The sequence below is a fragment of the Streptomyces sp. NBC_00210 genome (assembly GCF_045160975.1).
GTDB lineage: Bacteria > Actinomycetota > Actinomycetes > Streptomycetales > Streptomycetaceae > Streptomyces.
The window spans coordinates 8,275,070-8,332,740 of sequence record NZ_CP108120.1 but is presented as its reverse complement, the minus strand read 5'-3'; the positions used below and the strand labels follow the sequence as shown (position 1 = coordinate 8,332,740).

43 protein-coding genes and 3 pseudogenes (2 of these 46 running past the window's edge) are annotated in these 57,671 nt (G+C 68.3%); 25 read left to right on the top strand and 21 right to left on the bottom strand.

Annotated elements, in window-relative coordinates:
• Positions 1 to 211, top strand: partial view of a hypothetical protein gene (locus OG729_RS37420; protein ID WP_360876752.1) — the 3' portion only. 86 nt of this gene lie to the left of the window's left edge; 211 of the gene's 297 nt are visible here — the last part of the coding sequence; its start codon lies off the left edge, out of view; the stop codon is at positions 209 to 211.
• A 14-nt stretch (positions 212 to 225) separates the two neighbouring features.
• On the opposite strand, the pseudogene OG729_RS37415 reads toward OG729_RS37420, so the two are convergent.
• Positions 226 to 438: pseudogene (locus OG729_RS37415) on the bottom strand (uracil-DNA glycosylase family protein); the annotation flags it as partial.
• A gap of 142 nt (positions 439 to 580) precedes the next feature.
• On the opposite strand from OG729_RS37415, the gene OG729_RS37410 reads away from it, so the two are divergent.
• Positions 581 to 1,243, top strand: coding sequence for an HAD family hydrolase (locus OG729_RS37410; RefSeq protein WP_405810526.1), 663 nt, complete (start codon positions 581 to 583; stop codon positions 1,241 to 1,243).
• A 373-nt stretch (positions 1,244 to 1,616) separates the two neighbouring features.
• On the top strand, positions 1,617 to 2,438 hold the full coding sequence (locus tag OG729_RS37405; RefSeq protein ID WP_360876758.1) for a VOC family protein: 822 nt from the start codon (positions 1,617 to 1,619) through the stop codon (positions 2,436 to 2,438).
• A 54-nt stretch (positions 2,439 to 2,492) separates the two neighbouring features.
• Here OG729_RS37405 and OG729_RS37400 read toward each other — a convergent pair whose 3' ends face one another.
• The gene (locus OG729_RS37400) at positions 2,493 to 3,323 is read right to left on the bottom strand and encodes an alpha/beta fold hydrolase (RefSeq protein WP_405810525.1); all 831 of its coding nucleotides are present in this window, start codon (positions 3,321 to 3,323) and stop codon (positions 2,493 to 2,495) included.
• 93 nt (positions 3,324 to 3,416) lie between these two features.
• Here OG729_RS37400 and OG729_RS37395 point away from each other — a divergent pair, with 93 nt between their 5' ends.
• On the top strand, positions 3,417 to 3,854 hold the full coding sequence (locus tag OG729_RS37395) for a MarR family winged helix-turn-helix transcriptional regulator (protein WP_405810524.1): 438 nt from the start codon (positions 3,417 to 3,419) through the stop codon (positions 3,852 to 3,854).
• A gap of 250 nt (positions 3,855 to 4,104) precedes the next feature.
• Here OG729_RS37395 and OG729_RS37390 read toward each other — a convergent pair whose 3' ends face one another.
• A complete protein-coding gene (locus tag OG729_RS37390) occupies positions 4,105 to 4,527 on the bottom strand; it encodes a hypothetical protein (RefSeq protein ID WP_405810522.1) in 423 nt (140 codons plus the stop codon).
• A 100-nt stretch (positions 4,528 to 4,627) separates the two neighbouring features.
• Positions 4,628 to 5,353 (bottom strand): CHAP domain-containing protein, encoded by a 726-nt coding sequence (locus tag OG729_RS37385; protein ID WP_405810521.1) that lies wholly within the window; start codon positions 5,351 to 5,353, stop codon positions 4,628 to 4,630.
• 915 nt (positions 5,354 to 6,268) lie between these two features.
• Between OG729_RS37385 and OG729_RS37380 the strand changes: the two genes are divergently transcribed.
• Positions 6,269 to 7,279 carry an ArsR/SmtB family transcription factor gene (locus OG729_RS37380; protein ID WP_405810519.1) on the top strand — a complete coding sequence of 337 codons (1,011 nt, stop codon included), beginning with the start codon at positions 6,269 to 6,271 and terminating at the stop codon, positions 7,277 to 7,279.
• Positions 7,280 to 7,548: 269 nt separating this feature from the next.
• Positions 7,549 to 7,965 carry a VOC family protein gene (locus tag OG729_RS37375; protein WP_405810517.1) on the top strand — a complete coding sequence of 139 codons (417 nt, stop codon included), beginning with the start codon at positions 7,549 to 7,551 and terminating at the stop codon, positions 7,963 to 7,965.
• Positions 7,966 to 8,279: 314 nt separating this feature from the next.
• On the opposite strand, the gene OG729_RS37370 is transcribed toward OG729_RS37375, so the two are convergent.
• A complete protein-coding gene (locus OG729_RS37370) occupies positions 8,280 to 9,236 on the bottom strand; it encodes a LysR family transcriptional regulator (RefSeq protein ID WP_405810516.1) in 957 nt (318 codons plus the stop codon).
• A gap of 114 nt (positions 9,237 to 9,350) precedes the next feature.
• Between OG729_RS37370 and OG729_RS37365 the strand changes: the two genes are divergently transcribed.
• The 7 genes and pseudogenes from OG729_RS37365 to OG729_RS37335 all read left to right on the top strand — a co-directional run.
• Positions 9,351 to 10,223 (top strand): FAD binding domain-containing protein, encoded by an 873-nt coding sequence (locus OG729_RS37365; RefSeq protein ID WP_405810514.1) that lies wholly within the window; start codon positions 9,351 to 9,353, stop codon positions 10,221 to 10,223.
• Position 10,224: 1 nt separating this feature from the next.
• Positions 10,225 to 10,746, top strand: a complete 522-nt coding sequence (locus tag OG729_RS37360) for a (2Fe-2S)-binding protein (protein WP_405810512.1) — start codon at positions 10,225 to 10,227, stop codon at positions 10,744 to 10,746.
• Positions 10,743 to 13,115 (top strand): aerobic carbon-monoxide dehydrogenase large subunit, encoded by a 2,373-nt coding sequence (locus tag OG729_RS37355; protein ID WP_405810511.1) that lies wholly within the window; start codon positions 10,743 to 10,745, stop codon positions 13,113 to 13,115. Before OG729_RS37360 ends, OG729_RS37355 begins: the two co-directional genes overlap by 4 nt.
• Positions 13,116 to 13,125: 10 nt before the next feature.
• Positions 13,126 to 14,052 carry an XdhC family protein gene (locus OG729_RS37350; protein WP_405810510.1) on the top strand — a complete coding sequence of 309 codons (927 nt, stop codon included), beginning with the start codon at positions 13,126 to 13,128 and terminating at the stop codon, positions 14,050 to 14,052.
• Positions 14,045 to 14,953, top strand: coding sequence for an AAA family ATPase (locus tag OG729_RS37345; protein ID WP_405810509.1), 909 nt, complete (start codon positions 14,045 to 14,047; stop codon positions 14,951 to 14,953). The genes OG729_RS37350 and OG729_RS37345 overlap by 8 nt, the downstream gene beginning before the upstream one ends.
• A complete protein-coding gene (locus OG729_RS37340; RefSeq protein WP_405810507.1) occupies positions 14,946 to 16,094 on the top strand; it encodes a vWA domain-containing protein in 1,149 nt (382 codons plus the stop codon). The genes OG729_RS37345 and OG729_RS37340 overlap by 8 nt, the downstream gene beginning before the upstream one ends.
• Positions 16,095 to 16,222: 128 nt before the next feature.
• Positions 16,223 to 16,297 (top strand): annotated as a pseudogene (locus OG729_RS37335) (bacterioferritin); the annotation flags it as partial.
• Between the two features lie 310 nt (positions 16,298 to 16,607).
• Here the strand turns inward: OG729_RS37335 and OG729_RS37330 are convergent.
• From OG729_RS37330 to OG729_RS37290, 9 genes are all read right to left on the bottom strand, one after another.
• A complete protein-coding gene (locus OG729_RS37330) occupies positions 16,608 to 17,888 on the bottom strand; it encodes an IS701 family transposase (RefSeq protein WP_405803484.1) in 1,281 nt (426 codons plus the stop codon).
• A 146-nt stretch (positions 17,889 to 18,034) separates the two neighbouring features.
• Positions 18,035 to 18,966, bottom strand: a protein-coding gene (locus OG729_RS37325; protein ID WP_405803601.1) for an IS5 family transposase whose coding sequence is annotated in 2 segments (ribosomal slippage) — positions 18,035 to 18,616 and positions 18,619 to 18,966 — 930 coding nt in all. Because the reading frame shifts where the segments join, the coding sequence is not laid out codon by codon here.
• Between the two features lie 90 nt (positions 18,967 to 19,056).
• Positions 19,057 to 20,265: an ABC transporter permease gene (locus OG729_RS37320; protein WP_405810506.1), complete on the bottom strand. Its 1,209-nt coding sequence runs from the start codon at positions 20,263 to 20,265 to the stop codon at positions 19,057 to 19,059.
• A complete protein-coding gene (locus OG729_RS37315) occupies positions 20,262 to 21,086 on the bottom strand; it encodes an ABC transporter ATP-binding protein (RefSeq protein WP_405811421.1) in 825 nt (274 codons plus the stop codon). The genes OG729_RS37320 and OG729_RS37315 overlap by 4 nt, the downstream gene beginning before the upstream one ends.
• A gap of 5 nt (positions 21,087 to 21,091) precedes the next feature.
• On the bottom strand, positions 21,092 to 22,330 hold the full coding sequence (locus OG729_RS37310; protein WP_405810505.1) for a peptidoglycan-binding protein: 1,239 nt from the start codon (positions 22,328 to 22,330) through the stop codon (positions 21,092 to 21,094).
• The gene (locus OG729_RS37305; protein WP_405810503.1) at positions 22,327 to 22,821 is read right to left on the bottom strand and encodes a hypothetical protein; all 495 of its coding nucleotides are present in this window, start codon (positions 22,819 to 22,821) and stop codon (positions 22,327 to 22,329) included. Before OG729_RS37305 ends, OG729_RS37310 begins: the two co-directional genes overlap by 4 nt.
• A gap of 247 nt (positions 22,822 to 23,068) precedes the next feature.
• The gene (locus tag OG729_RS37300) at positions 23,069 to 23,488 is read right to left on the bottom strand and encodes a hypothetical protein (RefSeq protein WP_405810502.1); all 420 of its coding nucleotides are present in this window, start codon (positions 23,486 to 23,488) and stop codon (positions 23,069 to 23,071) included.
• A 484-nt stretch (positions 23,489 to 23,972) separates the two neighbouring features.
• Positions 23,973 to 24,101, bottom strand: coding sequence for a hypothetical protein (locus tag OG729_RS37295; protein ID WP_405811419.1), 129 nt, complete (start codon positions 24,099 to 24,101; stop codon positions 23,973 to 23,975).
• Between the two features lie 217 nt (positions 24,102 to 24,318).
• Positions 24,319 to 24,777, bottom strand: a complete 459-nt coding sequence (locus OG729_RS37290; protein ID WP_405810500.1) for a hypothetical protein — start codon at positions 24,775 to 24,777, stop codon at positions 24,319 to 24,321.
• 709 nt (positions 24,778 to 25,486) lie between these two features.
• On the opposite strand from OG729_RS37290, the gene OG729_RS37285 reads away from it, so the two are divergent.
• The 4 genes from OG729_RS37285 to OG729_RS37270 all read left to right on the top strand — a co-directional run bounded on the left by OG729_RS37285 (position 25,487) and on the right by OG729_RS37270 (position 33,210).
• Positions 25,487 to 28,180, top strand: coding sequence for a glycosyltransferase (locus OG729_RS37285; protein ID WP_405810498.1), 2,694 nt, complete (start codon positions 25,487 to 25,489; stop codon positions 28,178 to 28,180).
• Positions 28,180 to 29,631: a radical SAM protein gene (locus tag OG729_RS37280; RefSeq protein ID WP_405810496.1), complete on the top strand. Its 1,452-nt coding sequence runs from the start codon at positions 28,180 to 28,182 to the stop codon at positions 29,629 to 29,631. The genes OG729_RS37285 and OG729_RS37280 overlap by 1 nt, the downstream gene beginning before the upstream one ends.
• A 613-nt stretch (positions 29,632 to 30,244) precedes the next feature.
• Positions 30,245 to 33,052, top strand: coding sequence for a class IV lanthionine synthetase LanL (gene lanL / locus OG729_RS37275; protein ID WP_405810494.1), 2,808 nt, complete (start codon positions 30,245 to 30,247; stop codon positions 33,050 to 33,052).
• Positions 33,043 to 33,210 (top strand): ALQxL family class IV lanthipeptide, encoded by a 168-nt coding sequence (locus OG729_RS37270; protein ID WP_405810492.1) that lies wholly within the window; start codon positions 33,043 to 33,045, stop codon positions 33,208 to 33,210. Before lanL ends, OG729_RS37270 begins: the two co-directional genes overlap by 10 nt.
• A 105-nt stretch (positions 33,211 to 33,315) precedes the next feature.
• Here OG729_RS37270 and OG729_RS37265 read toward each other — a convergent pair whose 3' ends face one another.
• Positions 33,316 to 34,170, bottom strand: a complete 855-nt coding sequence (locus OG729_RS37265) for a S8 family peptidase (RefSeq protein WP_405810491.1) — start codon at positions 34,168 to 34,170, stop codon at positions 33,316 to 33,318.
• Between the two features lie 394 nt (positions 34,171 to 34,564).
• Between OG729_RS37265 and OG729_RS37260 the strand changes: the two genes are divergently transcribed.
• The 5 genes from OG729_RS37260 (at position 34,565) to lanKC (ending at position 39,203) form a co-directional block, all read left to right on the top strand.
• Complete coding sequence (locus tag OG729_RS37260; protein WP_360876831.1) at positions 34,565 to 34,738, top strand: hypothetical protein; 174 nt, start codon at positions 34,565 to 34,567, stop codon at positions 34,736 to 34,738.
• Positions 34,739 to 34,853: 115 nt separating this feature from the next.
• Positions 34,854 to 35,027 (top strand): hypothetical protein, encoded by a 174-nt coding sequence (locus OG729_RS37255; protein ID WP_360876834.1) that lies wholly within the window; start codon positions 34,854 to 34,856, stop codon positions 35,025 to 35,027.
• Between the two features lie 75 nt (positions 35,028 to 35,102).
• The gene (locus tag OG729_RS37250) at positions 35,103 to 35,279 is read left to right on the top strand and encodes a hypothetical protein (RefSeq protein WP_405810489.1); all 177 of its coding nucleotides are present in this window, start codon (positions 35,103 to 35,105) and stop codon (positions 35,277 to 35,279) included.
• Between the two features lie 75 nt (positions 35,280 to 35,354).
• Positions 35,355 to 36,641: an MFS transporter gene (locus tag OG729_RS37245; protein ID WP_405810487.1), complete on the top strand. Its 1,287-nt coding sequence runs from the start codon at positions 35,355 to 35,357 to the stop codon at positions 36,639 to 36,641.
• A gap of 15 nt (positions 36,642 to 36,656) precedes the next feature.
• A complete protein-coding gene (gene lanKC, locus OG729_RS37240) occupies positions 36,657 to 39,203 on the top strand; it encodes a class III lanthionine synthetase LanKC (protein WP_405810486.1) in 2,547 nt (848 codons plus the stop codon).
• Between the two features lie 293 nt (positions 39,204 to 39,496).
• Here lanKC and OG729_RS37235 read toward each other — a convergent pair whose 3' ends face one another.
• From OG729_RS37235 to OG729_RS37210, 6 genes are all read right to left on the bottom strand, one after another.
• Positions 39,497 to 41,350: a BTAD domain-containing putative transcriptional regulator gene (locus tag OG729_RS37235; RefSeq protein WP_405810485.1), complete on the bottom strand. Its 1,854-nt coding sequence runs from the start codon at positions 41,348 to 41,350 to the stop codon at positions 39,497 to 39,499.
• The gene (locus OG729_RS37230) at positions 41,343 to 41,474 is read right to left on the bottom strand and encodes a hypothetical protein (RefSeq protein ID WP_405810483.1); all 132 of its coding nucleotides are present in this window, start codon (positions 41,472 to 41,474) and stop codon (positions 41,343 to 41,345) included. Before OG729_RS37230 ends, OG729_RS37235 begins: the two co-directional genes overlap by 8 nt.
• Positions 41,475 to 41,747: 273 nt before the next feature.
• Entirely contained in the window at positions 41,748 to 43,247 is a 1,500-nt protein-coding gene (locus OG729_RS37225; protein ID WP_405810481.1) for a sensor histidine kinase, read from the bottom strand.
• A complete protein-coding gene (locus tag OG729_RS37220) occupies positions 43,244 to 43,990 on the bottom strand; it encodes a response regulator transcription factor (protein WP_405810480.1) in 747 nt (248 codons plus the stop codon). Before OG729_RS37220 ends, OG729_RS37225 begins: the two co-directional genes overlap by 4 nt.
• A 363-nt stretch (positions 43,991 to 44,353) precedes the next feature.
• Positions 44,354 to 44,764, bottom strand: coding sequence for a hypothetical protein (locus OG729_RS37215; RefSeq protein WP_405810478.1), 411 nt, complete (start codon positions 44,762 to 44,764; stop codon positions 44,354 to 44,356).
• Positions 44,765 to 44,922: 158 nt separating this feature from the next.
• Positions 44,923 to 50,850: an RHS repeat domain-containing protein gene (locus OG729_RS37210; RefSeq protein ID WP_405810477.1), complete on the bottom strand. Its 5,928-nt coding sequence runs from the start codon at positions 50,848 to 50,850 to the stop codon at positions 44,923 to 44,925.
• 878 nt (positions 50,851 to 51,728) lie between these two features.
• Here OG729_RS37210 and OG729_RS37205 point away from each other — a divergent pair.
• The 3 genes and pseudogenes from OG729_RS37205 to OG729_RS37195 all read left to right on the top strand — a co-directional run.
• Positions 51,729 to 56,063: an FG-GAP-like repeat-containing protein gene (locus tag OG729_RS37205; protein ID WP_405810475.1), complete on the top strand. Its 4,335-nt coding sequence runs from the start codon at positions 51,729 to 51,731 to the stop codon at positions 56,061 to 56,063.
• A 273-nt stretch (positions 56,064 to 56,336) separates the two neighbouring features.
• Positions 56,337 to 56,888, top strand: a pseudogene (locus tag OG729_RS37200) (transposase family protein); the annotation flags it as partial.
• 97 nt (positions 56,889 to 56,985) lie between these two features.
• Positions 56,986 to 57,671, top strand: the 5' portion of a protein-coding gene (locus OG729_RS37195) for an RNA polymerase subunit sigma-70 (protein WP_405810473.1). It continues 313 nt past the right edge of the window; only the first 686 of its 999 coding nucleotides appear in the window; the start codon lies at positions 56,986 to 56,988; its stop codon lies beyond the right edge, outside the window.

Below are 57,671 nucleotides of genomic sequence, written 5' to 3'. Positions count from 1 at the left end.
CTTGACCGTCCACACCACTTGGTCCGACGGTCAGGCCCAGATCGCCGTTCAGTTCAGCGGCGCTTCGGATTGGTTCACCATGACCGGCAGCCCCGTACCGTGCCCGTCCGAAGAGGCCAGCCGCAGTCTGCACCAATCGATCGTCGAATCCGTGCGTGATCGGGAAGACGGCCCTGTTTCCCTCGGCCACGGGGCGGCCCCGTCGGCCTGAGCCGGCGGTGCCGGAGCATTGGTGAGGTGCGCCGTCTCCGCGTCGATGCCGGCCTGGTCCATCGCCTTCCTCAGCAGCCGCCCGGCCGGTCCCACGAAGGGTTCGCCCTGCTTGTCCTCCTGGTCGCCGGGCTGCTCGCCGACGAGGACAATGCGCGCCGACGGGCCGCCCTTGGCAAAGACGGTCTGGGTGGCGTTCGCGAACAGCGGGTAGCCCCGGCAGTCGGCTCATCCGGATACGGACGGATCCAGGCCGTGGAGATGCGATGAGCCGCCCGCCGGAGTGCCATGGAGAGAGCAGGAGGAGAGCCGCGGCGGCCTGACACCTCCCACGGTCACACCCGCCCGGCACCCTACGGAAGGAAGCCCCATGGCACGCGCGGCCGTGTTCGATGTCGACGGCACCCTGGTCGACACCAATCACCTTCACGTGACGGCCTGGTGGGAGGCGTTTCGGCAGGCGGGCCACACGGTGCCCATGCACGCCATCCACCGGGCGATCGGGCTGGCGTCCGACGACCTCATCGACCATCTGCTGGGAGACGATCGCGACCGCGGCCAGGACGGCACCATCGCCGCGGCGCACAAGGCGCTGTACGGGACGTACTTCGACCGGCTGCCTGCGTTTCAGGACGCGGGCAATCTCTTGCGCGCCCTGGCCGAGGGAGGCTGGACCGTCGTCCTGGCCACGTCCGCCAGTGGTACGGAACTCAAGGCGCTCCGGCGTGCCATCGACGCTGACGACGCCATCAGCGCCGGCGCCGGCGCCGACGATGTGGCGGCCGGGAAACCGGCGCCGGACCCTGTCGAGCATGCCCTGGAACTCGCCGGTGTCCCCGCGGACCGAGCAGTCTTCGTCGGCGACACCGTCTGGGACATACGGGCGGGCTCCAAGGCCGGCGTCGCGTGCGTGGGGGTGCTGTGCGGCGGCATTCCCCGCGGCGATCTGGAGCAGGCCGGAGCGGCCACGATCTTTCTTCATCCGTCCCATCTGCTTCAGTCGCTTGCCGACAGTCCCCTGGCCCATGCCTGACCTGCTCGGAACGGAGTCCTGGAGACGCCATGCCCGACCGCCTCCGGTCGCGTATCCAGGCTGGAGCCACTCTTCACGGCACGTGGAGTGCCGGGCGGAAGGCCACCGAGTGCCCCGCGAGGAAGTGCGACGCGGTGCGGCCCCACCCTCGTCGGCGCGATCGGGCTTCAGCCGGACGAGTGGCACAGGGTGGCTCTGACCATGCACTTTCCCTCTCTCACGGCCACGCCCGGCTTGCGAGCGCTCTCTGAGGGGCCAGAATGAAAGGCCCGGATCCGGGTACTCGGCCGCGAAGGAGCGGACGCCGGACGGACCGGGCGGTTTGTGATTCATCAATGCCCTGCCCGCCCCCGAGACCGGGACTCCGAGTGTGATGGACGAGAAGACGACAGAAAGCAGGGCGAGGGGCGTGACGTCCAGCCACGAAGTGTTCGGCGCGCCGTGCTGGATCTCTCTCATGACCCGCGATCAGGAGGCCGCGCAGTCGTTCTACGGTGCTGTGCTCGGCTGGCAGTTCCGGCGGGCTGCCAGGCTGGGTGACGAGTTCAGTCTCGCCATCCGCGACGGAACGCCCGTCGCCAGCATCGGCGCGCTCGCCCCGGCGTTGCAGATGCCCGTCGCCTGGACGGTCTACTTCGCCGTCGCGGATGTGGACGAGACCGCGGCACGGATCCGCGAACGCAGCGCCACCGTGGCGGTGGGCCCCCTCCGCTTTCCCGTAGGACGCGGTGCCCTCGCCGCCGACCGTGACGGCGCCGTGTTCGGCATCTGGGAAGGACAGCTCATCTCCGACTGGCAGACCTGGCGCAAGAAGGCCCCCGCGTGGCTGCGCCTGCGGACGCGCAACGCGTTCGAAGCCGCGATCTTCTACGGCGAGGTTCTCGACTGGGCCTCCGCCGACCGCCCCGGCTGCTGCGCGGTCGACTACGAGGGGGACGAAGTCGTACTGCGCCAGCACGGGCAGGTTCTCGCCCGGCTCAGCTCCGGCGCGGTCGACACCGCACCCGACCCGCTGATCCAGCCCCGCTGGCACGTCTACTTCCCGGTGGCCGACGTGGAGGAGACGATCGAGACGGCGCGTCTCAACGGCGGCTCCGTCCTGGGACAGGGCCCCGCCTCCTATGGCGTGGAGGCGACGCTGCGCGACCCCGACGGCGCGATGTTCACCGTGACGAGCCGACCCGCGAACGACTGAGCCCGCCGTCCGGCTGACCCCACGAAGGGCCTCGTCGAACTTCCACGATCCGGATTATTGATGGTCATGTGGTGACGGGCGCCCTATATGGCCCTGTTCATGTCGCACGAACTCCGATATCAGGGCGAGAAGACGTGCGGGCTGTTCGATCTGCGGGAAGTGCCCCGCGTCCGCGATGAGTTCGAACCGGGCCGCCGCGAACGACTCCGCGTATGCCCTGCCGTACGCGGGGGTGACGATCCCGTCCCCCTTGCCCCAGGCGACGAGGACGGGTACGTCGACGTCCTTCAGCCGTCGGCGCAGTTGCGGATCATGCATATACGGATCGCCGGCATAGACAGCGGCCGTCGCCCGGTTTGCGGCGGCCGCGGCGAGTTCGTCGTTGGTCAGCGTGGCCGGGTCGGGCCGCAGAGCCGGGTTGTGGAAGGCCAGACGGCCGGTCTGGTCGGGGGGAAGGGCGAAGATGTCGGCGATCTCGGTGTCGCTTCCGGCGACGTGGATGCCGACGGCGTTGACAAGGACGATGCGACCGATGCGGGAGGTGTCACTCAGGGCGAGTTCGGCGGCGATCCAGCCCCCGATGGAGTTTCCGACCACCGTGACGTCCTGCAGGTCGAGGTGACGGAGCAGATCGAGGTAGACCGATGCGAGGCGGGGGATGCTGTCGAGGCCGTCGGGGCGCGGTCGGCCCGCGAAGCCGGGGTGGGTCGGCGTGATCACCCGTCCATGGCGGGCCAGGAGCGTGGCGAACGGCAGAACGGACGCGGGGCCGGCGCCGCCGTGCAGCAGGAGGAACGGGCGCCCTGCGCCTTGGTCCTCCCAAGCCAGGGTGACGTCGTCGGCGAGCGGGGTGAGATGGGCGCGGGCTGCTGCGCTGTCGGACATGAGTGAGCCCTTCAGGAGGTGTGTGGAGGCACCACCCAGCCTAAATAAGGATGTTTATATAAGCAAGCTTACTTAGCGAGCTATGATGTCCGCATGCCCGTAGCACTCCAGGACCTGGGGCTGGCCGTGAAGCGGCTCCAGCACCGTCATCACCGCACTCTCGACGCGCTGCTGATCGAGCAGGGCACCACGCTCGCCCAGTGGGACGCGCTCCGTGCGATCCACCGCCATCCCGAGTCCACGTCCCACGAGTTGGCCGTCCTGACCTTCCAGAGCGACCAGTCCTTCGGAACGCTCGCCAAGCGGCTGCTGGCACGGAAACTCATCGAACGCACCGCGGGCCCCGGGCGCGCCATCCGGCACCGCCTCACCCCCTCCGGCGAGGCCGTGCTCGACAAGGGCCACGCCGTGGTGAACCACGTACTCACGGAGTCCTTCGCGCCACTCTCGCAGCAGGAACGCGATCTCCTCCATTCACTGCTGACGCGGCTCCTGCCCGAGCTGCGTCCAGCAGACACGGCACCCCGCTGACCCTTGCGGCCAAGCCGGTCTGGTCACGTTTGGGGGGATCCGGGCCCCTTCGAGGCTGGGCACGTTGCTGCGCTCGTTCACCCACGGCCTGCCACGGCCGGGGTGCGGCGATGTCGAGCAGGGGCTTGATGTGGGCGCGTGCTGGCGGGGAAGGCCACCCGGACCGCGGCGCAGGGGCGTCGCCCCTGTGTGTCGGAGGCACCGCCGGGGCATCCCCCTGGGGAGGATGCCCCGGCGGCCGGGTGGCCGATCAGTACCGGCTGTACCGGCAGTTGTTCTTGGCGGAGAGGCATACCGCGACTTTGGCCTTCTTCGCGTTGTAGACCGGGGTGCCCGCCAGGTAGTCCTTCTTGCCATACCCGCTGGCCCGTCCCAGCTCGCGCCACTTGACGGCCCCGGACTTGCAGTCGGTATAGACCAACCAGGCAACAGCGGCCTTGCCGTCGCGTGCCATGTCCCGGACGTAGCTGCCCGAGTTGTTCTTGATCTTGGCGTAGGAGCATGTGCTCCACGAGGAGCCGCCACTTACCAGCGTGCCACTGACGTAACCTCCCCGCTTCGCGTCAGTCGTGTAGAACGCGAACTGCTGGGCGGCTGCCTGGGCCGAGGCCGGCACGGCAAGGACCGCGCCCATCGCCAGTGCGCCTGCCGCCAAAACGCTGTTCATCCTCATGACATCTCTCTTCCTGGGTGTGTGACGTGGCCAGACAACCTGAGCTGACCCCGGGTACTGAGAGGAGTGCGTGGACCACCCTCCGCACGTGGTCCTGCGATCAAACCGGCTTGTGCTGCTTGGCAGCGGGGGTCGTGAACCCGACCACGTCCGTGCCGGCCGCGCTCTGTCCGGTCTTCCTCAGCAGCCCTTCGCCGTACTTGCCCTTGCCCTTGCCCTTGCCCTTGCCGTACTTGACGCGCACGTTGCCCTCGACCGAGCTGTACGTCCTGCTCGACTTGTTGTATTTGACGACGACTCCGACGTGGTCGATGGTGCCGTTGTGATCCCGGTCGTAGGTCACCGCGTCCCCAGGCTTCGGCGTGTAGCTTCCGCGCGGATGCCACGTGTGATGACGCTGGCCGTAGCTCTTGAAGGAGCCGGCGAGCGAGTTGATCCCGGCCACATCGGCTTGGCCCCAGTACCACGTGAACTTCACGAAGTCCGCGCACCACGCCTGGCTGCCCCAGGCGATGGGTGTCCACTTCTTGACACCCCCCTCATACCTGTAGCCCTTGGTCGTGCCGCATTTCGCGCCGTCCAGGCCCTTGGGCGCGCCCTTCTTCCAGAAGCCGCTGTAGAAGTTGCAGTTGTTGGTGTGCTTCTTGCCGCCCTCGAGCAGCCGCTTCTGCACTTCCTTGTTGTGGCTGTCGAACTGCCCGTTCGCCTGGCGCGCTATGGTGTCGCCCAGGGCGCTCGCCTGTGCCGGCCCAGCCATGGCCGGGCTGCCGACGAGCAGACCGGCACTCACGCAAGTGACCAGGACACCCTTGTTGAAACGCCTCACTAACTCTCTCCTCTGACCGAGTTACTGACTGCCTGTTTTCGACTCACTTGTTTTCGAACTCACCTGGCCTTCTGTGTGGTTGCCATGAAGAGATCGCCATCACATGGCTGAGGGGACGCTGAAGGTTCCTGAGGGGCCTACAGGTCGGCTTCAAAGAGCGTTTTGACCTGGGGAAGGTGTTTGGTTCGAGCTTCAGGTCTCGTGTGGGTGGGTTTCGTAGTCGCGGGCCAGGCGTCGGTGGCGCATGAGCCATCTGGATGGGTGGGCCGCACGGCGACGTGCTCGTCGGGGCGAGTCCTTTTCCGCGCGGGCTCCCGCCGAACTGGACATGACGGTTCCTTGTTGTCCGGCACACCTGTGACTACTGCGTGAGTGGACTGGCAGGCTGTTCTGAGTGGATTCGGTCCGTAAGACCAATTGGCTGGTGCACCACTGCCGTGCCACGCCGACGAGCTGCGGTCACCGCTCCCGAGGAGCCGGTGTCGAAGACCTCACAGATGCCCTCCCTTCGGTTTTCAAACTCGCCTGGACACAGCATCTTTGGCCGGGGGCGATATCGACAACGACCGTCGGGTGCAGCCGAATGTCCCTGGTCAGCAGGCACGACGCCAGCGAATCGGACATCGGGGGCTGTGTGTTACGTATCCACTTCACTGCGAAGGATCTGGCCGATCCAGGGTGCCGACCCCCGGCTGGCTTCCGGATGCTTCGGCGCACTGCCGGCCGGACTGCACCCACAAGTGCACTGGCAGGAACCGGTACTGGAGCTTCCCGGTTTCCGGGGACAAGGCGAGGTCGACTCCCCTCAGACGTCGAGGACCTCTGACCGGGAACCGGCTCGACAAATGACTGGCAGGCAACGCTAAATGACCATGGTCAGGCTCGTGTTGACGTCTTCGGGGGCAGGGGATCACGGTGCTGCGTCTCTATTTCACACTGGAGGACCTCGCCCGTACCCGAGTGGCCCTGCTGGGGCCACTGGCCGAGACACAGCTCAGCTTGCGGATGTTGCAGCGCCGGGACGAGAAGGTCCTTTTCGATGGGTGGCGCAGGCGCACGCATCCACGGGTGCCGCACGATGTACGGGAGCTGGCGGCCTTCGTTGCCGGCCCGCGGACGTGGATGGTTGATTTCTTCACGCTGCTGGGGCCGGTGTCCTCGATCGAGGAGGGGCAGGAGCGCCTGCTGAGCGCGCCACTGGCGCAACTTCGTGCCGAGCTCTCCCCCGATTCCCGGCTGGTGCGCCAAAGACCCTCCTGGCTGGCCGACCCTGCACGCGGCGGGGCGGTCGAGCGACTGGCGAACGCCCTGGTCGACTACCACGCCGAAGCCGTGGCCCCCTATTGGAACGGCGCGCTACGACATCTGAGCTCTCATGCCAATCTGGTAGGGAAGCTGATGGCCACCGGCGGAGTGGGTAAGGCGCTGGAGAGCCTCGCTCCCCGCCTGCGCTGGAGACCGCCGGTGCTGGAAGTACCGGACTACACCCCGTGGCGCGGGTCAGGCGACACGGAGTTCCACCTGGGCGGCCGCGGCATCGTCCTCGCACCCTCGCTGTTCTGCGAAACCGCACCCCAGCTGTTCGTACCCGGCACCGATGCCGAAGCCCTGCTGATCTACCCCGCTCCGCGCGATGCCGCCACAGTCCGCGACATATGGTCCCCGCCGCGATCCGCAGGCTCGCACAAGGCCCTTGCCGCACTCCTGGGAACCACTCGCGCCGCCATCCTGTCCACGCTCGTCGATGGCTGTACCACCACCGAACTGGCTCGCCGACTGTCCATCTCACCGGCCAGCGCCAGCGAGCACACCGGCGTGCTCCGACAGGCTGGACTCGCCTCCAGCACCCGCTACCGCAACACGGTGCAGCACACCCTGACACGAAAGGGACTGTCTCTCCTCGACGGCACCAGCACCGCGCCCTGAAGGCCCGCAAACCCTGTTGCCGAACTGCACGCCCATCATCGGCCGGGAGTTGAACCTGCCGCCCACGGCCGGCTGCACGGCGTTGCGTGCGGTCTCCCCGGACAGGACGGCCAGGCCGTTGCGCCACTGACCGGGGTCGGCCCTGTGCAATCGAACGGCGTAGCAGGCGATGTCGGGCCGACGTTCGACGGCCGGGGAGTCGCCCAGAACACCGGCAGAACTCCGCCTAATCTTCCAGACCTGACCTCTCATCCGGAAAGGAGCACATCGTGACTTCTCGACTCAACCCGTACATCGCCTTCGACGGCGACGCCCGGCAAGCCATGGAGTTCTACAAGGGGATCTTCGGCGGCACCCTGACGGTAAACACATTCGGTGACTTCGGCAGGGAGGAGGCCGGAGACGCCGCCGACAAGATCATGCACAGCATGCTCGAGACGGACAGCGGCTTCACGCTCATGGCCGCCGACACTCCGCCGGGGATGGAGTACAAGCCCGGGAACAACATCTCTGTGAGCCTCAGCGGAGACGACGTCAACGAACTGCGCGGCTACTGGGACGAACTCTCCGGCGACGGCACGGTTTCGGTCCCGCTCGAGAAGCAGATGTGGGGCGATGTCTTCGGCATGTGTACGGACCGCTTCGGCATCACCTGGCTGGTCAACATCAGCGAGCAGCAGGCCTGAACGGCAGCGGCGCGCCGGACCCTCCCGCCACGGACCGGCGCGTCACTCGCGGCGCCGCTCTGGCCTGACACGCCTGCAGCAGGTCGGGGTGGATATCAGGTGTAGCCGCAGTCGACTTCCCGATGCGGACGCTGACGGCACGCCCGAGATGCGGTTGCTGGACGAGGTCGCCCCGCTGATCGACGCCCCACAACAGCAGCCCGGCCGCGGCAGCTGCCGCAGGCAGAGCTCCTCGCGTTCCGCCGTGGTCAGCTCGCCGGACCGGCCCTCGAAAACACGAGCCGGGCCCACCGCTACGGGAAAAGCCCGCTCTCTCACCCGCCCCAGAGCGTGACGTACACCGGCGGCCGGAACCGGGAGGGCGGGACGCCCGCGCCGGGCGCGCGCATGATGCGGGTCGCTGCGGGGGTGTGCAGGAAGTGCAGGAACGCGTCGGTGGCCGGGGAACGGTGCTCGGGCTGCAGGACGGTGGCGTGCCAGGTGGCGTCCGACGGCGTGGCCGGGGTCTCCAGTATGCGCAGCTCGTCACGCCGGATGCGGGGCGAGACCAGATGGGCCAACGCTGGTGCCACCCCCGCGCCCTCGGCGGCGGCCGCCCAGGTCGCGGCCTGGTTGGGGAACACCCACACGTGCCCCTCGGCCACACCGAGCCGGCGCAGCAGCCGCCCGGAGTCCGCGTCCGGATCGGTTCCGGAGGAATCGACCAGCCACGACCACTGCGGCGGCGGACCTGGCGGCCGCGGCGACCTCGCGCCGGTCACCACGACCAGCTGGGTGCGGAACAGCGGCTCGCTGAGCAGTTCGCCCCCGCGGACGGCGCCGAGATACGGCCCGAGCGCGACGTCGGCCAGCCGGTTCTCCACCAGCACGCGTACCTCGTTGCCCGCGGCCACCCCGAACGAGGTCTCCGTCCTGCGCCCCGAGCGGCCGTCGAAGGCTTCCACGAGCGACGGGAGTACGAACTCGGCCAGCGTGCTCGTGGCGACGACCCGCAGCTCGTCGGGCGCGCCCCGCGCCGCCCGCACTGCCGCCTCGGCGTCCGCGCTCAGCGCGACCATCCGCGACGCGACCGGCAGCAGCCGCGCCCCCGCGGGCGTCAGACGCATCCCACCGCCACCGGTGCGCCGGATGAGCGGATCACCGAAGTGGGTGCGCAGCGCGGTGAGCGCCTGCGACACCGCAGACTCGCTCACGTCCAGAGTCCGCGCGGCGGCGCCCACCGAACCGAGCCGGGCAACCAGCACGAACGTGCTGAGCTGTGTGACGGTCACTATCCGATTTTCCCGCGTTTAGGGGGATAAGTGAATGCTTATCGACGCATTGCAGGGCCGGTGAGGAAGAGCGCAGCATCACTGCACAGGGGCACAGCGTTCCAGGAGGGCTCGATGCAGGTTCCAGCCGCGTTCCAGTACGAGAGCGCCACCAGCCTCGAGCAGGCGATCGAGCTGCTCACACGGTACGGACCCGAGGCCCGGGTGGTGGCGGGCGGACACAGCCTGCTGCCGATGATGAAGCTGCGGCTGGCCCAGCCCGAAGCCCTGATCGATATCAACGGCCTCGACGAGCTGGCGTTGATCCGGGTGGACGGGCACGAACTGTCCGTCGGAGCGATGGTCCGCCACGCGGAGCTGCTCGCCTCGCCGGTCGTCGGCGAGCACTTCCCCATCCTGCGGGACGCGGAACGGGTCATCGCCGATCCGCTCGTACGCAACCGCGGCACCGTAGGCGGCTCGCTGTGCCAGGCCGATCCGTCGGAGGACCTGTCCGCGGCGTTCTCGGCACTGCGGGCGACCCTTGTCGCCCAAGGGCCCGGCGGCCGGCGCACCATCGGGATCAGGGAGTTCTTCCTCGGGCCGTACGAGACCGCCCTGGACGAAGCGGAGCTTCTGGTGGAAATCCGAGTGCCCATCCGTTCGCACGCCAGCGCCTACCGCAAGGTCGAGCGCCGGGTCGGCGACTGGGCGGTCGTCGCCGCCGGAGCGGTGCTGGAGATCTCCGACGGGGTCATCACCGAGGCCGGGATCGGGCTGACCGCAGTGGGTGCCCCACGATTCGTGGCCGAGGGGGCCGAGGACTTCCTGCGCGGCGGACGGCCGGACGACGAGGGCTTCGCCGAGGCGGGCCGGATCGCCTCGCAGGAGTGCAGGCCGACAGCCGACCAGCGCGGCCCGGTCGACTACAAGCGGCATCTGGCCGGGGAGCTCACCCTACGGGCGCTGCGTACCGCCGCCGCCCGCGCCCAGGGGCAGGAGGCGTGACATGCGGATCACCGTGACCGTGAACGGCGAGCAGCACACCAGGGACGTGGAGCCCAGGCTGCTGCTGGTGCACTTCCTGCGCGACGAACTCGGGCTCACCGGCACCCATTGGGGCTGCGACACCTCCAACTGCGGGGTGTGCGCGGTCTGGTTGGACGGGACGCCGGTGAAGTCCTGCACCGTGCTCGCGGTGATGGCCGACGGCCATGAGGTTCGGACCGTGGAGGGCCTGGCGCACGGGGCCGAACTCGACCCGGTGCAGCAGGGATTCGTCGCCTGCCACGGGCTGCAGTGCGGCTTCTGCACGCCGGGGATGATGATGACCGCCCGCTGGCTGCTCGACCACAACGCGGATCCGTCCGAGGAGGACATCCGGAAGGCCATCTCCGGACAAATGTGCCGCTGCACCGGTTACGAGAACATCGTGCGCTCCATCCGTTGGGCCGCCGAGCACGGCGGCGCGGCGCGGACCGCCGACGCGGAAACCGAGCCGGCGCCCGGCCGCGAGGAGGTGCGGACATGACGACCACCGAGGAACGGCCGGTCGGCTTCGGACGCATGCCCCGCAAGGAGGACGCGAGGTTCGTCCGCGGCCACGGGACCTACGTCGACGACGTCAAGCTCCCCGGGATGCTGCACGGCGCCGTCCTGCGCAGCCCGCTGGCGCACGCCCGGATCGTGTCCGTCGACACCAGCGCCGCCGAGGCGCACCCGAAGGTCAAGGCCGTGATCACCGGGGAGACCCTGGCCGGTCTCGGGCTGGCCTGGATGCCCACGCTCTCGTACGACACTCAGGCGGTGCTCGCCACCGACAAGGTGCGCTTCCAGGGGCAGGAGGTCGCCTTCGTCGTCGCCGAGGACCGCTACGCCGCCCGGGACGCCCTCGAACTGATCGACGTGGAATACGAGCCGCTGCCGCCGCTTGTCGACGCCCGCCGGGCGCTCGACCCGGACGCGCCGGTGATCCGCGACGACAAGGACCAGCAGACCGACAACCACATCTTCGACTGGTCGGCGGGCGACAAGGAGCGCACCGACGAGGTCTTCGCAGCCGCCGACGTCGTGGTGGAGCAGGACATGCTGTACCCGCGGGTGCACCCGGCGCCGCTGGAGACCTGCGGCACCGTGGCGGACATGGACGCCATCACCGGAAAGCTGACGGTGTGGTCCACCACCCAGGCCCCGCATGCACACCGCACGCTCTACGCCATGGTGTCCGGCATCCCGGAGCACAAGATCCGGATCATCTCTCCGGACATCGGGGGCGGCTTCGGCAACAAGGTCGGCATCTATCCGGGTTACGTGTGCGCGGTCGTCGGTTCGATCGTCACCGGCAAGCCGGTCAAGTGGGTGGAGGACCGCTCGGAGAACCTGATGAGTACCTCCTTCGCCCGCGACTACCACATGCACGGGGAGATCGCGGCGACGCAGGACGGGAAGATCCAGGCCCTTCGGGTCCAAGTGATCGCCGACCACGGCGCCTTCAACGCAACCGCGCAGCCGTCCAACTTCCCCGCCGGCTTCTTCGGCGTCTTCACCGGCTCGTACGACCTGGCCGCCGCGCACTGCACCGTGACGGGCGTCTACACCAACAAGGCGCCCGGCGGTGTCGCCTACGCCTGCTCGTTCCGCGTCACCGAGGCCGTGTACCTGGTCGAGCGGATGGTCGACCTGCTCGCGGACAAGCTCGACTCCGACCCGGCCGAGCTGCGGATGCGCAACCTGCTGCGGCCCGGGCAGTTCCCGTACAAGACGCAGACCGGGTGGGAGTACGACTCCGGCGACTACCCGAGGACCCTGCGGCTGGCGATGGACATCGCGCACTACGACGACCTGCGCCGGGAGCAGTCCGAGAAGCGCGAGCGCGGCGAGCTGATGGGCATCGGGGTCAGCTTCTTCACCGAGGCCGTCGGCGCCGGCCCGCGCAAGCACATGGACATCCTCGGGCTGGGCATGGCCGACGGTGCCGAGCTGCGCGTTCACCCGACCGGCAAGGCGGTGCTGCGGATCTCCGTTCAGTCCCAGGGCCAGGGTCACGAGACGACCTTCGCGCAGATCGTCGCCGAGGAGCTGGGCATCCCGCCCGAGGACGTCGAGGTGGTGCACGGCGACACCGACCAGACCCCGTTCGGTCTCGGTACCTACGGATCCCGCTCGACGCCCGTGTCCGGAGCGGCGGCGGCGATGGTCTCCCGCAAGGTGCGCGAACGCGCGAAGATCGTCGCCTCCGCGATGCTCGAAGTGAACCCGGACGACCTGGAATGGGAGAAGGGCCGCTGGTTCGTCACGGGCGACCCCGACCAGGGAAAGACCATGGCCGAGATCGCCCTCGCGGCGCACTCCAACCTGGAGCTGCCCGAGGGCGTCGAGGGCCAGTTGGACGCGACCTGCGTCTACAACCCGCCGAACCTCACCTTCCCCTTCGGCGCATACATTTGCGTCACCGACGTGGACGCGGACACCGGCCAGGTCAAGGTCCGCCGGTTCATCGCCGTGGACGACTGCGGCAACCGGATCAACCCCATGATCGTGGAGGGTCAGGTGCACGGCGGGCTCGCCGATGGCCTCGGCATGGCGCTCATGCAGGTGATCGCCTTCGACGAGGACGGCAACTGCCTCGGCGGGTCGTTCATGGACTATCTCCTGCCCACCTCGGTCGAGTGCCCGTCCTGGGAGCTCGGCGAGACCGTCACCCCCTCCCCGCACCACCCCATCGGAGCCAAGGGCGTCGGCGAGTCCGCCACGGTGGGCTCGCCCGCCGCGGTGGTCAACGCCGTGGTCGACGCGCTGAAGCCGCTCGGCGTACGCCATGTCGACATGCCGCTGACGCCCGCCGCCGTGTGGCGGGCCGCCCAGGGCCGGCCGCTGCGCACCGACCTGGCGATCACCTGAGGCCACCGCGATGACGAACACCGAACTGCTGGCCCGCGCGGACGTGCTCCGGCACGGCCGGACCCCGTTCGTCCTGGCCACCGTCGTCCACGCGGAAAGGCCCACGAGCGCCAAGCCCGGGGACAGCGCGCTGGTGCTGCCCGACGGCACCGTCGAGGGCTTCGTGGGCGGCACATGCGCCGAGACGACGGTGCAACTGCAGGGCCTGCGGGTGCTGGAGACCGGCGAGTCGCTGCTGCTGAGGATCACGCCCGCCGCGGACACCGGGGCCGAAGGCGCACAGGAGCCGGGCGAAGGTCTGTTCACGGTGGCCAACCCCTGCCTGTCGGGCGGGACGCTCGACATCTTCCTGGAGGCCAACCTCCCTTCTGCGTTGGCGTACGTCTACGGACACGCCCCCATCGCCCGCGCTCTGCTCGACGTCGGTCGTGCGCTCGGCCTCGACGCCCGACCGGCCTCGCCCGGGGAGCCGCTGCCGCCCGATCTGGACGTCATCGTCATCGCCACGCACGGCCGCGACGAGGAGACCGTGCTGATCGAGGCCGCACGCGCCGGGATCCCGTACATCGGGCTGGTGGCCAGTCCGAAGCGCGGCGCGGTGGTGCTCGCCGGGCTGGGTCTCACCGAGGAACAACGCGCGCATGTCCACACCCCGGCCGGCCTGGACATCGGCGCGCGGACCCCGGGAGAGATCGCGCTCTCGGTGTACGCCGAGATCATCGCATTGCGGCCGCAGGCGGCCCTAGCCGTGCGCCCCGGAGCCGACTCCGCCGCGCCGCAGGCCGTGGCCGCGGACGTGGATCCCGTGTGCGGCATGACCGTGGCGATCACACCCGCCACCCCCTCACTGGACCGGGCCGGCAGCAGGGTGTACTTCTGCGGGCCGGTGTGCCGGCACGCCTTCGACGACGACCCCTCCCGCTACGCGCATGACTGACCTCGACCCCCTCGTACCCGACGTCCCCGCCCTGCGCTCGCGTCTGGACGCCGTCGGCTACCTGGCCGACGACGCCCTGGCCACGGCGCTGCTGCTGGCCGTGCGCATGCGGCAGCCGATCCTGCTGGAGGGCGAGCCCGGCGTCGGCAAGACCGAGGCGGCACGCGCGCTCGCCGCCGTGCTCGACACCCCGCTGATCCGGCTGCAGTGCTACGAGGGACTGTCCTCGGCCGAGGCCCTCTATGAGTGGAACTATCCACGGCAACTACTGGCCATCCGGCTGGCCGAGTCCCGCGGGGAGCCCCTGCGGGACGCCGACCTGTTCGCCGAGGACTACCTGCTGCCGCGGCCGCTGCTCGCCGCGATCTGCCACCCGGGACCGCGGCCGGCGGTGCTGCTCATCGACGAGGTGGACCGCGCCGACGACGAATTCGAGGCGTTCCTGCTGGAGCTGCTCGCCGATGCCGCGGTCACGATCCCCGAACTGGGCACCCGCACGGCTGTGGTGCCGCCGGTGGCCGTACTGACCTCCAACCGCACCCGGGATCTGCACGACGCGCTCAAACGCCGCTGCCTCTACCACTGGATCGACTACCCGGACACCGCACGAGTCGCCGCGATCATCCGCAGACGAGTGCCGGAGTCGTCCGAGTGGCTGGCCGCGCGCGTGGCGCGCGGGGTGGCGCGTCTGCGTGCCCGGCAGGAGCTCACCAAGCCACCCGGCATCGCCGAGGCGATCGACTGGGCGGGCGCGCTGCACGCGCTGGGGCTCTCCGTTCTCGACGCCGACGCCGCCGACCGCACTCTGGGGGCGGTACTCAAGTACGCCGAGGACCTGGAGGCCGTGCGCCGGGCCGGACTGGCAGAGCTGATCGACGCGGAGGCAGGTTCCGATGCCTGACCTGCCGGAACTGGCAGCCTCGTTCACCGCCGCCCTGCACGACGCAGGGATCGCGGTGGGCCCCGACCGTACCCGTAGCTTCGCTCGGGCGCTCACCCTGCTGGCACCGTCGACGACGGGCGAGCTGCGGCACTGCGCGCTCGCCACCCTGGTGTCCGACCGCGAGCAGATCGAGCCGTTCGACGCGGTCTTCCGCGACGTCTTCGGCGGCCCGGCCGACCGTGGAGCACAGCGCGGGCAGCCCGGCGACCCGGCCCGATCGCTTCCGGACACCGTTCCCGGCCGTGTCCCCGGCGCCCGGAAGGCCACGGCGGACGGACACGGCCGGGAGGCCGACGCACAGCCGCGGGAGGCTCCCGTACCCCTCGCCGCCAGTCCGCTCGACCGTCTCGCCAACCGCGACTTCGCGGACCTGTCCGCCGAGGAACTGGCGCGGCTCTCCGAGGTGATGCGCACCCTTGTGCTTCGCACTCCGACCCGGCCGTCCCGCCGGCGGCGCACCGCGCACCACGGTGCGCGCATCGACGTGCGCCGCACCCTCTCCGCCAGCCGGCGCACCGGCGGGTACCCGCTGCGGCTGCACCGCTTCGAGCTCCGCGCCCGCCCCCGCGACCTCATCGTGCTCTGCGACATCTCCGGATCGATGGAGCCCTATGCCCGCGCGATGCTGCAACTGCTTTACTGTGCCGCCCGCGCCGCCCGCGCCGAGGTCTTCACCTTCGCCACCCGGCTCACCCGCCTCACGCCCGCCCTCCGTCGGACCGGGCCGGACGACGCCCTGGCACGGGCCGGACGGGCGGCCCCGGACTGGTCCGGGGGCACCCGGATAGCCGAGTGCCTGGCGGAGTTCAACGAACGGTTCGGCCGGCGCGGTATGGCGCACGGCGCCGTGGTCGCCATCATCTCCGACGGCTGGGACACCGGCGCGCCCGCCGACCTCGCCACCCACATGGCGCGGCTGTCCCGGGTCGCCTACCGCGTCGTATGGGTCAACCCGCGTACGGCAAGCCCGCGTTACCGTCCGCTCGTGGCCGGCATGGCTGCAGCGCTGCCCTACTGCGATGCCGTCGTCAGCGCCCACAACCTCGCGGCCCTGGACGACTTCACCGCCGCACTGTCCGCGCCGCGCCACCGCCGATGACCCTGCCCGTCCTCGACGTTACCGAAGGGCAGGGGGCTCCGCTCTGCACCGCCGGCACCGGGCGGCGGAGTTAGCGCACCGCTGCTGCCAGCACGGCGGTCGCCGGCAGGGCGACCGGCCAGCGAGCCATGCAGGGTGACCCCGAGATCATGGAGTTCCTCAACGAGCAGCTGACCGCCGAGCTGACCGCGATCAATCAGTACTAGCCCGACTCCGGCACCCTCACCCTCACCCTCACCCTCCACGGTCAGTCCCTTGCAGGTACGGCACGCAAGCGCAGGCGCGAACACCACCAGCGCATCCAGCTGGTCCCTCAGAATCCCCTGGGGGCACTAGTACTCCAGCAGGATTTCGCTGTCTGACCTGCGGGTTTCGCTGGGCGGCTGGAGTGTAGCGGGCTGTGGAGTGGTCAGGGGCGGTCTCACGGAGGCCGCCCCTCGAACGTGCGACAACGCCGCAGGTAATGACAGCGACGGGCGACTGCCTGGCGTCGTCGGCGCCAGTTCGACCAGCTCATCGCGTGGCGTCGGCCTCGGCGTCCGCGCAGGTGCGGGGGCCGGGGACGACAAGCTGCCAGGAGTCGCCGAACCTCCGCCACTGTGAGCGCGATGGCCCCGGCTGCCTCACCGGTTCCGCCCCCTTTTCCCTGGCCTGGTGTGCCGTGGCTGCCAGGAAGGCGTGCGCGAGCATGGCGAGGGTGATGTGCCGGTACCAGCCCACGTAACGGCGGACTTCGTACTGGTCCAAGCCGCACTCGTTCTTCGCGGCCTGGAAACACTCCTCGATCGCCCAGCGCGACCCGGCGATCCGCACCAGTTCCCGGGCGGTGGTCTCCAAAGGGGCGTAGGCGAGGTAGTAGGCGACTTCGTCGGGCTTGCGGATGCTGCGACGGGCCAGCGCCCACCGCATCCGATGGGGGACCTCGCCCTGGTAGTCGAACTCGGCGACGGCCGGCAGCCGCACCGCCGCCCAGTGGTAGACCCGCGGTCCCTTCGCGCCGTCTCCGCATGAGATCTTCTCCCACGCCTCGGCCGGGGCCTGTGCGAACAGGCCCTCGATGCGGGGACAGCCCACAGTGAACTGGGACTTGGGCACGGCCAGCACATAGCCGACGCCCGACTGCTCCAGCAGCCGACGGAAGCGACTCTCCTGGCCGTAGGCGGAATCCGCAGTGACCCAGGCGATGGGCAGCGGTGAGGCGAGGGCCCGCAGCACCATGCGCCGGGCCAGTTCGCCCTTGGTGGCAAACGCCTGGTCGTCGGGGACTTTGGCCGCGCGGCAGCGTTCACGGTCCTCGGCCCAGGACTTGGGCAGATACAACTCCCGGTCCACCAAGGCGCGCCCGCGGCCGGAGGCGTAGGCGGCGAAGACACCGATCTGGCAGTTCTCGGTGCGGCCGGCGGTTCCGGAGTATTGGCGCTGAACCCCGGCGGAGGTGGTGCCCTTCTTGATGAAGCCGGTGTCGTCGATGATGAGGACCCCGCCGTCCTCACCGAGCTTGTCGGCGACGTATTGCTGCAGGTCGTCGCGGATGTCGTCGGGCTCCCACTTTGCGCCGGCGAGCAGGTGCTGCAGACCGTCGGGGGTGGCATGGCCTGCCTGTTCGGCCAGCTGCCAGCTGTTCTTTCGGGCCACCGGGGCGAGCAGTCCGCGTACGTAGTCACGCATGCGGCGGCGAAGCTCCACACGGCCGAAGTGATGACCGATGGTCACGAAGAGGTCGTCCAGTTCAAGGTCCCACTGCTCGGCAGCACTCTCGAAGATCACGTGGGGAGCTTTCCCAACCGCTGTCATTACCTGCGGCGTTGTCGCACGTTCGAGGGGCGGCCTCCGTGAGACCGCCCCTGACCACTCCACAGCCCGCTACACTCCAGCCGCCCAGCGAAACCCGCAGGTCAGACAGCGAAATCCTGCTGGAGTACTAGGCGCTGTTTCTCGGATCATGTGCGGAGCCAGATCAGGAGTGCTGCGAGTGTGACGGTGCCGAGGTAGATGTAGGCGCGTTTCTCGTAGCGGGTGGCGACGGCTCGGAAGCCCTTCAACCGGTTGATGGCGCGTTCGACGGTGTTGCGCTTCTTGTAGCGCTCGCTGTCGAAACCGGTGGGCCGGCCGCCTCGGGAACCGCGGTTGCGGCGGTGTTCTTGCTGGTCGAGACGTTCGGGGATGGTGTGCCGGATTCCACGTCGTCGCAGGTAACGACGGTTAATTCGGGACGTGTAGGCCTTGTCCGCCAGGACATGGTCGGGGCGGGTGCGGGGCCGCCCGACTCCGGTGCGAGGCACGGATACCTGCTCCAGCACGCGCTCGAGCTGAGGGCCGTCGCCGTAGTGTCCGGGTGTCAGGACGAGGGCGAGGGGTCGGCATCGTCCCTCCGCGGCGAGGTGGATTTTGGTCGTGAAGCCTCCGCGGGAGCGTCCCAGGCATTCGCCGATCTGACCACCTCCGCCAATCGGGCGGCCAGCTTCCGAAGCACCGGATCGGCCTGGTTCGTCCCCCGGACGGCCCCCTTTTGAACAACCGCGGCCGGCCGAGCCTTCCTTGCGCCGGCGGCGTGCTGGTGGGCCCGCACCGCTGTTGAGTCCACCGAGACGTCCCAGTCGATCCGGCCCGCGGCGTCCTCGGCGGCCTGGACCTTCGACAGCAGCATCTCCCACGTTCCATCCGCGGACCAGCGGCGATGCCGCTTATAGACCGTCTCCCACGGCCCGAACCGTTCCGGAAGATCCCGCCACTGAACACCCGTCCGCACCCGGTAGAGGACCCCGTTGATCACCCGACGGTGATCGCTCCACCGGCCCCCACGAGTACCACCACGAGGTAAGCACGAAGCCAGCCGATCCCATTCCGCATTTGTCAGATCCCCACGGCCCATACCCCGAGCCTGACCCCAACCCCCCGCTCACGTCCCGAGATCCGAGAAACAGTGCCTAAACCCTTGCCGCACCATGGGCACCGCCCCATGTCAGCTCGAGGCTAGGGCCACCGTCGGAGAGACCCGCGCCGCGCGCATCGCCGGATACAGCCCGGCCACGGCCCCGATGACCAGAGTGCCCGCCGCTGCTGCCAGCACGGCGGTCGCCGGCAGGGCGACCGGCCAGCCCCGGTGCTCCGCGTACCCGATGGTGATCAGCAGTCCGAGGACCGCGCCACCGCAGCCTCCGAGCCCGGACAGCACCAGGGATTCGGTGAAGAACTGGTTGCGGACCTGGCCCCGGGTGGCACCGAGTGCCCTGCGCAGCCCGATCTCGCCACGTCGTTCCAGCACCGCGATGACCATTGTGTTGGCGACACCGATGCCGCCGACGAGCAGGGCGACCGCTCCGATACCGAGCAGCAGCCCGGTGAACGCCTCCTCGGCGGCCAGCTTCGCCGCCAGCGCGTCCGACGGTCGGGCGACCCGTACCGCGTCGGGCTGTTCCGGATTGACCGTACGGGCCAGCACATTGCGGACGTCGCTCACCGCGTGCTCCTCGGCCCGGAGGTAGACGGCCGTAGGGTGCCCGTCGAAGCCCAGGTTCTGCTGCGCGGCCTTGAACCCGACCAGCGCCGAGCTGTTCAGCTCGGGTGCGAGCACGACCGGTTCCAGGATGCCGATCACCGTGAAGGAACGACCGCCGATCAGTATCTGGACATCCGGATCAGCACGGACGACGCCCAGCCTGCGGGCGGCGGCGGAGCCGAGCACGACCGCCGGATACCTGCCCGTGGCCTGGTTGAGCCAGACTCCACTCGACGTTCGTACGCCCAGGGTGGCCAGGAGGTCGGGGTGGGTCGCGGCGACCTCCAGGGCGTTTGTCTCCTCCTTCGGGATCAGGTCCGAGCGGTACACCTTGGCGTCGACCGTCCCGACGGCACTCGCATCGGTCACCGGTGGCACCCGGCGCACCATCCCGGTCACCCCGGTGGGCAGCTTCGCCGCACCGCCGGTCAGGGACTCCCCCGCTTCGACGTGCAGCAGATTGGTCCCCAGTGTGTCGAGGGTGGCCTGGAGCTCCGCGCGGCTGGAGGTGGAGATGCCCATCACGGCCACCATCGCGGCGATACCGATGGAGATCCCGGCCGCCGAGAACACGGCGCGCATGGGTTTCGCGCGCAGCCCGGACAGACTCAGCCGCAGGACGTCGAGCGGTCCCAGGCGGGCCGGGCGCAGCGCAGGTCGGGAGGGTGTCATTGGGCGGCCTCCTGCGCGGTGCCGGGGGCGGAACCGGCGGTCGCACCTGGGGCGGTACGGCCACCGTCGGGCGGGCGATGACCGCCGTCGGGCGCAGGGCGACCGCCGTCCTCGACCATCCGCCCGTCGCGCATGGTCACCCTGCGCGGCAGCCGGGCGGCGAGTTCCGTGTCGTGGGTGATGACGACGATCGTGGTGCCGTCGGCGTTGAGCTCCCGCAGCAGTTCGACGACGCTCGCCCCTGACGCGCTGTCGAGGGACCCGGTGGGTTCGTCCGCGAGGAGCAGGGAGGGCCGGCCTGCCACCGCGCGGGCCAGGGCGACCCGCTGCCGCTCTCCGCCGGACAGCTCGTGCGGGCGGTGCCGCAGCCGGTGGCCGAGGCCGACCCGGCGCAGGCTCTCGACGGCGGCCGCGGTCCTGGCGCGCCGGGACAGTCCGGCGTACAAGAGCCCCTCGGCCACGTTGTCGACCGCGCTGACCCCGGCGGTGAGGAAGAACTGCTGGAAGACAAAGCCGATGTGCTCTGCCCGGAGCGCCGAGAGTTCGCGGTCGGACAGCCGGTCCACGGCGTAGCCCGCGATGGCGACGCGGCCATCGGTGGGCCGGTCGAGGGTGCCCATCAGGTTGAGCAGGGTCGATTTCCCGGATCCCGAAGGGCCGACCACGGCGAGCAGTTCGCCCGGCAGGACGCGCAGCGACAGGTCGCGGACGGCGTGGACGGGCGGGCTTCCGGGGTAACTGCGGGTCACCGCGGTGAGCTCGATGACGGGATCGGTGGGCGGTGCCGACCCGGCGGCCGGTTCATTCGTCACCTCAATGATGGCGTTCACAGCGCGGGCATCCCGACCTTGAGTCCCTCGGTGATTCCGGTTCCCGACACCTCGACCCTGCCTCCGCTGAACATCCCGGTGGTGACCGGGATGATGCGTGTGGTGTCGCCCTTGACGACCTGGACGCCGTATCCGCCTTCCCGCAGGGCGAGCAGCGCGGCGACGGGTACGGACAGGACACCCTGGCGCCGTTCGCTCTCGACCTCGATACGGACTGGGGCGTAGGTGAGGGTGCCCGCGGCCTTCTGGTCGAGGAGGGCGATCTTTACGACGACGGTCTGGTCGCCACCCTCGGGGTTCTTCCCGCCGCCGCCGTTCCCGCCGCCGCCTCCGTCGCCGCCGTCCCCGCCGCCGCCCTTGTTCTTGTCGTCGTCGCCTCCCCCGCCGCCCACCACCGTGCCGACCGAGGCGACCTTGCCGGCGACGGGTTTGTCGCGGCCGGGGAGAGTGACCAGCACCCTCTTGCCCACGGGCAGCAGCTGCTGCTGGGACAGCTTGGCCTTTACGGTCACGGCCTGTTCGGCCTTGGTCGTGGCCAGGACGGGGCTGCCGCTCTGCGTCTCGTCACCGGGTTTGCGGTCGGCCGCACCCGCCCGGACGGACTGCGGCGCGAACAGGACACGGCCGAGTTCGAGCCTTCCGGTCTTCGGCAGACCGAGGTCGCGCTGCCAGCGTTTCACCGCATCGGCCGTGTTGTCGGTGAACTCCTCGTCCACGGTGAAGCCGGTGTAGCCGAAGGCGGCGAGGTTGCTCTCCAGCTGGCGTACGTCGCCTCCGTCGGACATGTCCGGTCCGAAGGCGCGGTAGGCCGGGATCTTTCCGTACAGGAGCACCACAGGCTTCTCGTCGACTCGGTAGAGGACGCCGCCGCGGGAGACCGTCTCGCCGGGGCGGACCACCCAGGTCACGGTGCCGGTGAGGCGGTTGGGCAGATACACCTCGTCCGCGTACTCCAGTGTCCCGTCGAGCTTGTCCGTCGCGGCCAGGTCGCCCCGGGTGACCGGTGTGGTCGCGGCCTCCGAGAGCCGGGTCGGCGGCTCGTCGCCCGGCCGGTCGCGGAGCACCACGGCGGCGACCGTGCCCGCGGTGAGTACGACGGCGATGGAGACCAGCAGCACGCGGGAGCGCCGCGGGCGGGGGGTGTGGTCGTCGGCCCCGGTCACGGTGTCGGTGTGCGCCTGGGGCCGAGCGTGGACTTCGGTCATGGCTTCGTGCTCGCCGTCACCGTCTTTCACTGCCCCTCATCCGGAAGCGGACCGGCCTCCTTGTAGCACTCCTTCGACGCCTTCTCGTGCTCCGCCTTCTGGTTCTCCTTGACGTTGCCCATGTCGAAGCCCTTGGCGCGCATGCACTTCTCGACCTTGAGGCGCCAGACCTTGCGCTCCTCGCTCTCCTTGCCGCCGGAAGCCGCGCCGCCACCGCCGCTGCCGCCCTGGTCCATGAACTGCTTGCAGGCGTTACGCGCCTTGTCGATCTTGGCCTGGTCCTGCGTCTCCGTAACCTGGATCGACAGGTTTCCGTCCTTGGCCGGGTCGTCGACCGTGAGGCCGTTCTGGCGCAGGCAGCGGACGAACTTGAGGACGCCCTCCTCCGGCTCGCCGCCACCCGGCTTCTTCGCGCTGCTGCTGGGCGCCTTCTTACCGCCGGTGGAGGGGATGTCGCTCTTCTCGTCGGACCCGCAACCTGTGAGCACAACGAGCGGGAGCAACGCGGCGACGGAACCCATCGCGATTCGATGTAATCGTTGCAGTTTCAACGTCGACTCCTCGTCGAATACTCTCTGGAGAATTCCGCACTTCGGATGCGACAGTCATTATTGCCGAGGGCCACCGAGGGGCCGATGAGAGGCTCATGAAATTCATCTGAGAAGAAAGGGACGAAAACATTCCGGTGCCGGTGTACAAAAAGATCGAATTCGTGGACTGTCCGGGCAGTCCACGAATTCGATCTTCAGCAGTTGCGAGCGGCCATGATCAGCCGCCGATCGAACCGCCCCAGATGGCGTACGTACCCGACGGGCACCACATCGTGTGGTTGAAGGTGCCGTAGTAGTACGTCGAGAAGATGTACCGGTAGCCGTTGGAGCAGTCGATGTAGACCCGGTAGCCGTTGCCGGAACAGGTCATGTACATGTATTGGCCGGACGTGGAGCCGTTCCAGCAGCTGGCCATGGTGCTGGCGTCGCCCTTGGCGACGGCCTTGACACCGGTGGACTTGTCGAGCGACTTCGAGGCGACCTCGGTCTTCGTCTGACCCTGGGCGTTCTGCGCAACGGAGACCGCCTGACCGTTGCCGGTCGAGGCCGCGCTCGCGGCGGGCGCCAGGCCCACCCCGGAACCGAGCATCAGCAGGGCCCCGGCCCCCACAAGACCAAGATTCTTTCGAATACTCATCTCTCCCCATTCACTGCGTTGGTTTTGCACCAATACCAGTCGGCATTGGACTTGCACCAATGCCCACTCGCCGAGCGAACGCCCTGATTCTTTCCAGAGCCTCAGAAGCATGTCAATTCTCATGCACCTCTCATGATCACCCTCATGCGGCGAATAAGTCATTCCGCACAATCGCCCGGCCGTCGAGCAAAGATCACCCGGAATGGCATATGCGCCGGTCACCACACGGGGCGACAATATTGAGTCGTGCATTCCCTTTGAGACCCTGTCGTTAATCAGCCATTAATTAGTGGCCGGCTTCGGAAGTCCTTCGGGGGTTGATCATGCTGCCAAGTCGACGGAGGATTCTTCCTGGTGATCGGTGGTGAGCCGGTCGATCCTGGCCGGCCGATCGTTCAGGTCAAAGGTCGCGAACTTCCACTGAACGGCTGTGCTGTGCTGTTGTAGCGCTCTTCAAATGCTCGGAGCCGGTTGGCGACCTGCTTCAGGTCGCTGAAATCGTTCGGCGAGACCACCTGCGCTGGACAACGGAGAAGAAAAGCTCCACCTGGTTGAGCCAGGAGGCGTGGACGGGCGTGTGGACCATGACCGCGTTCGGGAATGCGCCGGTCAGGCGGCCGGAGGCCGTCCGACCGCGGTGGAACGAGCGGTTGTCGACGATCCTGAACAGGGTGTGCGCTGGCTTCCCTTGTCGGTGCTCGTCGATCCGTGCAGATCCTTACGTCCCCTCACCGTCCCCTGGACGTCCCCAGGGGACGTGTGCCCAGGCACAGTTGACCAGTCACTCCACGTCGGAAGGTGGATCACAAATCTCTGCGCAGCGGAGAGCCTTACCGACGATGCGCCCCGGCCATCTGGCGCACGCCAGCGAGTCCGAAGTTCGCTTCATCGCCGAGGGGAGGACCACACCCGAACTCGAGCACCGGCACTTCGAGCGCCATGGTGCGGGCGCGCCGGAGGTACGCGGCGCAGTCGAGACCCGCGACCATGCCCGTTTCGAAGCCGCGCGCCACAACTCCCCCGCTGACGGCGGCCACGACGGAGATCTGACCACCGGCCAGATCGCCCGCCTCACCAGCCTGAGCGACAAAGCCCTTTACGGCCCGGCTGACGGTCGCCTGCCCAACACACTCAACATCAGCATCGACGGCACACGGGGCCATGAACCAGTAGCCACCGCGGGCATGCTTCTGCAGGCCACCGCGATCGCCCTCGTCGCCGTCGGCACCACCTTCGGCGTTCGGGCGACCGCCCAAGTCCTCCTCGGCGTCGGCACCGCCCTGGTCCATCCCACCCTGCTCGCCGTCATCGGAGCCCACCCCGCATCGGCGCGCCCGCGCCGTCGGCGTCTACCGCCTGTGGCGCGACGGCGGATTCGCCGTCGGCGCACTCCTCGCCGGAGCCCTCGCCGACGCCTACAGCCTCACCACCGCCATCTGGGCCATCGCCGCCCTCACCGCCGCATCAGGGCTACTCGTCGCGGTCCGCATGTACGAAACCCACCCAAGGACGTGACCCCACGGGGTGCTCCAAGGCCCAGCCGGGCGCGCTTACCCGGGGGCGTGGTGTGTTGACTGCACCGCTACCCGATCTTCGCGATCACTGACTCCAGACCAACGGGACGCAGTCGCGATGCTGTCGGGACAGGCAATCCGGACGGATCGTTTTCAGTTCGGGCCGTTTTCAGTTCGGACGGCTTCAGGCCCAGCACCCTCGCCGGCTCCCCGCTTGCGTACCAGTGCCGAAACGAGCAGCCCCGCGAAGGTGATCTCGCCCTCCAGCACCTGACGACGACCAAACGGCACTCGCCAGAACACCTCAGACCTGGCACAGACGGGGTCGCGGACCGCTACCGACCCCCCGCGTCCCCTGCACGTCCCCTCGATCTTGAATTCAAATCCTCATGCCGCTTCCGTTCCGGCCATGCAGGGGCGCGCTCCCGCCGTGAGACGGCAACGGAGCCGGCTCAGGGGGCCATCGTTTTCGCAGGTCATTGACGTGCTCTCGCCGGTAGTCGCCGAGCGGGTTAGCTTCGAAGAAGCGGCAAGGTCCGACAGCGGGCAGGGGGCCGATTCCATGACCGTTCTGTGGGGAGTCTCCTTCGACGCCACTCCGATTTCCGGCGTGGTGGTGGAGTTCGTGAAGACCGCGCTAGCGTTCCGGGACCAGGGCTATCGCGTGCATCTCGACCTCGGTTACGACATCAAGGCTGACAAGAATTCTTTCTTCAGGCCGTACACCGACGAAGCCGCGCTGCTCCCGGACTGGGTCCGACTCGACCGGATCGACGGCATCGGTGAGATCCCGGGCTACGACCAATCGTTCGTTGCCGCCGTCCTGCACGAGTACATTCAGGACGGCCTGGGCGAGCAACTGCTGCCGCGGGTGGACGCCGTCGCCGAGGCGCTGAGTCAGCGGATCGTGGAGCACTGGCAGCGCCTCGACGTGTCCTTCGTGATGGTCGAAAACGGCACTCTGCCGGAGAACATCGTGTACACGAAGGCGCTCTACCGCGCCATCGAGCACTACGGGCGGTGGAATAAGCTGGGCCGCTTCGTACTGTGGCGCGATCACGATCTGATGTGGCAGAGCGAGCCGGGAATCAAGAAGTACGGTGATTTTCCGTACTCGCGCACTGTGGCTCCTGTGAACTCACCACACATCTACTATGTCGTGCCGCACGAGGAGGCACGGCGTAAGACTCTTGAGTGGGTGCCAGGCTTGGAGAAGATCGGTGTCTTCCCCAATAGCTTCACACACGTGCCGGCAGTCGTTGACCAGTACAACGCCGGTTTTCGCCGCGAGCACGGAATCCCAGAGGATGCCGTGCTCATCGCCCGTTGTACCAGGATCATCCCGCCGAAGCGGATCGACCGGGACATACACCTGGTGGCCAAGCTCGCGGACCTCGCGGACGTCTATCTCTTCGTTGCCGGCGACACCTCAGAATCGCCGGAGGAGCACGCGAAGCTCATCCGTCTCGCCGAGACGCTCGGAGTGCGCGATCGGGTCGTTTTCGGCGGTTGGCTGGCGCCGCACGAAGCCCATGTCGGATGCCCGTCCGGGCGCGGATACTCGGTGCGGGACTTGCTCGCCCACGCCAACGTGATGTCGTTCCTCACCTCCTATGACTACGAAAGCTTTGGGAACCCGATAGGGGAGGCGATCGCCTCGCGCGTCCCCTACATCGCCAGTCGCTACGCCCTGTACGACACGGTGTACGGCGACAAGGGCTTCCGCGCCCCCATCATGGAACTCAGCACAAATGATCTGCCCACTCAGTCATTTGTTGACAGTGTGGCCGAGTTGGTACTGGACGAGCAGGCGAGCGAGGAGACGGCGGAGTTCAACTACCGTCTCGGCAAGGACCAGTTCGATACCTCCCGTGTCGATGAGGTGCTGGCCGAGCTTCTCCCGGCCCCGATGGATGAGCGGACACGGCTCAGCGTCGTACTGCCGGTCTACAACGAAGCGGAGAATCTGCCTGCCGTGCTGAGCTCACTCCACGAACAGCGTGGTGCACATGGGCCGCTCGATAAGACGCTGTACGAGATTGTGTTGGTGGACAACAACTCCACCGACGACACAGTGAAGATCGCGCACCGATTCGCCGCCGACCACCCCGATCTGGCGATCCACGTCGTCCCGGAACACGAGCAGGGCGTCGCCTGCGCACGGAAGAAGGGCATGGACTTCGCGTCGGTGCGCAGCAGAAGACGCGGGCGCCGCGCCGCCGAGGAGAGGTTCTACCTCGTCTCAACCGACGCCGACTGCCAGGTGGATGAGTATTGGTTGTGGGAACTGTTCACCGCTATGGAGTCGAGCAAGGCCGCCATCGGTGTCTGCAACTACTACTACGCCGCCGAGCACTTCACCCACCGACCACGGCTGTGGACAGCTATCCAGCGCACGCTGCGCTGCCGAGCCGTGACCTTCGGGCTGTTCGGCGGTTTCCCGGACGGCAAGGGATTTGCGGTCGACAGGGACGCCTACGAGAAGGTCGGCGGTATCGAGATCGTCTACCAATTGCAGGACGGGTGTTTCGTGAACCACCTTTCCGACGATTGGGACTTCGGGATTCGGGTTCGCAACTCCGGGGAGGACATCACCTATGTTCCCACGTCACGAGTTCAAATCAATCCGCGGAGGGTCAATCACGCCATCGATGAGGTGATCACCGGTCGGGCGTACGGATCCGACGGGATCATCGTCATGCGGGACATCCGGGTACAGGACCCAACGCTGGACCGCGAAAAAGATCTCACTGAGGACGAAGCGCAACAAGCGTGGGGTTTCTCCGTCAAAGACTTCACGCCGAAGAACACCATCCTCCCGGTGCTGCTGACCCCGTCCCTTCTCGACAACGACGCAGTCATCCAGTTCTTCGGACCCTCTCTCGCCCATCGGCTTGGGCACCGGATCTCGCAGATCAAGGACGAAATGCGGCTGATTGACTTCGCCGCGATCCACTCCTACAAGACCCCGTCCTACCGGTTGTACTTCGAGTTCGCCGACGAGCTGTTCGCCAGGCTGCGCGCCACTGTGGGTGAGGACATCGGCTATCCGCCACCGCTGCCGGCTTGCCTACGCGAGGTGCCGCCCGAGCGGCTCTCCGAGTTTGTCAGGCACTTCTGCGAGGACAGGGAATCCGGCGAGGCACACAACTACTTCGGCAATGGAGGGGTGTTCTGATGAGCCTGAGCAATGGACAGGCTGTGGCCTCTCTGTATGAGGTTGATCCGCGATACCCGGTGCCTTCGGTGCTGGAGGTGCTGGCTGCCCCAGCGAATCGACACCTGCTCGAATACGTGACGGAGGATCCCTTCGGCGCCCACGTGTTCCCTGGCAACATCCCGGACTATTCACCGTCGGACTTCCTGACCGATCTCGACCGGCAACTCGCCTCGACTGCGCCTTTCCACCTGTGGTCTTACATCCCCACCTGCGCGTACCGGTGCCGGTTCTGCCAGTACCCAGTGGTGTTGGTCAAGGGAAGGCCGGATGCTACCGAACGCAAGGCCAGCCAATGGGTCGACTGGAACATCCGTGAAGCTGAAATGTGGCTGCGTGAGGTACCCCATCTTGGGTCAGCGCCAATCGGCGAGTTCAACGTCTTCGGCGGCACTCCATCGTTGCTCCCACCGCGCGCTATCCGACGATTGCTCCGCTTCTATCGCGAGAATTTCAACTTCACGCCGGACACGGCCATCCGCTTCGAGGGGGATCCGAGCACCTTCACCGTCGAGAAATTGGAACTGCTGGCCGAACTGGGCTGCACCAAACTGTCCAGCGGGGTGCAGTCGTTCGACGACCTGGTGCTCCAGCAGTGTGGCCGCGAGCACACCTCGCAGATGTGTGTGGACTTCATTGGCAACGCACAACGCGTCGGCTTCGAGTGGATCAGCATCGACCTCATGTACGGGCTGCTTGACCAAAGCGTCGACAGCGTCCGCAGGGACCTCGACATCGTCGCTGAGTACGATCTGACGGCCGTGGTGTGCGCCAAGCTGCATCTGAAGTCCTTCAGCGACACCAGAACCGGAGTGTCCGGGGAGAAGCCTGCGGCCTGGCAACTGCCCGCCTACCGGAGCAAGCTGGCCGAAACCGGCCATCGCTGGCCATCCCTCGGAGAGCAGTACCAGATGCGCGAGGTCCTCACCGAGGGCCTGACCCGCGGAGGCTTCTGTGAGCACCCCACTATGTACTTCGCGCGAAATGGCCTCGGCCCGGAAAAGTGGAAGTCCATCATGGTCGACCAAGACAGGCAGGAAGCCGAAGTCGCGATCGGACTGGGTGGTAGTTCCAGTTGCCAGACGTCGGAGGCGATCGCCATTGTGAACCCGAAGACGTACTCCGCCGCGTTGGAGGCCGGCCGACTTCCGCTGGAGTCAGCGACACGGTTCTCCGAAGACGCTCAAGAGGCCAGGTCGATCAAGATGGCGCTATCGTCCCTACAGCCACTGCGAGACGAGCTTCACCAGCGGCGTTTCAGCGGACGGTCCCTGCTGGATGAGCCGTGGCGGCACATATTTCGTTCACTGGAGGAACGCGGCCTGACTGCCGTAGACGACCGGGCCAAGGAGATCAACATGACGCCGGAGGGCAAAGTCCTGATCGAGGCGATCATCAACACCGAGCTCTGACGTTCTGGGTCCCCCGCGTCGTGGTTTGCACCGCATGTGACTCTTCTCCAGAGGAATGGAGGAGGTGAGTCGGGACGGCCCCAAGGGCTCACAGAGAATCAACGCCAACGTAAGCCCGACGGCCCCCGCGGTCGAGGACCCACGGGCCCCGCCACTGCTTGGCTGGATCGTCGAGGACACCCAGCGGCACCCGCATGGCTCCCGGTCGGTGACTGAGATGAAGCCCGCGCTCCGACGCCTGGACGCGCTCGGCCGCAGCATCGAGCGATACGGCATCGGGCAGTGGCGGAAGCCATATGCGCGCACGGGATCGGCGGCCGCGCGGAGCTGATCGACGACTCCGGCAGCGGCGGCAACAGGAACGCGGTACGCAGGCCCAGCCTGTACGAGGGATACGTGTCCAGCCCCGGCAGTCACGAAGCGGCCAGCCCTGGGAGCGACCCGGTTGCCGGTCGGCCGGCACGGTCCGGCCGAACCGGTCGCCCACCGTTTCCATACCACTGGTCGACCACCGCTGGACCCTGTCCGCCTAGCTTCTCCCGCAGCGGCTTCCGGGGTGGAGGCGGCGCTACTCGGTGCGGAGGAAGACCTGAGGTCAGGACAGGAGAAGACCATGCCCTTCGGTGAAGGAACCGCCCCCACTGGGGGGTTCGCCCTGCAGCCGCTGGTGCGGCTGGTGCTGTCCGCGCACGGCGCCGGAGACTGGGAGGTGACCGAGAAGGACATCTGGTGCCGGGTGAGCCCGCCGGACAGTCCATCCCGCGTCCAGGGATGGAAGTTGCACATCTCGGCCACCCCACTGTCCGCCCCCACGACGCTGCACAGGTCGGCGCAGGTGCTGATACATCGCGGGTGCGCGTTCAAGTTCGCGGCCCGCACCGAATACGTCGAGACCCTGACATCCAGCCGCAGCGACCGCGCGCAGTGCGGCAAGTTCATCACCGCCTATCCGGACGACGATCACTTCTGGGACCTGGCGAAGGCGCTGGACGAGGCGACGGCCGGGCTGCCCGGCCCGGCGATCCTGTCGGACCGGCCGTACCGCAGGGGGAGCGTGGTCCACTACCGCTACGGCGCGTTCCGGGGGGTGCCCCACTGGAGCAACGACGGTGTGCTGGAGGCGCGCCTGCGCGCGCCCGACGGCACCGTCGTCAAGGACGAGCGCAAGCCGTGGTTCTGTCCGCCTCCGTGGGCGAAGCTGCCTCCCACGGAGGCGAATTCGGGGGCAGAAGGCGGACCGCCCCCGCAGCTGCTCCTCCGCGACAGGTACCTGGTCCGTTCGGCGATCCGGCACTCCGCACGGGGCGGTGTGTATCGCGCGGTCGACCGTGAGACGAGGCGGGATGTCGTCGTCAAACAGGCGCGCGCCCATGTCGGTGCGGGATTCACCGGTCGCGACGCACGGGACGGGCTGCGCGATGAGGCGGCGGCGCTGGCCACGCTGCACGGCCTGAGCGCCGACCTGGTGGAGCTGTTCGAGCAGGACGATCACGTCTTCCTTGTGGAGACGGAGATCCCTGGTGTCACGCTGGACCGTTGGGTGCGGGCGGAGTTCCGCGCGCTGGGCGCCGGTGACCTCGGTCTGTACACGGACCGGGTCGTCGTTCTGGCGGCGGGGCTGGCCGCTCTGCTGAGTGAGGTCCACGGCCGGGGGCTGGTGTACCGGGATCTCAGCCCGGCAAACGTCATGGTGACCCTCGGGGACCGGCTGCGGCTGATCGACCCGGAATGCGTCGCACGGGCCGGGCAGTGGGGTCATCGTGTCCACACGCCGGGTTACGGCGCACCGGAGTACGCGTCCGGGCCCAAGTACGGTCCGGCGCCGGAGCAGACCGCCGATCTGTTCTCCCTCGGGGCGATGCTGTTCTACCTCGCGACCGGCATCGACCCCGCCTTCGCGTCCGTCCCGGCGGATCCCCGACCGCCTGTCGAACGGCTGAACCGCGTGCTCGGCCCGGTCGGCCTGCGCAGCCGCTCCGCGCGGCTGCTGGCGCCGGCGATACGCGGCCTGTGCGCGCAGGAACCCGTGAGGCGCTGGTCGCTGGGACAGCTCAGAGAGTTCCTCGCCGATCCGGCGCCCCCGCCGGCCGCGGCCGCCGCCACCTCGTCGGCAGGGCTTGAGGGCACGCTGCAGGAACGGCTGATCGACGACTGCCTCGCTCATGTTCTCGTCACCATGAGGGAGCGCGACGCCGACCGCCTGTGGCCCGTGGCGCCGTCCGGTACGGGCACGGACCCGTGCAACGTCCAGCACGGTGCGGCAGGCGTACTTGGTGTGTTCACCCGCGCAGACGAGGTGCTGGGGCGCCACGACCTGCGTACGGCGGTCGCTCATGTGGCGTCCTGGATCGACGCACGCCGTGCAGACGTGCCCGCGGTGCTGCCCGGTCTCCACTTCGGCGGGGCCGGAATCGCGTGGACACTCCACGACGCCGCCCGACATCTGGGCGATGACGAACTCGCCGAGCACGCGGCGCGGCTCGCGCTGGCACTGCCGGTGCGCTGGCCCAACCCGGACGTGTTCCACGGCGCCGCCGGCGCCGGCCTGACCCAGCTGCGCTTCTGGCAGCTGACCGGGCGGCCGGAGTTCCTCGACCGGGCCATCGACTGCGCCGACGGCCTGGTCGCCGCCGCCGAGCACGCCGACGACGGTGTGTCCTGGCGGATACCGCCCGACTTCGATTCCGTACTGGCGGGGGTCACGCATCTGGGCTTCGCGCACGGAGTCGCCGGAATCGGCTCGTTCCTGGTGAGCGCCGCCACGTCAACCGGCCGGGGGGACTACCTCGACCTGGCACACGCCGCCGGCCGGACCCTGGTCAACGCGGCCGAGCGCGGCCCCTGGGGAGCGCGCTGGCGCACCGACCGTACGGGCAAGGACGGCGAGGGCATGCTGCACCATCTCTGCAACGGCGCGTCCGGGGTCGGCACATTCCTGGTGCGGCTGTGGACTGCCACCGGTGACCCGTCGGCCCGAGAACTGGCCGAGGAGGCAGCCAGCGCGGTCCACCGGGCCCGGTGGACCGCGGGATCCTCGGTCTGCCACGGGCTGGCCGGTGACGGCGAGTTCCTTCTCGACATGGCGCAGGCGTTCGGCGGGCCCTACCAGGACTGGGCCGAGGAGTTGGCCGGGTGCCTGTACGCCAAGCACACCGTGCGCAACGGGCGGATGGTCGTACCGGACGAATCGGGCACGCACGTTCGCGCCGCCTTCGGCGTGGGTCTCACCGGTGTGATCGGGTTTCTGCTCCGTCTCCGGTACGGCGGGCCTCGGTTACTCATGGCCGACACCGACCGGCCGCGGGCCACGACGGGCCCACCGAAGGCCGCGCCTCGTGGGGGCGCACTGACCCCCGGCTCCGCACAGCACGGACGCCCGGGTTCGAGGAACAACCATCAGGAGGAAACACCATGGAACTGACCTTCGACGCACTGCAGATGCTCACAGCGGAGGAAGAACAGCCACACGGAGCCGATCCGGCGATGTGCTACAGCATCATCTCGTGCTGGTTCTCCACAGATCCCGATGTCGACGGCGGTCGGCGGGAAGCGGCAATGGCGGCCGCGTCGACCTTCTGACGGCGTCCCGGACAGCCGAGGCCGGCGGACACCGGCCCATGGTGGGCGGCCACCGACCACGACGGTCGGTGGCCGCCCGGCCCGCTCACGGCCGTCGACCGGCGGTCAGTCCCCCGAACCGGTGCCTTCGTCGGCCTGGTGGAGCCGGACGTTGGCCGCGGAGAGGTAGAGCGCGCTCTTCAGCTGAAAGGGCGTCATGCGGGGGTATCTGGAAAGGATCCGGGCGCACCGCCCGGCGATGAACGGCGACGCGAAGCTGTTGCCGGTCGCGCGCACGGTCGCGCCGCCGAGCCAGGCGACCTCGACGTTCCGCCCAGGGGCGAAGAACTCCACCGGGGGCCGGGGGTTGTACAGGTAGAGGTCGGGATCGTCCTCGTGGTGACTGCCGACCGACACGACCGATGCGAACCGCCAGGGGAAACTCTCCACCGGGGTGTTGTGCGCCGAGGCAACGATCACCGTGCGGTTGAAGTACGCCTCGTCGGCCAGGGCGTGGAGTTCCTCGGCGAACCGTGTCCTGGTGGTGGACAGGCTGAGGTTCACCACGTCGAAGCCCTGTCGCACGGCCCAGCGCAGTCCGGCGAGCAGGACCTCGCCGGTGCCGGCGGACCGTTCGTCCAGAACGCGGACGCTGTGCAGCTCGCAGCCCGGTGCGATCCGGCGGATGATGCCCGCGCAGGCCGTGCCGTGGCCGCAGGTGTCGCCCGTGTCGGTCTCCCGAACCCGGACACCGGTGCCGTCCTTCACGACGGCCCAGGAGCCGTCGACCTGCCCGACCAGAGGGTGGTCGCCTTCCACACCGGAGTCGAGCAGGCAGACACGTGTCCCGTGCCCGGTGCCGACGTCGGGCTCCACGGCGGGCGCGGGCTCGCCGTCCGCCATAACTTGTATGTCCTCGGGGCGTCTGCCCCGCAGGCTCCAGGTCAGCCCGCTGGTCGGCGCGGTCGCGGCGGTCGTCATCGTGCTGCTTCCTCTCTCCCCGCGCGGACGGCAAGGCCGTTCGCGCGAGCGCGCGGGCCATGGCGACCCACAGTGTCCGTGCAGGCGGGTTCGGATCCGGTCGGACTGCGGTTCACAACCGGCATGTCCGCTGCTTGCACCGGGCGGCCCGCTCTCCTTGCCGGCCGACGGGGAGCTGATCCGGTGGTGCCGCGCGGCCGCGCCCTTCCGCTGAGTTGCCGGAACACCGTTCCCATACCGCTGCTCGGACGGTGTCGAACTCCCCCCGCATAGCTTCCAGTTCGCCGGGCCGCTCGAGTGCCGTCCGGTACCTCGGCGCCGGTCGGCTCTGCCCGTGACCTGAGCCGTCCGCGCCGAGCGTGTACATCCCGATTCCCCATGTGAGGAGATCACCGTGGCCGACAACGCCGAGCACACCGCCGACCCGATCGAGGACGCCCCCGAGGTTGAGGCGCACGGCTCCGTCCTGGAGCTGCAGAACCTGTCCGTCCGTGAGCCCGAGGGCGGCGAGCTGGCCGAGTGGAGCACGTACAGCATCAGCTGCCAGAACACCAAGGCCAAGGTCTGACCTGACGCGACCGGCATCCGCCGGGCGGGGGATCCCTCGCCCGGCCGCGCGAGGCGCCGTGCAGCGGCGCCGGATGCCACCCGAACCCGTCCCTTCCCGACACGAGGAGATCACCGTGGCCGACAACGCCGAGCACACCGCCCGACTGACCGAGGACGCCCCCGAGGTCGAGGCGCACGGCTCCGTCCTGGAGCTGCAGAACCTGTCCGTCCGTGAGCCCGAAGGCAGCGAGCTGGCCGACTGGAGCACCGCCAGCATCGACTGCGGCAACACCAAGGCCAAGGTCTGACCTAACGCGGGCCGGCATCCCCCGGGTGCCGGCCCGCGGACCCTTACGTCCACTTTCCGACACAAGGAGATCACCGTGGCCGACAACGCCGAGCCCACCGCCCGACTGACCGAGGACGCCCCCGAGGTCGAGGCGCACGGCTCCGTCCTGGAGCTGCAGAACCTGCCCGTCCGCGAGCCCGAAGGCAGCGAGCCCGCCGGCTGGAGCCTCACCAGCGTCACCTGCGAGAACCAGACCAACAAGCCGGTCTGACGTGACCAGTGGCCGGCATCCCCCCGGGTGCCGGCCACACCCTTACCGCTCCCTGCAAAGACCTGGAAGGACACCGTGAACGGCAGTCCGCCCGTCCCTCTCCACCGCAACCGTGACTACCGGCGCCTGTGGGCGGCCCACGCGCTGTCCGCCTTCGGCTCCCAGGCCACATTCATCGCCCTCCCGCTGGTCCTGCTGACGGCCACTCACTCAGTCACCGACTTCGGCATCGTGACCTTCGTGGAGATCGGCTCGTCCGTGTTCCTGGGACTGCCGGCCGGGGTGCTCGTGGACCGGATCCCGCACAAGAGGCTGCTGCTGTGTTGCGATCTGGGGCGCGCCTGCGCGTTCGGGCTCTTCGCCCTGGCTGTGGTGTCGCACCAGGTCTCACTGCCGCTCGCCGTTCTGCTCGCCGTCGTCAACAGCGTGCTCGGCGCACCATTCGGTCCTGCCGCGTCGGCCGCGCTGCGCGACGTCGTACCACCATCCCAGCTCACCAGCGCGCTCTCGTTCAGCCAGGCGCGCGCCGCCACCGTGACCCTGGCCGGACCGCTGGTCGGCGCGGCGCTCTACGCCGTCACACCAGTCCTCCCGTTCATCGTCGACGGGCTCTCCTACCTCGCCTCGGCCGCCTGCGTCGCGTCCGTCCGGCTCCCGGCCCGGGCCCCGGAAGCAGCCCGTACGGCAGCGGCTCCGCGCTTCCTGCGTGATCTGACGACCGGGGTCCACGAGGTACGGCGCAGCCCCTTCCTGCGCTACACCCTGGTCAACGCAGCCGTGGTGAACTTCGCCTTCCACGGCATCGTCCTCGTGCTGATCGCCCAGGGCGCCGGCGGCGACGACGGGTCGGCCGGCTTCCACAATGGCGCGATCATCGCGATATCGGGCGTCGGTAACCTGGTCGGATCGCTGTGCGCCACATGGGCGGGCCGCGTGTTCTCCCCGCGCGCCCTGGTGCTTGTCATCGGGTGGACCACGGCCGTTCTGGTCCCCCTTCTGCCGCTCAGCGGCAGCGTCGCGTTCACCGGCCTGATCATCGGACTGTGCGGCCTCACGGCGCCGGCCGCCAACGTGGTGATCTCCGCGGCCCGCCTGCACTCGGTCCCGAAGCACCTTCAGGGACGGGTGCAGACGGCATGCGACCTCATCCCCGCACTGATCGTCCCGTTCGGCCCGCTCACCGCGGGAGCACTGCTCGACCGCCTCCCGGCCGGCACGGTGCTTCTGCTGTACGGCGCCGTACTTGCGGTCCTCGCGGTCTTCAGCACCGCGAGCAGCGGCCTGCGCCGGATCCCCGACCTGCGGGAGACCCCGGCACCCGACCCCCGCCCGGTGCGTGCCCAGCCAGAGACGCACGCCTGACCTTGAGAGGACCCCATGGCGCACGACCACCATCGCTACGCCGATGCCGATCCGCACTTCTACGACCACCCCGCCGATCCCCCCGACGAGCAGAGGTACACGGCCGCGGACCGGACGGCCCCGGCCGGCTGGCGCCGCGAGGAGAGCAAGGCATGGGTGTATCTGCGGCCCGAGGGCCTCCGCCTGCCCGACCAGGGCTGGAAGATCCACGTGTCCGCGGCCCCCGGGAACGCCGCCGGGGTCATCGACGTCGTCAGCGCCTACTGCACAGGCGCCGGTGTCGCGTACAAGTTCCTGCCGAACCGCCGGATCCATCTGCTCACCAACAGCAAGTACGCCCGTCGCGGCAGCAGCGGCAAGCTGATGACCCTCTATCCGACGGACGACGGGTGTCTTGCCCGGACCCTGGAGGAGCTGGATCCGCTGCTCGCCGGGCAGCCGGGTCCGTACGTCCTCGGCGACCTGCGCTGGCGCGAGGGACCGCTCTACCTGCGGTACGGCGGTTTCCGAGAGCTCTGGTGCACACAGGAGACGGGCGAACGGGTGCTGGCCGTGGCCGAGCCGGACGGCACTTTCGTCCCCGACCGGCGCGACCCCGTCTTCCGCGTCCCCGAGTGGCTCACCCCGCCGGAGGCCGTCACCCGGCAGCTGCGTGCCGACGAGAAGGCCGACAGGGACGGCGGCCTTCCGTACCCCGTCGAGCGCGCGCTGCACTTCTCCAACGGCGGCGGGATCTACCTGGCCCATGACAGGGCTACCGGGAACGCGGTGGTGCTGCGCGAGGCCCGGCCGCTGGCCGGTCTGGACGGTTCCGGGGTCGACGCGGTGACCCGGCTGCGCAAGGAGGCACAGGTCCTGAAGGACCTGTCCGGTCTGGAGTTCGTCCCGGCGCTCCTCGACGAGTTCACGGCGTGGGAGCACGAGTTCCTCGTCGAGGAGTACATCGAGGGCGATACGCTCCGCCAGTTCACGGCCCGCAACAACCCGTTGGTCAGACCCGACCCCCAGCCGGCCGACATCGCCGCGTACACCGGTCAGGTCCTGGACATCGTCGACCAGCTGCAGCATGCCGTCGACGCCCTGCACGAACGCGGTCTCGTCTTCGGCGACCTGCACCCCTCCAATGTGCTGGTGCAGCCCGACGGTCGGGTCCGCCTGGTCGACTTCGAGGCCGCCCACCGTCCGGACGTCGATCCTCGCCCCGCCCTTCAGTGCCCGGGCTTCGTCGCACCCCATGCCGTCGAGGGCTTCGCCCGGGACCGGTACGCGCTGGACAGCATCAGGCTGACGCTCTTCCTGCCACTGACGGTTCTGCTCGACCTGGCTCCGGACAAGGTGGACGAGTTCGCCGACACCATCGCCGGGCTGTACCCCCTGCCGCCCGCCTATGTCAGCCGTGTCCGGGCCGGTCTGCGCAGGCCCGACCGGCCGGAGCCCGAAGCGCCGTCGGCAGCCGGGCTGTTCACCGGAGCCCCGACCGAGGAACTCCGCGCGGCCCTGGCCAGGGCGATCACCGCATCGGCCACCCCCGGACGCGACGACCGGCTGTTCCCCGGCGATCCCGCCGGACTGCACGACGGCGGCTACACCCTCGCCCACGGCGCCGCCGGTGTCCTACACGCGCTGGCCACCACCGGACAGCCGGTGGACCCGGAACACACCGAGTGGCTGTGGCAGGCCGTCCGACGCGCCGCCGACCCCCGACCGGGCCTGTACAGCGGACTCCACGGAGCGGCGCTGGCGCTGGGCACCCTCGGCCGTGACGACCAGGCCCTGGAAGTGCTCGGGCGGGCCATCGACGCGACCGGCCCGGACACCCCCGCGTCACTCCACGGCGGGCTTGCCGGAGTCGGCCTGACGCTGCATCACTTCGTGGCGCTCACCGGCGACGGCGGTCTGCGCGACGAACTGGCAGCCGTCACCGAACGGCTCGCCGAGGTGCTCGCCGCCCCCGCGCCGGAGAAAGCCCGGGCCGGACTGATGCAAGGACCCACTGGGACGGCTGCGTTCTTCCTCCACCTGTACGAGACCGACCACGACCCAGCCTTCCTGGGACTCGCGCAGCAGGCCCTGCGCACCGATCTCCAGCGGTGCGCCACCAGCGATGAAGGCGCGGTCAACCTTCAGGACGGCAACCGGCTGCTGCCCTACATCGAACCGGGAAGCGCAGGCGTGGGCCTGGTCCTGGGGCACTATCTGCGGCACAGGTACGACGAGGAGTTCGCCACCGCCCTGCGGGGCATCCTGCGCGCCGCCCGAGGACAGCTCGTGACCTTCAGCGGCCTGTGGTCCGGCAGGGCCGGGCTGATGACCCTCCTGGCGCAGCACCCCGAGGACCAGGGCGCGGCCGCCGCGCTCACCCGCCACATCCGCCAACTGGCCTGGCACGCCATTCCCTACCGCGAAGGCATCGCCTTCCCCGGCGACCAGCTCTACCGGCTGTCGATGGACGTGGCGACCGGGACAGCGGGTGTACTGCTCGCCCTGCATGCGGCGAGCGGTGCCGCCCCCGTCGTCCTGCCCGGCCTTCCCGGCAGTACGGCGGCCGCGTCCCGACACTGAGCTGGGCGGGAGCCGTCGCCGGGAGGCACTCCTGGGCCGGTCACCACACCGGCCCAGGACCAGACCGTGTCTCGGGATCATCCCGGGGCTGCGGGGCTCGGCACACTCTGTCGGGCTCTTCGAGCAGCGCGCACCCCAAACCCAGGCTCTTCGAGCAGGGGGACTCGCAGCCGCGTTCGCCGGCTGCCGACTTCCCCCTCGGCTGCACTCGAGCAGGAGGTGCCGCTTCGCCCCGCTCACCCGCGTGCGTCACGCGCCGCACTTCCGGGTCAGGCTGATCCGGAAGGCACCGTCTACACCTGCTCCGCCCCCGCAGTTCGGACGGCCATCTCATTGACGTAGAGATGGGTCAGGTACGACACGGCGTACAGCGCATCGGACGCAGTCATCTCGCCCGCGGGCGGAGCGACCGCTCCCACCTCGATCAGGCGCTCTATCGTCCGCAGGGCCACCCTCTCCGCACAGCCGAGCGCCGAGGCCGCCTCCTGCAGGGTGAACAGCGGAGGCAGCGGTCCGAGGCGGAGCAGGGCGGAGCGGCTCGAGTCATCCAAATGCTGCCACTGGTCGGCGACATGACGCCGCACGGCGATGTCGCCCACGGAGAGCTCGTCCAGCGCGGTCGCGGGGTCGGAGAACCGGGCCGCGTACTCGCTGAGCGGCAGATGGCGCAGCACCGCCAGTTTCAGGCCAGCGGCCCGGACCGCGAGCGGCAGCATGCCGCAGGCTGCCACGATCCGCTCGGCGGCGGCCGGATCGGATCGCATCCTGCCCAGGCCGATGATCCGGCCGAGCAGCTCCAGTGCCTCCGCCATCGCGTACGGCGGCACCTCCACCCGCACGACGGGAGCGAGCCCGGCGAGCTGGGTCCGCGCGGTCACGACGACCGACCCGCGACCGGTGCCGGGCGCCAGCAGCCGGACGCAGTTCTCGTCGGTGGCGTCGTCGAGGACCAGCAGGGCCCTGTTGGCCGCCAGCCAGGCACGCCACAGCGCGGCGGCGCGCTTCGGGTCATCGGTCATCTGCTCTTGCATGCCCGCGAACGAGGTCAGTTCGGCGGTCAACGACGCGAGGGACCGGGGCCTGCCGTCGTCCCCCCGAAGCCGGACCAACACCTGACCATCGGGGAACTCGTCGTGCAGGCGGTGCGCAACATGGACCGCGAGTGCGGTCTTCCCGGCACCGGGCGGCCCGACGACGACAGCGACTCCGGTGCTGCTCGTGACGGCTTCGCGCAGTTCCCGTATCTGGATGCCGCGCCCGGTGAAGTCCGCAGTGTCCGGCGGCAGCAGGGTGGAGCTCCCGCGGTGCGCGGACGGGTGGGGACGGGCCGGCACGGTTCCGGGCGGACGGACGGTGCGTATTCTCCGATCGGTCAGGATCGAGTTGTACAGCGACTCCAGAGCCGGGCTCGGCGACAGACCCAGCTCGCGCGACAGCTGCTGCCGTAGCCCGTCATAGGCCGCCAGGGCCTCGGCGCGGCGCCCTAAATGGTGCAGGGCTGTCATCTGTGCGGCCCTCAGGCGCTCCCGTAACGGGTGCTCCTCCACCAGGTCGGCGACGGCCTCGGCGACCTCGCCGGCGTGGCCCAGCTCCAGTTCGGTCTCGGCCCAGTCCTCGCAGACCGCCAGGTAGCGGTTGACCAGGCGGTCGGCCTCCGCCTGGACGGGTCGGGAGTTCCCGAGTTCCGGCAGCGGAGGTCCGGCCCACAGCTCCCGTGCCTGCCGGAGCAGCCGGGCAGCCGAGTCCAGGTCACCGCCGTCGGTGGCTTCGCGCCCGGCCCGGACCAGGGCCCGGAACCCCAGGGAGTCGAGGTCGGCATCGGCCAGCTGGAGCAGGTAGCCCCCCGCGCGGTGGACGAGACGGTCCCCCATCCCGGCTTCGGCCAGGAGTTTGCGCAGCGCCGAGATGTACACCTGGAGGTTCTTGCGCGCGGTTCTGGGCGGCTCGTCGTCCCAAACCGCCTCGGTCAGCAGGTCGACCGACACCAGTGCGTTGGGGCGGCACAACAGCATGGCGAGAACAAGCTGCTGCTTGTGGGGGCCGAGCGGGAGCACACGGCCGTCGGCATCGGCGGACAGTGGTCCGAGGACACGGAACCGCACCGCTCCCGGCAGCGGCCCGCACCCGGGGCCCGACGCCTCAGGCATGGGCCGTGTCCGGAGTGACGCCGCCTCGTCCGTCCCACTGACCGGGGAAGTGACCGTAGTCCGTACGCCGTACCCGCGCCGGTCCTTCGCTCCGCTGGTCGTGCACGGCACATGGCTCAGCCATGGAGACTCCTTCCTGCCCCGCGTAAAGGCATGTCGGGAGCGGACGCTAGGAGCCATGATTGTGAAAATTCTGTGACCGGTCACCGCGGCTGGGGGTCCCGACCGTGGTGGGGCCGACGCTCGGACAGGGGGATCCGCCCCGCCGGCGGCCGCGGGCCCGTCGCCCCGAGCAAGACGGTGAGGGCGGCGAGAGCACCGCAGTCGTCGTCCTGCGCGGCATGCGGTTGTCCTTCTGCCCTCGGCTGTGGCGTGTCGCCGCTCCGGGCCAGGAGCTCTAGGAGCCGCCTTTGTGGGAACTCTGTGGCTCCGCGGTGTCCGCCGAGAGCCAGTTCCGGCGCATCCGGGGCAGCACCATGGTCGCCGTGTCCTCTGTGCCAGTGAGGGGAAGACGTACCTCGAACCGCGTGCCGGGCCCGTCGTGCCGGTCCTGGACGGTGATCCGGCCGCCGTGCAGAGCGGTCTGCTGGGCGACCAGCGTCAGTCCCAGGCCGGATCCGGGGCTGTCGGGACGTCGGTGGAAACGCTCGAATACCGCTGACCGCGCCGCGGCGGGAATCCCGGGACCCCGGTCGTCCACGGTGAGTACGGCGGTCGGACCGTCCTCGTCGTGGACGCGGCTCAGGGAAACCTCGACCTCGGCCGTATGTCCGCCCGTACGGCCGTGGACGAGGGCGTTGACCAGGAGGTTGTCCACCGCCGAGCGCAGCCCCGGCTCCCAGCCCTGCACTCGCAGGCTGCCATCGGCTCGCACCACTACCGCCGCCCCCGGATACAGCCGCCGTACGTCGGCGGCCGCTGCGTCGACCACCTCGGCCAGGTCCACGGATCCGAACGCGTCCACCTCCACCAGATCTCCCTCGGCGAGTGCACGCAGCATGACCAGCAGACCGAGCACCCGGCCGTGCTCCTGCCGCAAATCCTCCACCACCTCGGTCCGTTCGGCCTCAGGAAGTCGGGGGTGCCCGATGAGGATGTCCAGGTTGGTCCCCATGCTCATCAGCGGATTGCGCAGTTCGTGGGAGGCGGACGCGGCGAACGAACGTGCGGTGGCCAACGCCTCGGCCGTACGGGCGGCTTGCTCGTCGTAGCGCGTGAGGACGGTCCGCAGGGTGTGGGCCAGATCGTCGACCTCGGTGACCCGGGTGGGAACGTGCTCCAGGCGGGCGACGCTGGTCCGGGGATCGAGGCCAGAGGCGCGCTGCTGGAGCTGCCGCAGGGGACGAGCGGCGCGGGTGGTGGCCGCCCAGGCCAGCAGGCCGGACACGAGGGCGGTGAGCAGGGCGATGGCCGCCACCCGCCGTCGTACGAAGCCCAGTTGGGTCCTCGCTGCGCTGTCCGGTGAGAACAGCCACAGGGTTCCGCGGCCCCCTGGCCCCGCCCCGGTCACCGGCACTGAGAGCACCCGCCAGCGGGCGCCGTCCGCCCGCACCGTCACTGGAACGCGCGTGCCGGCGGGCAACGGCACGGAGGCATCCGGCTGCGGGCCTCCCGACACTGTGCCACCGGGGCCGGTGAGACGAATGCCGACATCCAGCGCGGAGTCGAACAGCTGCCGCTGCCGGGCCTGCTCGGTGGCCTGCGGACGGTGCTTCGCCGCGGCACGCAGGAGTGCCCTTGCCTCGGGAATCACCGCGGAGGCACGCTCACGCAGCAGGGCGTCCTGCTGCTTGTGCAGATCGTTCGCGACCATCCGCAGGAGCACGGCACCCCCCGCCAGGACGAGCAGCGGTACGAGCGTCCCGACGACCAGCGCCACCCGGGTGGACAGCCTCATCGCCCGCCGCCGTTCGCCCGGTCGTCGCGCAGGACGAAACCCACGCCGCGTACGGTGTGCAGGATCCGAGGGCGGCTGCCGGCCTCCAGCTTGCGCCGGAGATAGCTGATGAACGTGTCCACCGCGTCGGTGCGCACATCGAAGTCGTACCCCCACACACGCTCCAGCAACTGGTCGCGGGTGAGCACCAGTCCCGCGTTGCGCGCCAGCACTTCCAGCAGGCCGAACTCGCGCCGGGTCAGCGTCAGCGGTGCGCCGTCCAGCCGGGCCACACGGGTCCCTGGGTCGATCACCAGCCCCCCGGCGCGCACCTGGTCGGTGGCCGCCGGAGGCCTGCGCCTCAGCAACGCGCGCAGCCGCAGCACAAGCTCCTGCAGGGCGAACGGCTTGACCAGGTAGTCGTCACCGCCCGCCTGCAGACCGGCCACCCGGTCGGCCAGCTGGTCCAGGGCGGAGAGCATGAGCACCGGGACGTCGTCGCCCTCGTCGCGCAGCGTCCGGCACACTTCGATCCCGCTCAGCCCGGGCATCGAGACATCCAGCACCACAACGTCCAGCTCCTTGTCCCGGACAGCGGCGAGCGCGTCGCGGCCGTCTTCCGCCAGGACCACCGAGAATCCGTGCAGCCGCAGTCCGCGTTCCAGGGAGCGCCGGATGGCCGCGTCGTCGTCGGCGACGAGCACCCGCTCCGTCCCCTGCGTATCCGTCCTCACGGCGGCGATAGTACGGCCACGCCGAGTCATGGAGTTTCCACGGGGTACGGTCCGGTCACGGACTAAGGCAGTGTCTACGAGGCGCACGAGGCATTAGGAGCAGCAGGAGCCTGACAATTCCCGACGCTTCGAGTTGCCTGCCCGGCCACGGCTGCAACCGGCCGCAGAAGGTCATGCCGCCCGACTGAACTCCCACCCGCCTCGCACCCCGTGCCGTTGGGGGCGGGCGGGAACTACGGGCCCGGTCGGCGTCCCCCGCTGCCGACCCGGGACCGCTCAACGTTCGGATCGATCGTCCGTCAGGCGGCTTGACTCCCGCCTCCACCGGCCGGGTCGCCCTTGGTTTCGATCAGCCCCTCGCAGCCTCGTGTCCGCAGTGCAATAGGACACCGTCTAAGGTATTGAAATTCCGTACGCTTCAAGCATCCTGAGCGTCCGCTTCCGCGTACGCTCCTTCATGTACGGGAAGGAGTCCTCGATCAAGGTTCCGGCGTTCAGGAACTGCTCGAGAACCTGGAAGTACACGGCACCTCGAATGTGTTCCTTGGGATGGTCCACAATACTCTCGACGAAATCGAAGCATCGCTGCACGAGCTCCACGTCAGGAGCGGAACTCTGCAACTGCGGCAGGAGAATGGGATCCACGAATGCTTCGGTCAGCAGGTCATACACGCCCAGCATGGCGCCTTCGGTAAGAACTGCCTGGTCCGCAGGCATGCCGTACTTCTCAGCAATGAATTTCGCCGACTCAGGGACCATTTGAAGTAGCAACAGGGGTACATCTTCTTCGCGGATTGCACTCATGTCTTCCCTGATCGTCCCGTTGTCATAGCTGCGGGGTGGCACAAGCAGGCCACGCTCAGTACCGTGCGAGCCCTTGCCCTCAGAAGTGGAGCCTATCGTGCACGCGGCGCGACAGGCTCCTGTACTTCCGGAGTCACTCCTCTACAGGGCGCGCCGCATCAGGCACAACGATCATCACCAGGGTAACAATGCGCTGATGTCCCACCATCAACGAAGTGATCTTGGCCATCGGTAGCCCCGAAGGGGTCGAATACGTCCTTGACCATTTCCCATGAACCTCTGCCCAACCCGTATTCCTGGAAATAACTTGGGGCCTGAGCCACCGACGCCACGCCGCCGGCTATACCGAACGTCTTGGCAAAGCCTCGCAGGCGCGTGGGCTGGCCGACAGGCTGTGGCCCCTTGTACTGGGTCGGCTGGAAACTCTGACCCGTCAGGTCCTCGACCGAAGCCATCGTCATAATGGAAGCGAAATTCGTCTTCATGGCTTTCTTCATGCTCGGTTCGTTGTCCACGATCTGCTTGATCTTTCCTGTTACATCGCGGGAGTTCAGCGCATTCCACAACTCTTGAGCCTCGGCTTTGGCGATCGCCAGATCCTTACCGGACAGGAGGTGATTCTTGCCCTTCCCAGTCTCTCTGGCCTTTCTGTCGAGTTCCAGAGTGTTCGACAGACTCTTCATCGTCGCCCACCCCTTTTCCATGTGCAGCTCGTCCTTGCCTGTCAGCCGCTCCCCGGTGTTGAACTCATGGATGATCGCTGTCGACATCTTGCCATCGCCGAAAACGGTCTTCGCTCTGGCCTTGGGATAGATCTGCAGGAGCGCCCCCGCCAAGTCCTTGTTGGTGACTGACGGAATCTCCGCACGGCGGCGCATGAAGCCGGGGTTCTTGTTGGGGATCTTGTTGAAGGCCTTGTTCAGCAGACGCTTGACGGTGGAGCCGAACCACAGCCCGTCCGGGTCGGCGTACACCAGCGGGTTGTTGTTGCCGTACGTGTACCCGTTTATCTGCTGCGGGTCGGAGAGATCCATGACCGGGTCGACAGACATGAACCGGCCTGTTTCCGGGTCGTATTCCCGGGCACCGAGCTGAGTGAGGTTGGTGTCGGCATCTTTGGTACCGCCGACGAAGCCCTTGTCTCCCTGCCAGTTGGCGGGATGGGCACCGCGAGGGGCGCCGAAGATCGTGCTCTTGCGACGAGTGACGGTCTGCGTGGCATCGGTCGTCACCTGAGTGGTACCGGTGCCGTGGTGGTCGCCGAGGAGGAAGGTCAGCTTTCCGCCGGTGCGCATGGCAACGGTCTTGCCGCCCGCGCCGTAGTAGCGGGTGCCGGTGACTGCACCGGCCGGATCCATGCGGAGCTCGTTGCCGCCGGGCAGGTAGAGCGTGGTGCCGGTGGAGTCACGGCGGATCAGTCGCTGGCCTTCGGTGTCATACAGGTAACTGGAGGTGTTCGCACCCTTGGTGACGGACTTGAGGTGGTTTTCGTCATCCCAGAGCAGGCTCTGCGTGTCTGCGCTGCCGATCTTGCGGGTGGCAGTGTTCCCCACGGCGTCGTAGGTGTAGGTCTCCTCATGGGCGTCGGTGCCGGTCTGGACGACCTTGGGCAGGTTGTGCTTGCCGGTGTCAGGGGCTGCGTAGGTGCGGACGGTGTCGGTCGTGGGACCGGATGCGGTCTTGTACTGGGTTTCGGTCTCGCGGTTGCCGACTGCGTCGTATGTGTAGCTGGTCCAGTAGGCGTCCTGGCCGCCTACCACCGAGGTGGAAGGAGCGGTGGCACACTTCTCACCAGTGTTGGTCCAGGCGTTGGTGATGCGGCGCAAGGCGTCGAGGGTGAGGCATTGGGTGTCGGTGGTGCGGCCGGCGTCCTGGCCGTAAGCGGTGGCGACCTCGGTGATGTTGCCGGCCGGGTCGTAGTCATAGCGGGTGTCTTCGATGCGCTGCGGAGCGACTTCGCGGTCGGTGTAGCTGCGGGTCAGGCTGCTGGTGTGGTCGTCGAATTCGTTGGTCACCCACAGGTGGCGGCCGAATTCGCCGTATTCGAGGCGGGTGTTGCGGCCGTAGTGGTCGTAGGTGTTGGCCGAGATCAGTGGGTCGCTGCCGGCGTAGACAGAGTCGAGGAGCCCGCCTGTGTTGTAGCTGTTGGAGACCGACTCGGCCGGTAGCCCGCCCATTTCAGGGTGTTCGGTCTCCATCAGCTGGCCGGTGTTGTCGTTGTAGAAGTTGAACCCCTCATACGTGCCGGCCAGGGCGCCTTCACCGGCGGGAATGGTGACCTTGTTTCCGACAGGCTGATACAGGTCGTTGTACTCGGTGATTTCGGTGACGTAGGCATTGCCGTCGACGTAGCGCGTGGCGGAGGCGGCCTGGCCCTTGGCGACACCGTCGTACGTCCAGGACGACAGTGTGGTGGTGCCCTTCTGCACGGCAGTGCGACGACCGAGCACGTCGTAGTCAGTGTGAAGGGTGACACCACGGGCGTCGGAGACGTCCGTGACGCGGTCACCCTTGTCGTAGACCGTGGTCGAGGTCCCCTTGTCCGGGTCGCTTTCCAGCGTCTCGCGGCCGCGGACGTCGTAGCTGTGGGTCCACTTGGCCCCGGACGGGTCGGTGACCTGCTCCAGGCGGCCTTGCTGGTTGAAGCGGTAGTGCGTCGACTGCGAGGCGGTACGCGCAGCATTGGTGTACTGCTTCAGCTCGGTGGTGCGGCCCAGCGCGTCCACGACAGTGGTCGTCGCGGTGCCGCCCGCCGGGGGAACCACAGTGGTGGTGTCACCTGTGTAACTGGTGGTGGTGCGCTTGCTCTCGTCGCCGAACTTCTTCGCAATGACGGCCGTGGGGCGGCCTGCGCCGTCGAAAACGCTCTCGACTGACGCCGGGTACTTGGTCTCCTGACCAGTGACCAGGACCGGCTCGGCTGAGCCTTCGGCGAAGTAGCTGCCCGAATCCAACCAGGCTTCGCCACGGGTGTTGTAGAACGTCTCCGACACCAGGCGACCGGCCCGATCCGGCGACTTCTGCTGACTCTGACGGGGACGCAGCAGGCCGTCGAAGAATGCGTAGCCGACTTGGTACTCGGAATTGTGGTCGAGGGACTTGCTGGTGACGACGATCGGGCCGTCCCGGCGGACGAGATAGTCGAAGACATGGTTCGGCGCATTGGGGTAGGCGGCCGCCGAACGGGTCGGTATCCAGACCTTGGTGACGCGCCCCAGCGCGTCATAGGCCGTCGTGGTGACCTTGCCGTTCGGATCGGTGACCCGGGTGGGCTGGCCACGCAGCGGATCCATCACGGTGGTCGTCGTGTGGCCCAGCGGATTGGTCAAGACGGTTGCGGTCGGCACCTCACCCGTGGTGGGCGTGTAGGTGGTAGTGGTGACCTTGCCGTAGGCGTCAGCCGCGGCCAGAGCGCGCCCGTACTGGTCGAAGCAGAGCTGGTCTGCGGTGAGGCCACAAGTATTGGGGACGGAGGTGGTGACGTCATAGCCATCACCCTTGCCGTTGATGCGGTCGGACTTGGTGACGAGCCCTCTGGTGGGCGCCGCCCCGAATGCTCCGCCGTCGTAGTAAACGCGGACGTCATCGATGATGTCTTCCGGGCGGTTGACCGTGCCACCGACGCAGGGAGCGGCAACGGTCTCGGTGCGGGAGACGGTGCTGAGCAGCCAGACATTGGCATTGGCGTTGCGGGCATATTGAGTGGTGGTGCACTTTTCGTCACCGGTCTCGGCGATGTCGCCGAGCTCCGAGACTGTGCTGACCATGCCATAGCTGTCGAAGCCGCGGATGACCTTGGTCGTGCGGGTGCCGCCGGTGACTGCAGTCCGGGTCTCCTCAGACTCCGTGCCGGTGTAATAGGCCTCCAGGTCGGGCAGACCAGCGCCGGTACGACTCCGAACCGCGGTCGGGGCTGAACGCCACGGGGTGTACGACGTGGCACTGACGAGGGCGCCGCCGTCACCGTTGTACGTGGCGCTCTCACGGAGCTCTCCGGCGAACTGCTCCCGGTCGGTGACGGCGATACCGGCGGAGTCCTCCACAGCCGCGCCGTCGACGCCACGGAAGTAGCGGGCCTCGGAGAAGGTCCTTGGATCGGTGGCCGCGCCCTCGCGCGTCTGGACCCGGTAGTAGCCGCGGGCGATGGAGAAGGTGCGGTCCTCGGCCTTGGTGAACTCGTCCGTACTCTTGGCCCACTCGGCACCGCCGACATAGGCGTACTCGGTCACTGCGTCCGGCGTCGAGGCGAGGTTGTCGCCCTCAATGACGCGCTTGACAACGTAGGAGTTGAACCAGTCCTGCTTCGCCGTGTCCCCCTCGTAGGCCCACTTCACCGGATAGCAGCGGGTGCTGTTCGAAGCGTCCGTGGGCGGCAGGCTGTCAGCGGCGCACTCCGGGTCGAGGTAGTCGATTCCGATGGCACCGCCTGTCTCCGTGATGATCTGCGACATCCGCAGACGGATGAAGGGGGCCAAGCCGTCGCCGAGCTTGTCGACTCGGTTGGGCTTCTGCACTCCCTCGAAGGTGACGGAAGGCAGAGCCGCAGTGCCGCCGGCCTTTCCGCTGCGGGTAATGGACTCCAGCCACATGGGCGTGGAGATGCCGTCGCCAGCGGCGGGGAAGCCCTGCGCCAGGGTCCAGGAGTCCACGTCCTTGTAGGCGCCACCGGTGAGGACCTTGGTGGAGATACCAGTCAAGCGCTTACGGGTCCAGAAGGTGGGCGAGTACTTGTCCTTGCACTCCACGCCGTCCTTGCAGTACTGGTCGAACGGGACATCTGGCCAGTTCTTGGCGTTCGTGGCGTCGAAAGTGGCGCAGGAGGTCAGGCAGCGTTCGCTGGTGCCGAAGTGGACCTGGCCCATCGCCTTGCCCGAGTAGACCGCGTTAGAGCGCAGGCCGTAGTCAATGCGCTCGAGGTAGCCGCCACGGATGTAAGGAGTGGCAGTGGAAGCGCCCGTCGTCTCTGAGACGTTACGGCCGTAGTTGTTGGCCTCGGTCTGCCAGTAGTACGCCATCGCGTTGCCGCGCGGGTCGACGACGTAGTCGAGCTGCCAGCGCCAGGCCTGCTGGCACCAGGCGGCGGCGAACGAGGAGTTGTAGCACGGCTCGCCGGACTGGTTGCCGAAGACCGGAACCGTCCAGGTCGAGTTGGTCACCGGATCGTCTGCAGCCGTCCCGTGGTCGCTCCAGCCGGGCAGCTTGTTCAGGCCGAAGAAGTACTGGGTGCCATCACTCGTGGTGATCTTCCAGTGCTCGCCGACACCATCAACGCCGGCCGTTCCCTTGTCGGGGTTGGACGCACCGGTGAGCTTTTCGACCTTCTCACCGGAGTCCGACGCCGGGTGCCAGCCCCTGGCACTGTCGTAGACCAGCTCGGTGCTCTTCCCGCCGAGCGACAACGTGGCATTGTTGTTGTACCAGCACAGGTCACCGACCTTGGTGGTGTTGGTGCCACCAGTCTTGTCATCGTTGCAAACCTTGTAGCGGCGCTCGATGAAGCCCGGCTCCCAGTCCCAACCGTCCCCGATCCAGCTCGGCTGGTTGTTCGATGCGGACGTGCGGCCGTCCACGGACTGGGAGTTGTAGTCCAGCGAGACATTCGGCTGCAGTCCACCAGGTACCGAGGGAACGCCGATGGGGTACGACCAATTGAACGCACCGGTCGAGCCGCCCGCGCTCCACGAGCCGGACGACTGGAGCGAGGTCGCCTTGTAGTTGCCTGTCGGACCGGAGTCCCCCGCCGTGGCAGCCAGCACGGTCGCGCCAGTGGGCGCAGATGCACTCCGCGTGGCGCCCCCGGTCGTCTTCCCGACCGGGGGCAGAGAGACGGCCCCCGAGAGAGTGCCAGCCTTTGTGTCGTTCCTCGTCGCCAACGGCTTGCCGATCCGGCACGCGGGCTTGTCCGGGGTGGTCAGTGCGCAGGCAGGCAGTTGGACCAATCCCAGCCGGGCGGCCCAATCGCCACCGTAGGCACCACGGAAGGTGCTGTAGTCCACCTGGACTTGGGCCTTGCCGGCCACGCTGCCGTCCGCCCGGCTCACGGAGAGCAGGATTCCGTCCACACCGGCCTTGCGGGCAGCCTCCACACTGGCGACGGTGACCTTTACCTTGGTCGGCGCCTGCGCCGCTGCGCGGTTCTGAGCGGGTGCGGAGCCAATCGCGACGGGGAGTTTCCCGGCCCGCCTCGGGTTGGAGTTGCTGCCTGCTGCCGTTAGGGCAACGGTGGCGCTGCCTGTCGCGGGCCAGACGACCTTCGGAGAGCTCCACGTCCGTCCAGCCGTGCTTCCACGCCGTTTCGTACCGCCAGGCGTCATTGCCTTCACCGGCACAGCTGGAGGCTGTTTCAGCTTCGGAAGGTCGACTCCCTTCCCAGCAGCAGTTGTTGCCGCCGATGCTGCAGCGGTCGGCAGCAAGCCGACCGTTACCGCGAGAGCCAAGGCTCCCACCCATGCACGCGTGCCGAAACGGCTCACGCCCCCACCCCTCGCACAGCTTTGAAATTTTCGTCGCACCATAACAGACGCCGTGAGAACCGAAATGACTCATCACCTGGCTGCAAATAAATGCACCAGAAGCCGAGAACATCCCATTCGCACCTATGGAGCACCTGTGAGGCTTCCGAGCGCACCTTCTGTCCAGGTCACTGCCCCTGCAGGCTCCTCGACTGCCCCAGCGTCAACTGCCTCGATTCACACCGCATTTACACATTCATCATGACTGGCAGGTCGACATCACCAGCGTTCTGGAGAGGTGAAGCCGAGGATCCCCTATAGAGTCTGCGCGAAATCAGGACACTCAAAAGGGGAGTTGCATCGTGCCCATATCACAAAGGGGTGGGGGTTCTCCACGGAGGTGGAGATCTCACTTGCTGTGCGGCGTCCTGGCGGGGGGGATCCTGGTGTCGGGGATCCCTGCCGGGCTTTCCTACGCCGCCCCTCACAATTCCGCGCCCTTGGCTGCTGCGTTGTCCGATCCTGTAGCCGACGGGTCGATGAGCGAGGAGGACAAGGCCCTCCAGGACGCTCAAACCTCGGGTCAACCTGTGGAGTTGCTCTCTGCCCGCACCGAGGCCAGTGACACGTGGGCACAGCCTGACGGGTCGTTCTCGGTGAAGCGGCACGGAACTGCCGTACGACTGTGGCGTGATGGTGCGTGGGTCACCGCCGATCCGACGCTCGCTTTCGCAGCAGATGGTTCGGTCGTGCCGAAGGTTGCATCGGTCGCCGTGAAGTTCTCCGGCGGCGGCACGGGGCCGATGCTGACCGGGGTCAAGGACGGGCGCACGTTGTCGTTGTCGTGGCCCAAGCCCCTGCCTAAGCCCACGCTCGAAGCGAACGTGGCCACCTATGCGGACGTACTGCCCGGTGTGGACCTGCAGTTGAAGGCCGAGGTGGAGGGTTTCTCGCAGCTGCTGGTGGTCAAGACCGCCGAGGCGGCGCAGAACCCCGAACTGGCCCAGCTGCAGTTCGCGATGAATACCGTCGGGCTGAACGTGTCCAAGGACGCGGACACCGGCACGCTGGTGGCGACCGACCCGGCCGGGCAGACCGTGTTCACCAGCCCCGCCCCCCTCATGTGGGACTCCAGCACCTCGAGCGCTCCTGCCGCACCGACAGCGCGTACGGCAACGCTGGCCACCTCGGACCCCGGAGACTCGTTCGAGCCCGGCGCGGGCGCCGAGGACGCGCAGATGGCCACCTCCGTCAGCGGCGACACGCTGACCATCACTCCGGACCAGGACCTGCTGACGGGTACGGACACCACCTACCCGGTCTACATCGACCCCAGTTGGGCCTGGGGCGAGTGGCAGCACTGGGCGCGCGTGTACGAGGCCTACCCCAACACGTCCTACTGGGACGCCAAGGAAGACGTTCGGGTCGGCTACGAGGCGGAGACGGGGGGCTCGAACCGGATCTCCCGTTCCTTCTTCCAGCTCGACACCAGTGACGTGACGGGTGCACAGATCAAGAGCGCCACGTTCCGCGTCCGCAACACCTGGTCATGGTCGTGCCAGGACCGCCCCGTCGAGCTGTGGCAGGTCGGCGACATCTCCAAGAAGACGACGTGGAACAACCAACCCGGCAAGATCGGGTCCCGGCTGGACGTCGTGAACGACTCCAAGGGCTGGAGCTCGGACTGCGCTGCTGGAAACCTGGAGTTCGACGCCACCGGCGCGGTACGGACCGCAGCGGCAGGCGATGACGCGAGCGTCACCCTGGGCCTCTATGCCGATGACGAGACGGACACCTTCGGCTGGAAGAGGTTCGACCCGAAGACCGCCACGCTGGAGATCAAGTACAACAACCCGCCGAAGACGCCGAGCGGCCTGGGCACCAACCCCCGCACCAACTGCGCGGCCGGCGGCAGCATCGGCAACGTCGCCGTCAGCCTCTACGCGAAGATCGACGACCCGGACGGCGGGAACCTGAGCGCCCAGTTCCAGGCGTTCAAGGCCGGCACGAGCACGCCAGTCGTCGACACGAGCGTCCCCGCGCTCAAGGGCCGGGTGACCACGGTCGTACTGCCTGCGGGCAGCACACCCAGCGGCGACTACACCTGGAAGGTCCGCGCCAAGGACCCCGACGGCGCCACCTCGGCCTGGAGCACCACCTGTAAGTTCACCCTGGACCGCAGCCGTCCCAGCCAGCCGCCGATCATCACCTCCGAAGGCGGCAAGTTTCCCAATGGCGACAAGGGTTGGCCTGATCCGACCGGCGCCGCCCGCTCCGAGGGGAAGTTCCTTTTCGCCGCGAACGGGGTCGCGGATGTCGCCTCCTACTTCTGGTGGACCGACACCGACCCCGACGTGAACCAGACTCAGGCGAGTTCGCCTTCCGCTCTGGTCACCCCTCCCTCCTACGGCCCGCACCTGATATACGCGTACAGCGTGGATGGGGCGGGCAACCGGTCCGACACGGCCACCTACCTGTACTACGCCAAACGCGCCCAGGAACGGGACCAGCCCGGTGACCTCAACGGCGACGGCTTCAAGGACATCTGGAACACCGACACCAACGGAACGCTCCTCACCTACGCCGGGCACGGCAGCCGGGAATTCTCGTCCGCGACGAACGGTGGCGGTACCTTCCCCGGCCAGCAGGTCACCTTCAGCGGGGACTGGGGTCAGGAGGGATACAACGACCTCATCTCGCTCGAGTACAACCAGAACGACAACAAGAACAAGTTGCGCGTCTACCCCAACAACGGCAAGGGGATCATCGACCGCGACAACTACCTCCAGCTGAGCGTCAGCTGCCCCATCCCCCGCCCCAGCGGCCGCTGCAAGGGTGAGGAGGGCTGGACAGGCGACGACCACTGGTACAACGCCGATCAGATCATCACCGGCGGCGACATCAACAACGACCAGACGGCCGACCTGCTGGTCAAGCAGGGCAAGCAGCTGTGGGTCTATTACGGCAACCGCTCCGCCCAGCTGGACAAGGTCCGCCCCCACCCGGTCCTGGTAGGCGAGACCGACTGGGACAAGTTCACCGTCGTCGTCCCCGGCGACCTCAACGGCGACACACTGCCCGACCTACTACTGCGCGAGAACGCTTCCGGCGACCTTTTCCGCTCCTACGGAAAGGCCGACCCCACCGGCACACTCGATTCGGCGACCTGGGGCAACTCCACCAGCCGCGTGAAGATCGCCACCGGCACCCTGCCGCAGAGCCTCTACCCCGTCATCGGCTCCTCCGGAGACCTCGACGGCGACGGCAACGGTGATCACATAAACGATGGCGACGGCATCGCCGATCTCTGGGCACGCAAGAAGGACAACACCCTCCTCGGCTGGCCCGGCCGCAAGACCGGCAGCGACTACACCGGCATCGGCGCGTACTTCGCGATCGACGGAGCCAACGGCGGCCGGCAGATCCCCGGCGGCACCACTCTGGGCAGCGGCCAGTCGCTGGCCTCGAACTCGGCCAAGCTCACCATGCAGGCCGACGGCAACCTCGTCATCACCTCCAACGCGAACAAAACCCTGTGGTCCAGCGGCACGACCGGCAACAACGGCGCCACCGCACGCGTACTGGCCAACGGCAACCTCGCTGTCTACTCGGCTGACGGGAGCACCCAGCTGTGGGGCACCAATGTCAGCAGCACGCCGGATGCCACCAACCCGGACGTGAAGCCCGGCCTGACCGCAGAGGGATACGTTCTGCTCCAGGACCGCGGCAACCTCGTGGTCCACAACGGCAAGGGACAGGCCGTCTGGTCCAGCGGTACCGCGATCCGGCACGACCACAACGGTGACGGCCGCAGCGACATGGGGCTGTGGTACGACTTCACGGCGGGTACGGATGCCACGTACACCCTGAAGTCGAACTCCGACGGCTCGTTCGAGCTCCCCTACAAGTCCTTCGCCGCCGCAGCGGGTGTGTGGGATGCGAAGGCCCTCAAGTTCGTCACCGGCGACTTCAACGGCGACGGCCGCGGCGACATGGCTGCACTGCAAGCGCACAGCGACACCGCCGTAACCCTGTGGACTGCGTTGGGGAAGCCGGACGGCGGCTTCAACGCACCCTTCGAGTCCTGGCATGTCGGCCCCGGCATCATGCACACCAGCTACATGACCCCGCAGGCCGGCGACTTCAACGGCGACGGACGCGACGACATCGCCGTCTGGTACGCCTACCCGGACGGCACCACCAAGCTGTTCACCTTCACGGCAGGGGTCACCGGGGGCTTCAACAAGCCCTTCGAGTCCTGGTCGGCCCCCGCGGGCACCTGGCTGCGCAGCCGCTGCAAATTCGTCACCGGCGACTTCAACGGCGACGGCCGCGAGGACCTGAGCGTCTTCTACGGCCAGGGCGACGACACCGTACGCAACCACACGTTCCTCGCCACGGTCAGCGGCGGTTTCGCGAAGCCCACCTCGTGGTGGTACAGCAGTGCCCTCGACTGGAACCGGTCCACCCCGCATGCGGGTGACTTCAACGGTGACGGCCGCGACGACGCCATGGTCTGGTACGACTACGCCGACGGCAGCGACAAGGTCTCCACGATCCTGTCCGAGAACGTCGACGGCGTCGACCGCTTCGGCTCCGCCTTCGTCACTCTGTCCAGCAACCCCGGAAACTGGGACATCAAGCGCAGCCAACTCGTCATCGGCGACTACAACGGCGACGGCCGCGACGACATCGGAGCCATGTACCACCAGCCGGACGACTCCGTGAAGATGTGGACCTGGACCGCCAAGGAGGACGCCAGGTTCAACGGCGCCCTCGCCAGTTGGACCTACACCGCATCGCAGTGGGTCTACACATCCACCCGCTTCTTCAAGCCCTACAACTGACAGTCACCGAAGCCGCTCCCGGCAGCCGATGCGCTGCCGGGAGCGGCCTCGGCCGCTGTCTCTCCAGACAGTTGCCCACCGGCTCGTGGCCCAAGACCGTTGCTGGCCGATTCGCTGCCGGTCGAGCCCCATCCGAGCCGAGTCACCTGCGCGAGTGGGCGCGGCAGCAGCCTGCGCATTCGGCCCCTGGTCAGAGCGGGCGAGCCGTGTCGGTGTTACTTCGTGTTTGTCAGTCTGTTCCTGTCCTTGTGTCCTGACCGCGTCCCGAATGCGTCCCGATTGGACAGGATCGACCCCGGCCGGCAGGCCCTGCTCGCCCTGGCCCACCTGCGCAACGGCGACACCCTCACCCGCCTGGCCGCCGGATTCCAGGCCGGGGTTGCCACCGCCTGGCGCTATACCCGCGAGGCGATCACCTCGCTCGCCGCCACCGCCAACGACCTGCACCAGGCGATGACCAGGATCCAGCTGCTGGCCCACGTCATCCTCGACGGCACGCTGACCCCGATCGACCGCGTGCACGATCAGAAGCCGTACTACTCCCGAAAACACCGACGGCACGGATAAACGTGCAGGTAATCGCGGATGCGGCCGCACGCCTCGTCTGGGCGTCGGTGGCACTTCCCGGCTCGGCACACGACCTGACTGCTGCGCGAACCCACGGCTTCATCGCCGCGTTGTCCAACGCTGACGTGATGACCTTCGCGGACAAGGCGTATCAAGGCGCCGGCGGTTCCTCTGCGTATCCCGTTCAAGCGGCACCGCGCAATGGTGCAGGCCATCCTCGTTCTCCACCACGTCGAAAACCCGACCTACCAAGGATGAGAAACGCTCAGCCATACCGACCGAGCCTAGTGATGAGTTTTCGCGCCCGCACCCGTCACACCTACGACGGGACACGACGACGCGGAAGGATGACGTGATGAGTGCGGACACGCGGCTGGAGGAGCTGGGCGTGAGCGGGCTGGGCGAGGTCGACGAGCCGGCGTTCTCAGGGCTGGCGGAGCGGCACCGGCGGGAGCTGCACGTGCACTGCTACCGGATGCTCGGGTCGTTCGAGGACGCCGAGGACACGGTGCAGGAAACGTTCCTCCGTGCCTGGCGGCGGCGGGAGACCTTCGAGGGGCGGTCGACCTTCCGGGCCTGGCTGTACCGGATCGCCACCAACGCCTGCCTGGACCTGCTCGCCAAGTGCCGCCCGGAGCCTGCGACCGGCGGCGAGGTGCTGTGGCTGCAGCCCTACCCGGACCGGCTGCTCGACGAGCTGCCCGCGGGCGACGCGGACGAGCCGGAGACCGTCGCCGTCGCGCGGGAGACGATCGAGCTGGCGTACCTGGTCGCAGTCCAGCACCTCGCGCCGCGCCCGCGGGCCGTGCTGATCCTGCGGGACGTGCTCGGCTGGCCGGCGAAGGACGTCGCGGAGCTCCTCGGGGACTCCGTCAACTCCGTGAACAGCGCGCTGCAGCGAGCCCGCGCCGGCATGCGGGAGCACCTGCCCGCCGAGCGGCAGGACTGGACCGGCGGCGAACAGGACGCCGGGACGCGCGAGCTGGTGCGCCGCTATACCGACGCCAGCGTGGCCACGGACATCGACGGGCTCGCCGCACT

What these genes read in the sequence shown, in the direction of transcription:
- OG729_RS37410 (WP_405810526.1), top strand. Translation starts at nt 581, where the DNA reads ATGGCACGCGCGGCCGTGTTCGATGTCGACGGCACCCTGGTCGACACC.
- OG729_RS37405 (WP_360876758.1), top strand. Translation starts at nt 1,617, where the DNA reads ATGGACGAGAAGACGACAGAAAGCAGGGCGAGGGGCGTGACGTCCAGC.
- OG729_RS37400 (WP_405810525.1), bottom strand. Translation starts at nt 3,323, where the DNA reads ATGTCCGACAGCGCAGCAGCCCGCGCCCATCTCACCCCGCTCGCCGAC.
- OG729_RS37395 (WP_405810524.1), top strand. Translation starts at nt 3,417, where the DNA reads ATGCCCGTAGCACTCCAGGACCTGGGGCTGGCCGTGAAGCGGCTCCAG.
- OG729_RS37390 (WP_405810522.1), bottom strand. Translation starts at nt 4,527, where the DNA reads ATGAGGATGAACAGCGTTTTGGCGGCAGGCGCACTGGCGATGGGCGCG.
- OG729_RS37365 (WP_405810514.1), top strand. Translation starts at nt 9,351, where the DNA reads ATGCAGGTTCCAGCCGCGTTCCAGTACGAGAGCGCCACCAGCCTCGAG.
- OG729_RS37360 (WP_405810512.1), top strand. Translation starts at nt 10,225, where the DNA reads ATGCGGATCACCGTGACCGTGAACGGCGAGCAGCACACCAGGGACGTG.
- OG729_RS37355 (WP_405810511.1), top strand. Translation starts at nt 10,743, where the DNA reads ATGACGACCACCGAGGAACGGCCGGTCGGCTTCGGACGCATGCCCCGC.
- OG729_RS37350 (WP_405810510.1), top strand. Translation starts at nt 13,126, where the DNA reads ATGACGAACACCGAACTGCTGGCCCGCGCGGACGTGCTCCGGCACGGC.
- OG729_RS37345 (WP_405810509.1), top strand. Translation starts at nt 14,045, where the DNA reads ATGACTGACCTCGACCCCCTCGTACCCGACGTCCCCGCCCTGCGCTCG.
- OG729_RS37340 (WP_405810507.1), top strand. Translation starts at nt 14,946, where the DNA reads ATGCCTGACCTGCCGGAACTGGCAGCCTCGTTCACCGCCGCCCTGCAC.
- OG729_RS37330 (WP_405803484.1), bottom strand. Translation starts at nt 17,888, where the DNA reads ATGACAGCGGTTGGGAAAGCTCCCCACGTGATCTTCGAGAGTGCTGCC.
- OG729_RS37320 (WP_405810506.1), bottom strand. Translation starts at nt 20,265, where the DNA reads ATGACACCCTCCCGACCTGCGCTGCGCCCGGCCCGCCTGGGACCGCTC.
- OG729_RS37305 (WP_405810503.1), bottom strand. Translation starts at nt 22,821, where the DNA reads ATGGGTTCCGTCGCCGCGTTGCTCCCGCTCGTTGTGCTCACAGGTTGC.
- OG729_RS37300 (WP_405810502.1), bottom strand. Translation starts at nt 23,488, where the DNA reads ATGAGTATTCGAAAGAATCTTGGTCTTGTGGGGGCCGGGGCCCTGCTG.
- OG729_RS37290 (WP_405810500.1), bottom strand. Translation starts at nt 24,777, where the DNA reads ATGGACCAGGGCGGTGCCGACGCCGAGGAGGACTTGGGCGGTCGCCCG.
- OG729_RS37280 (WP_405810496.1), top strand. Translation starts at nt 28,180, where the DNA reads ATGAGCCTGAGCAATGGACAGGCTGTGGCCTCTCTGTATGAGGTTGAT.
- lanL (WP_405810494.1), top strand. Translation starts at nt 30,245, where the DNA reads ATGCCCTTCGGTGAAGGAACCGCCCCCACTGGGGGGTTCGCCCTGCAG.
- OG729_RS37270 (WP_405810492.1), top strand. Translation starts at nt 33,043, where the DNA reads ATGGAACTGACCTTCGACGCACTGCAGATGCTCACAGCGGAGGAAGAA.
- OG729_RS37265 (WP_405810491.1), bottom strand. Translation starts at nt 34,170, where the DNA reads ATGACGACCGCCGCGACCGCGCCGACCAGCGGGCTGACCTGGAGCCTG.
- lanKC (WP_405810486.1), top strand. Translation starts at nt 36,657, where the DNA reads ATGGCGCACGACCACCATCGCTACGCCGATGCCGATCCGCACTTCTAC.
- OG729_RS37235 (WP_405810485.1), bottom strand. Translation starts at nt 41,350, where the DNA reads ATGCCTGAGGCGTCGGGCCCCGGGTGCGGGCCGCTGCCGGGAGCGGTG.
- OG729_RS37230 (WP_405810483.1), bottom strand. Translation starts at nt 41,474, where the DNA reads ATGGCTGAGCCATGTGCCGTGCACGACCAGCGGAGCGAAGGACCGGCG.
- OG729_RS37225 (WP_405810481.1), bottom strand. Translation starts at nt 43,247, where the DNA reads ATGAGGCTGTCCACCCGGGTGGCGCTGGTCGTCGGGACGCTCGTACCG.
- OG729_RS37220 (WP_405810480.1), bottom strand. Translation starts at nt 43,990, where the DNA reads ATGACTCGGCGTGGCCGTACTATCGCCGCCGTGAGGACGGATACGCAG.
- OG729_RS37215 (WP_405810478.1), bottom strand. Translation starts at nt 44,764, where the DNA reads ATGAGTGCAATCCGCGAAGAAGATGTACCCCTGTTGCTACTTCAAATG.